Origin of the sequence: Chryseobacterium sp. 3008163 (assembly GCF_003669035.1) — a bacterium.
GTDB lineage: Bacteria > Bacteroidota > Bacteroidia > Flavobacteriales > Weeksellaceae > Chryseobacterium.
This window is the reverse complement of the sequence record NZ_CP033070.1, coordinates 1326446-1384116: the sequence shown is the minus strand read 5'-3', so window position 1 is coordinate 1384116 and position 57671 is coordinate 1326446. Positions and strand designations below refer to the sequence as shown.

Sequence of the window (57671 nt, the reverse complement as noted above, 5' to 3'; positions counted from 1 at the left end):
TTCCTTATAACAGAATAGGTCAGCCGAAAGATATTGGGAATTTGGCGGCATTTTTAGCAAGTGATCTGGCAGATTATATTTCCGGTGCAAGTATTTTTGTGGATGGCGGAATGACCAGCCTTGAGAGTTTTTCGGATAACGGATAAGTTTTATTCAAAAATCTGCTGAATAATTTCTAAAGAATTCGGAGTCTTAAAATCCGAAATGTGATAATGATAATAAACCAAAATACTGTCTAAAAATCCTTTTCTTTTGAAGATGGAATTTTATTGTCGTAAGGATTCTGTGACGAAATAATGCTCTTCCAAAATAAAGAAATTTCCTCATCAAATAGCAGGTGATTAGAAAAAGGAGAAAAAGTTCCGGTTTCCGGATCAAGAAAATTTCCTTCATCTAAAAGTGGTGCAACCCCTTGAATTTTTAATATTTTAATTAAAAAAATAAGGTGTGACTGATAATTTTTGTTGTTGAGCTGGTCTATAAATTCATCAATGACATAAAACACTGCTGAATTTTTATTTTCGTTTCTTAAAATTTGGTTTAAAAAATCTGAAATAAAAAATACGACAGTATTGGCTTTGATGTCTGTATATAGGTCATGTAGATTCAGTATTTCAAGATTAGATATCGTCTGCATACTGCCACTTCTGCTACCAACTCGTATCGAAAAATTTAATTTATTTAAAGGCAAAAGAAAGGCTTTCTTCTTATTCTTTCGGGTATAAATACCTTTTAGAAAATAAGTCTGAAAGCCTTCCTCTTCGGTAAAACAATGCAAAATTGCATCGTTTTCACCATATTTTATAAACGAAAGTAAAAAACCGTTTTGAGAATTCATTAATTAACAACGGCTATTTTCGCAGTTGCTTTATCGCTTGCATCTTCGTTGGTCATCAGCACAAAATAGATTCCTGAAGCTACTCTTTTCCCCTTCTGATTGTTGAGATCCCATTCGTAATATCCGGTTCTGGCAATGGCAGAATGTACAATGTTTCCTGCAGCATCAGTGATTCTGATATTTGTTTTCTCAGCTAATCCTTTAATCGTTACTTTACCTTTAAACTGAGCATAAACCACAGGATTTGGGTATACTAAAACGTTTCCGAAATCAGAGGTTACGTCGGCAACATCTCCTTGGTAAGTTACAATGCCATCAAGTGTCACAAAGTAAACCTTCCCGTTGGTCTTATCGACCTTAATATCAGTTACATTGTTGGTTGGAAGGGGAGAGTTTTCTTTTGTAAATCTCTTGATAACCTGTTCGCCAGATGCTGACAAGTAATAAACGCCACCATCTTCTATTGAAACCCATTTTTGGTTTCCGCCATCAACTTCAATTTGAAGAATGCTGTTGTCACGGAATAGTTCCTCAGCAATACCATTTTGTTCGATGATAATAGGAGTAGTTTGAGGGTTGTTTTCTGTAATCGCTGATTTTGGGTTTGAAAGAATTCTGAGGCCTATACGTGTACCAATCCACACATCATTATTTTTGTCAATTGCTGCTGATATAGTTCCATTAGCAGGCAAGTTATTTTCCTTACGTATAATCTTAAATGGTGATGTTGTTGATGATGGATTGTTACCATATTCTTTGATGATTAATCCACCAGGGTCAAAATATGGACAAGGTATATATAGGTATCCTTCTTTCGTAAATGGTTTTTGAGTAGATACCGCACCAACAATAGGAATCAAAGTAAAGTCATCTGCAGTTCTGTTATAAAGATAATATCCTGCGTTTGCAGAAACATTTTCTATAAGACCGGCAGAAACAAATAAATTATTGTTTTCATCAAATGTTATACCTATTGGGCGATTGTAAGCAGGATCGGAATCATTGTTTTTGTAAACTTTCTTAAAAACATTATTCTCCATTTTGTAAATCCCTTTCTCGCCATTCGAGAATGAATAATTAGCGAAAAATACTTCGCTTGGATTTGATGGATTTGCTACTGCATCTAACACGTTGAAATTTATAGGATTATTTACAAAATAATCCGGATAATTCCATTTGCCTCCATCAAAATGATAGTAACCGAGATCTCTGAAGATGGGTTGATTGTAAGCATCTCTACCTCCTGTAGAAACCCAGATTTGGTCATTTAGCAAAGATATCTTATAAGAAATATTATTATATGGTCCATCCGGTTTATAGATAACATTATCTTCACTCTTTAAACCAGATAAAATAGTTCCGCAAAATATTTTTGAGCCAACCTTTGTTGCCGTATTACAATTCTCTCCAACGGTTACCGATCCTGCGAAAGTTCCATTCGTATTATAGCTGTAAATTCTGCTGGCATCTGTAATAATAATATTATCAGCATTCACTACCACATCGCTCACATTTCCAAAAGCCTGTGCAAGTGGTGTAGAAACTCCGTTGTTATAAATGTAGGTTGCTGTAGCAGATGAAAAAGCGACTATATTTTCAGAATCAATATCTGTGAAATTTCCAGCCAATTCTGTAGTCCATGTAGTGAATACTGGAAATGTTGTGTTTAGGTCGTGAGTCTTTAATCCTGTATTGGTTACAGAAAAAACTTTATTATCTTTAATTGTAGCTTCGTTACTTGCCTGATAAACTCCTCCGGTAACAAAGAACGCAGAATCTCCAAATTCTTTCTTTTTCAGATCAAAAATAGAAACTCCATATCCTACGGAAACTACAGCTCTATCGCCAGTGATTGAGATGTGATTGATCTTTTTACTTCCATTATATCCGGTTGCAATAGGAATATCAATAACATACGTAATTCCTTGAGGCGTAATAATATCCAAAGAACCATTTTGATACCCAACAAGACCAATTTTTGTCTGCGGATTATAATCAAATGCGGATATTTTCACCTCATGCAGTCCGTTTGCTTTAGAAAGCTTTGAAATTTCCCCTGTAGAAACAGTATAATAAAAAATTCCATTTTCTGTGGCAGCAACTATTTTTCCGTTATCTTCTTTTAATGCCAAGACATTATTGTAAGAAAATAAATCTGCCCATTTTTTTGATGAAATATTCTGAGCCTTTACCATCTGGAAAGTTGCCAAAATACCAAGAGAAATTATAGAGAATTTTTTCATATTATGCTGTTATACTGCTGTCAATTGCTTGGTTGTTCCAAGAAATCTGTTGTACATTTTTATTTTTATCAAAGAAGAAGTCTATTCTGCCCAAAAGAAGACCAGCCCAACCAACTTGGTTTACCAAAACATTCTTCCCTTGTCTGTTTTTAAAGGTCTGAGGTTCCGGTAAAAAAGTATGCGTATGACCTCCTAAAATTAAGTCAATATTTTCTGTTTTTGATGCTAAAATTTTATCGTTTAATTTTTCAGGTTCGTCACTGTAATCATATCCGATGTGCGAAAGACAAATCACCAAATCACATTTCTTTTCATTTTTAAGGAAATTGGAGTAATGTTGTGCCACATCAATGGGGTCAGACCAAACGGTTTCGCCGTATTGTTTTTTTCCAACTAAACCATCCAGCTGGATTCCCACTCCGAAAATTCCTACTTTGATTCCGTTTTTATTGAAAATTTTATACTGCGAAGTTCTTCCGTCTAAAATGGTGTTTTTAAAATCATAATTCGAACAGATAAAAGGAAATTGCGCATTCGGTAGAACCTTTAAAAATCCCTCTAAACCATTATCGAAATCATGATTTCCCATTGTGGAAGCATCATACTTCATCATTGACATCAGTTTAAATTCCAATTCACCTCCAAAAAGTTGAAATATGGGGTTCCCTGAAAAATATCTCCTGAATCAAGCAACAAAAGATTGCTTTCCTCACTTCTGATTTTCTGAATTAATGTCGCTCTTCTTGCAAAACCACCCTGGTTAGGATTTCTTGTGTAACTTGAATCAAATGGTTCAATTCTGCTGTGCTGGTCATTGGTATGAAGAATTGTCAATTTATTGGCTGATGAAAAAGAATTTAAACTTAATTCCTCTGCCATTACCAGATTTGGAGCTAAAGTCATCGCTAAAGTTCCGCCTGTTATCGTTTTTAAAAAACTTTTTCTATTCATTATTTCTTCCCGATAAATTGTAAACGAACTTCCTCTTTAGGATTAATCTGCTGATTTTTCTTAAAATATTCAATAAATAAATCTCTCAATTTGATACCTGTCGGAATTGATTCTCCTTTTGCGAAAAACTTCATATTATCACCACCCAAAGCCAGATAATCAGATGTAGCAATATAATAATCCTGAGTTGGGTTGACTGCATTTCCGTTGATTAAACTTTTTGAAACTGTTCCATTTGAAGTCTCAATATATAAATGAGAAACAGGATTGTTTTTCTGATTTTTAGCATAATAATCAAACAGTCCCTGCAAATCTGAACCTTTGAATTTTACAATGATCACTTCGTTTTCAAAAGGCATTACTTCAAAAACATTTTTCAGAAGAATGTCGCCTTTCCCAATTGTGGTACGAATTCCGCCGATGTTAATCAAAGCTGCATCAATACTTTTATTCAGATTTGCTTTCGCCCAAACATCCGCTCCGTCAAAAGTATAATCTGCCAAAAGATTTCCCAGATTGCTGTTGTCGCCTTCTTTCGTCAAATCTACTTGGGTGTAAGAGATTTTTTGGTTCATCTCTTTGTTGAGTTTCTCAGTGTAAGGCTCGATAAATTTTGCAAAATCTTCATTAGCCTTCAGGTCTTGATTAATAGAAATGTTCTTCTGTGTCTGCACATTGGCAACCTGCAACGATGTCGTTTTACAGGCTGTGAGCGAAAACAAGGCAATTCCTAGTAATAAGAATTTATTTTGCATAATATCTTTAGTATAATGCAAATATAATTATATGTATAATAAAATAGGATTAAATATTGTAAATTCTTGTATGAAATTGTTAAATTTGGGGAAAATAATTCGAACAGATGAGCATTTTAAAAGGAGTAGGTGTTGCTTTGGTAACGCCCTTTAATGAAGATTTATCCGTAGATTTCGAAAGTTTGACAAAACTCATTGAGTACAACATCGAAAACGGAACCAACTATTTGGTGGTATTGGGAACTACAGCGGAAGCTGCTACACTTTCTTCAGACGAGAAGAAACAGGTAGTTGAGCACATCATTAAGGTTAATAATAAACGTCTTCCTTTGGTTTTAGGAATTGGCGGAAACAATACTCTTGAAGTCAAACAGCAGATCGAAGAAGCTGATTTATCTGATTTTACAGCTGTTTTATCGGTGTCTCCATATTACAACAAACCTAATCAGGAAGGGCTTTACCAGCATTATAAAATGTTGGCTTCTACAGGAAAAAACATCATCATTTACAACGTTCCTTCAAGAACCGGACAAAATGTTGAGGCTGAAACGACTTTGCGTCTGGCAAAAGAATTCCCGAATTTATTCTTAATAAAAGAAGCTGCACCCAATATTCTTCAGTATTTTGATATTTTGAGAAAGAAGCCTGAAGGTTTTAATTTAGTTTCAGGAGACGATGAATTCACACTTCCAGTAACTTTGGCTGGTGGAGCAGGAGTAATTTCTGTGATCGGACAAGGGTATCCAAAGGAATTTTCGACAATGGTTCAATTGGCTTTTGATAAAAAAGTGGATGAGGCTTATGAAATTCATAATAAACTAGTTGAAATTACAAGATTGATTTTTGCAGAAGGAAACCCGTGCGGAATTAAAGTTATTTTGGCAGAAAAAGGATTGATTAAAAATTATTTAAGACTTCCTTTAGTTCCTGCATCAGAAGGACTTTATGCAAAAATTAAAGCTGAAATGGCGAAGATTTAATTAAATTAAAAGTCAAGTTCTATAAAATATTAAAAGTGAAAGGTGTGATGCTTTTCACTTTTTTAATCTAAAAAATTTAACTGCAATTTTTTTAACACATAAGTTACTTGAAGTGATTGATTCGAATGTTTAGAAGAACACGATAGTTTTTGAAAATCTTTGATTTTCCTCTTACATGTTCTAAATGTTTTCAAAGGATTTAAACTTTAAAAAACTTAAGTGTTCTAATGTGTCTAAAATTTTCTAATAACTAATCAGATATGAAATTAATCAAAGCAACAGAAAAAGATATACCCTTGATTCAGGATTTAGCAAAAAGATCATGGGAAAACGCCTACGCCGAAATTCTTACAACAGAACAAATGGAATTTATGCTCAATACAATGTATTCCGGAGTTGAAATTACAGAACATTTAAAAAATACAAACTATCATTATTACCTTGTTTTTGATGAGATTTTAAATGTTTTTGACGGATTTTTAGGCTACGAAAATCATTATGAAAAACAAACGACTAAACTTCACAGAATTTATCTCGTTCCTGAAAGTAAAGGAAAAGGTTTAGGCAAAAAAACATTGGAATTTCTTAATGAAAAGGTGAAAGAAAGTGGGGATAACAGAATTATTTTAAATGTCAATAAATACAATTCAGCGCAGAAATTCTACAAATCTCAAGGTTATAAGGTTTATGATGAAGGTGTTTTTGATATAGGAAATGGCTTTGTTATGGATGATTATTTGATGGAGATAACGTTTTAAAACAAAAAAACCGCAGAAATTTTTCTGCGGTTTTATATTATTCAAAGCCAAAAACTTGGCTATTTAAATTTTTACCTTACGCTTCACAAGCCGAACAGCTCACAAAATTCACCATCATTTCCTTAGAAACAGATGAACTTCTTTGGTAATACAAAGTTTTCACACCTTTCTTCCAAGCCTCAATATAAAGATAATTAACGTCTTTTACAGGCATTGTAGAAGGAATCTGTAAATTCAAAGATTGTGCCTGATCGATGTATTGCTGTCTTTGTGCGGCCTGAGAAATGATTTCCATCGGAGAAATTTCTTTGAATGTTTTGAATACTGCTTTTTCTTCGTCAGTCAATTCATTCAAGTGCTGAACAGAACCGTGGTTCAACATAATTGTTCTCCATGTTTCTTCATTATCAAGACCTTTTTCTTCCAACAATCTAGCAAGGTATTTATTCTTACGCATGAAGTTTCCTTTCGCCAAACCAGCTTTATAGTAGTTTGATGCAAAAGGCTCAATTCCAGGAGAAGTTTGACCTAAAATCGCTGAACTTGAAGTGGTAGGAGCAATCGCCATTACCGTTGTATTTCTCATTCCGTAACCTTTTAAGATTTCCGGTTCTCCGTAGATGTTTGCCAATTCTTTTGACGCGATATCCGCCTGAGCTCTGATATGTTTGAAAGCTCTTGCATTGAATTGAGTAGCCTCAAAACTCTCAAAAGGAATCATGTTTTTCTGAAGATAAGAATGGTAACCCAAAACACCTAATCCAAGTGCTCTGTGACGCAATGCGAAGTCTCTTGCTCCCTGAAGGTAATAATTTCCTTCAGTTTTCTCAATAAATTCAGATAAAACAGCGTCAAGGAAATAGATTGCCAATTGTACTGCATTCGTATCTTTCCACTCGTCGTATAATTCTAAGTTCATAGACGACAGACAGCAGATGAAAGATTCTTCTCTGGTTGACGGAAGCATGATTTCCGAACAAAGATTACTCGCATTAATCGTCAATCCAAGATCTTTATAAACCTGAGGTTTGTTTCTGTTCACGTTATCTGTAAAGAAAATATAAGGAAGACCTTTTTGCTGACGGCTTTCCAAAACTCTTGCCCAAATTTTACGTTTGTCGGCATCACCGTCAATCATATCCTGCATCCAGTAATCTGGTACGCAAATTCCTGTAAACAGGTTCTGAATCGGACTTCCGATGTCTTTAATTGATAAAAATTCTTCAATATCGCCGTGGTCAACATCAAGATACGCCGCAAAAGCACCTCTTCTTACACCACCTTGTGAAACGACATCCATAGAAGTGTCAAACAATTTCATGAACGAAACCGCTCCGGAAGATTTTCCGTTATCGGTTACTGCAGTTCCTCTGTTACGAAGTTCCCCAAAATATCCCGAAGTTCCGCCCCCGATTTTCGTCTGCATAATTACTTCACCCATTTTGTGGGTAATTCCTTCAATGCTGTCCGGAATATGCACGTTGAAACAAGAGATTGGAAGACCTCTCTGCGTTCCCATATTCGCCCAAACCGGAGAAGAAAAACTGATCCATCCTTTCATGATCATCTCCTTAAAAGCCGGCTGTAGTTCAGGTTTGTATAGTTTTTTTGCTGCTGCAGTGGTGATTCTGTCGATTGCACCGTCTACAGTTTCGCCTTTCAGAAGGTAACCTCTGTTCAGCATTTGCTCAGATTCTTCGTTGAGCCACCAGATATTGTTGTTTTGTTCTTCCATTTTTTATATTGTAAAATGCAACTTATGCATTGTTTTGTTAATTTTTTTAGGAGCAGAAAGTTTTGTATTTCTTCTCACTTGTGTACCTGCTTTCGCTACTCGCTTTTTTCTTTTGCAAAGAAAAAGAGCTCAAACATACCGCTCAATCAGGGCTAAAACGACGGTTTGTTTTCTTTACTTCTGAATCACGTCATTGCTACTGCTTTGTCATTGCGAGGAAAGGAATCTCTACTTTATTGTTGAGATGCTTCGACAAGCTCAGCATGACATCTCTAATGCTATCTGTTTCAACGCTCGCTTCGCTCGCGCCTTTATTTATTTCAAACAGGCTTTAAAAATTCTACTTTATGAGAATCATTAAGTCCGCTTTCGTCTCTTAATCTCTGAAATTCTTTGAATGACGGAATGTTTAAAACTTCATTCTGCACTTCTTCATTTTCATAATTTGAAAAATGCACAAACGTAAAACCATCTTCTTTTACAAAAACTTTATATTCAAATTTTGTCTGATCCAAATTTTTAAAATCATTTAAAAACTTTTGAATGTTGCTTTTGTTTTCAGAAACAAATTCAGGTTTTACGGTATAACTTACGATTACATTAATCATATTTTATTTTTTTTGTCATTGAGAAGAACGAAGTAATCTCATCTTTTATGCGGATGCTTCGACAAGCTCAGCATGACATCTCTAATACTAACTGTTTTGACGCTCGCTTCGCTCGCGAACTAATTAATTTGAGCTTCTAACAATTTCTTTCTGTAATTTTCGTCAGTCCCTTCAAAAAAAGATTTATAAAAATTACTATTAAATATTTTCAATAAATCAATGAATGTGTTTTGCCTTTTAATTTTATCCTGTAAATGAAGTAGTGAATTTGCTTCATAATTTTCACTATACATTATGGTTTGTAAATCAACTAAATCTTTTTTGTTTTGATTATGCCAATTTGCTAAAAAGCTTCCAATTAATTTAGTCTGTTTAGGAGTGAAGGTAAAGTCATAATTATTTTTTTCAATTTTATTTACAATAATCCTCCCTTCTTCCTTTGCTTTTTCAGAATCATATTGCTTAATACCTAACAAACAAGATTCCTCAAGTAGATTGAGTTGGTTACTACTTAACTTCATTTTATTTAGAAAAGATCATTCGCCGTAATACTCTTATCATGCTTCGTGTAATCCACCGGTCTTTTTGCGAAGAAATCATCCATAGAATTGGCGAAAACTTCTTCTTCAAACCATTTCATCGGGCTGTATTGTTCTGCAGTGGTGTTGTAACGTTTTTCCATGTTGATTTTGGTTAAACTTTCGTCAACACGGTATTTCATAAAGTTGATCAAATCTTGTTTAGAGAATTTATCAAGTTCGCCCATTTCAAAGATCCAGTCAAGAATTTCGCCTTCCAATTCGATAGATTGGTCTACCAAAGTGTAAATATCTTCAATATCAGAATCAGTTAAAAGATCCGGCTGCTCTTCACGGATTTTGTTGATAAGATAAATTCCACCGTTGGCGTGAATCTGCTCATCAATAGACGTCCACGCAATAATATTCGAAACGTTTTTCAGGAAACCTTTGAATCTTGTAAATGATAAAATAATTGCAAACTGCGAGAACAAAGACACATTCTCAATCAGAATACTGAATAAAAGCAAAGAGGAAACATATTCTTTTGGTGTTGCAGAATTGGCGTGTTTCAGCACGTTGGATAAGAATTCAATTCTTTTTTTCAACGCAGGAACTTCTACAACCTGAGAAAATTCTTCATTATATCCCAAAACTTCCAACAAACGGGAATACGCTTCAGAATGACGGAATTCACATTCTGCAAATGTAGATCCCAAACCATTCAATTCAGGTTTTGGAAGGTGATTGTAAAGGTTTCCCCAAAACGACTTTACCGAAACTTCAATCTGGGCAATCGCCAAAAGTGCATTTTTTACAGCATTTTTTTCGTGTGGCTCCAGCTGCGACTGGAAATCCTGAACGTCTGCCGTGAAATCAACTTCCGAGTGTACCCAGAAAGATTTGTTGATCGCTTCTGTAAACTGAAGAACCTCAGGATACTCAAATGGCTTGTAGCTTACTCTTTTATCAAAAATTCCCATATTGAATGTAATGTCTTTAAAAATTATAAAAATAGATCACTGTGTATAAAACCCGGGAGATGGGTAACTTTCTGATTCGTTGTAAGTTGTGTTTGAAACTTATTAACGGAAGTAATCATTCATCTCTCGTACCGTGCGAAGCACAAAGTTCGAAAAAAAGAAACGATTTGGAAAGGGGTAAAGAGTAATTGGTTGAGTTTTAACCTTAAAAGTTTTCCACATTTACATGAAACTCGCTCTGATATTGGTTTATAGATACTTAAGTCTTAAAAATCGAAGTTATGTTAAGTTTGTAATTAAACACTTTGTTTTGATTTATTGAATATCAATTGATTATATATTAAACAATATTTTTTTTAAAGATTTTTTTAATCTTGTAACAAAATGAAAATATATACTACTTATTGGAAATAAAAACAGCAATCACTTAATGTTAGTAATTCAGGATCTACATAAATCATACGACACAGGCAAGAGTAAACTGCACGTTCTCAAGGGTATTAATCTTAATATTGCCGAAGGCGAATTTGTCTCTATTATGGGAAGTTCCGGTTCCGGAAAATCAACTTTACTGAATATTATCGGAATTTTGGATGAAAAAGACAGCGGCGTTTATGAGCTCGACGGAATTCCGATTGAACATCTGAATGAGGTAAAAGCTGCAGAATATCGTTCGAAATTTCTAGGATTCGTTTTCCAGTCGTTTAATTTGATTGGATATAAAACGGCTTTAGATAATGTTGCACTTCCTCTATACTATCAAAACGTTCCGAGAAAAGAGCGTAATCAAAAAGCAATGGAGTATCTGGAGAAAGTAGGTTTGGCACAATGGGCAACCCATCTTCCGAATGAGCTTTCGGGTGGACAAAAACAGAGAGTTGCGATTGCCAGAGCTTTAATTACCAATCCAAAAGTAGTTCTAGCAGATGAGCCAACCGGAGCATTAGATTCTAAAACGACTCACGATATTATGAAGCTCCTTCAGGATATCAACAATGAAGGTAAAACGATCATCGTGGTAACCCATGAACCGGATGTTGCCGCACAAACTAAAAGAAATGTCATCCTCAGAGACGGAATTATTGAGAGTGATGAGTTTATCAATCAGATTGTGCTTTAATTTTAAAATAAAATCAACTGAAAATTTAGAGTCATTAATTTTTTAATCTTTAAATTTTTTAATCATTTAATAAAGAAAAAATGTTTGACCTAGATCGTTGGGAAGAAATATTCAGTTCTATTCGCAGTAATGTATTGCGGACGGTGCTTTCGGGCTTTACGGTGGCATTGGGTCTGTTTATATTTATCGTTCTTTTCGGAATTGGAACCGGGCTGAAAAATGCTTTTACCCAAGGTTTTGCGAGAGATGCTCAAAATCTTATTTCAATTTTTACGGGAAATACAACTGTTGCTTATAAAGGTTTGCAGTCGAATAGAACCGTAACGATGAATAACGACGACTATGATTTCTTAATCGACAGTGATAAAGAAAAAGTAGGATATTCTACTCCTAGGTATACCGCCAATCTGATGGTGAAATACGGTAAAGAAAGCGGAAATTACCAGATCAACGGTGCAGATCCTGAAGAGAAATTTATCGAAAACAGAAAAATGCTCGAAGGGCGTTACCTTACACCTGGAGATTTACAGAGAAAGCAAAATGTTGCAGTTGTAGGAAGAATGGTGCAGCGAGATTTAATAAAAAACGGAAGTCCGGTAGGTAAAGATCTCGATATCAACGGAACGATGTTCAAAGTAGTCGGAGTTTTCTCAGATGACGGCGGCGACTGGGACGAAAGACATATTACAGTTCCGATTACTACTTTGCAGCAAATGAAAAAAGGTTCTGATACGGTGAGCGGAGTTTACATTGCTTATGATGAGAATATGACGCCGGAACAGGCTATCAAATACGGTGACCAGCTTAAAGAAAGGCTTAAATCTAGAAAAAATGTTTCTCCGGATGATGAAAACGCAGTGCGTGTCTGGAACAATGCTCAGAATATGAACGAAACCTTCATGTTTATGGCAGTTCTTACAGGAATTGTGACTTTTATTGGGCTAGGAACTTTATTGGCTGGAATTATCGGGATCAGCAACATTATGGTGTATATCGTAAAAGAAAGAACCAAAGAAATCGGTGTAAGAAAAGCCATTGGAGCAAAACCACGAAGCATTGTTGCTTTGATTGTTCAGGAAAGTGTGGTGATTACCGTAGTTTCGGGGTTTGTAGGAGTTGGTTTGGGTGTTTTAGCACTACATTTAATAGGTGACAGTCTTGAAGATTACTTCATTAAAGATCCGAGTGTGGGCTGGGGAACTATCTTTGCGGCATTTGTAGCATTGGTTTTTTCAGGTTTGATTGCCGGATTTGTTCCTGCCTACAGAGCTTCAAGAATTAAACCTATCGAAGCGTTAAGAACAGAATAATTTAATTTAAAAATTTGTTAGTGAGATAATTTGAAAATGAAATTCAACTTACAGCTCATAATTAATAACTTATAACTCATAAAAGTGAACATTTTATTTAAAAAAGATACCTGGCAGGAAATTTATTATTCACTAAAGAATAATAAGCTCCGCACATTCCTTACCATGATTGGCGTGGGTTGGGGTATGTTTTTGTATGTAGTTTTACTGGGTTCCGCAAAAGGAATGGAGAATGGTTTTGATAAATTATTTTCAGGGTTTGCTACCAATTCTATTTTCCTTTGGGCGCAAAATACTTCGATTCCTTACGAAGGTTTCCCAAAAGGGAGAGATGTGAATCTGAAATTAACTGATGTTGAAGTTTTAAAAAGGAAAATATCAGATATCGATTATATTTCGCCACAGAACTCAAGAGGAAGTTTCACAGGAACGCCCGGTGAATCGATGTCAAGAAACGGTAAAAATGCAACCTATTCTTTAACGGGTGATTATCCGATCGGGAATAAAATTTCAGAAAAGAAACTGATTTTCGGAAGATATATCAACGATGCAGATGTTTCCGGAAATAAAAGTGTGGCAGTGATCGGGGAAGAAGTGTACAACAACTTTTTCGATTCAAAAAAGAAAGAAAATCCGCTAGGGAAATCAATTAACGTGAAAGGACTTTTCTTTAATGTGATCGGAGTTTTCAGAGTGAGAAAAGGGGGTGGTTTTGAAAATGACCGTACTGTTTTTATACCGCTTTCTACGTATACCAAAATGTACAATGCAGGAGAGCAAATCGATATGTTTGCGATTGTGAGCAAGCCCAATGTTGATGTAAATAGCGTTGAAGAAAGAGTGAAAACAGAATTAAAAGCCAAAAATCAGGTTTCGCCGGAAGACACTAATGCTTTTGGAAGTTTTAATTTAGGTAAAGAATTTAAAAAACTCACAGGATTTTTAACCGGAATGCAGCTTTTAACAATAATCGTAGGAACTCTCACAATTTTGGCAGGTGTCATTGCGATTTCAAATATCTTATTGATTACGGTAAAAGAAAGAACTAAGGAAATAGGTATTCGAAGAGCTTTAGGTGCAAAACCGTCTGAAGTAAGAAACCAGATTTTGTTGGAAAGTGTGGTCATTACGCTCAGTTCGGGTATATTAGGCTTTATTCTCGGGATTTTTGTCTTGATGATATTCAACTCATTGACTCAGAATCAGGATGAATTTCCGTTTTATAATCCGACTGTTAATTATACCAATGTTTTTGCGGCAATGTCGGTGATGGTGATTTTAGGTTTAATTATCGGAATGATTCCAGCTCAAAGAGCGGTGAAAATACGACCGATTGAGGCATTAAGAAGTGAGTAAGAGAATGATAAAAAAAGCTTTTTTAATTCTGATTATTTGTTGCTTTAGTATTGCTAATGCACAGAAAAGCGATTTTTTTATTTTCAAGGAAAGTGAAGTTTACAGTCTCTTCAATTTTATGGAGACAGCTGCCAAGAAACAAGGGACTTCATTGAATTATAGACAATATATTGAGTCAAAATTATCTAATGACAAAGATTTCCAAAAGCTTATCAATGATTTTAAATCTCTTGATTTTAATGACGGAATTGTAAGGCAGGATTATCCGAAAGGAAGAAATTACAGAAAAAGTTATTTGACATTATTGATTGTTCAATCTTTAAAGTCCAAGGATTTAAATGATTTTAATGAAAGAATTACTGGAATTCTCCCTGTGAATGAACAGATGAGAATGTTTGATGTTTTAAAAAATGCGCAACCTTATTTCCGGAAATGTATTTGGAATGACAGCGAATTAAAGATAAAAAAACAGGTTGCAGCGTTGAAAAAATATCAGGATTTAAATTCTCAGATGTTTTTGAAGTTTAATAAATTTTATAAATCTTCCTGGAATCAGCAAATACCATTTTATGTAACTTTATATCCTATTCCTGGAAAAGATGGAAATACTGTTTCTACACCTCATGGAAATGCTCTGTGTATAGGAACTTTGACGGATGGAAATGATATTGAAGGAACTTTGAGCGTAACGATGCACGAAATGTGTCATATACTTTATCAGGAGCAGAGTCGTGAAGTGCAGGTTGAGCAGGAGAAGTATTTTAATGAAAATCCTTCAAAATATTCAAAACTTGCCTATTCTTATTTTAATGAAGCGGTTGCAACAGCTTTAGGAAATGGTTATGCATGGAAAGTTCTAAAGAAGGGAGCTTTAGATAAAGGTGAGTGGTATAATAATCCTACCATCAATCTCTTCGCAAAAGCTATTTATCCGATGACGGAAAAATATCTTGAAAAAAATAAATCTATTGATAAAGATTTTATAGATCATGCTATAAAAATGTTTGGCGAAACTTTTCCGGATTCCATTTATGAATATGCTCAAAATTTTAATACCATTAATATCTATACGGATGATATCGATGGGAATTATATTTTCGACAGTTTCTTTGAATATTTTGATGCAAACAATGTCGGCATAAGCAGCCCAATGAAAAATATTTCGCAAAGTCCGAAACTTTTAGAAGATAACTCGTCTTTTATAATCATTTTAGATAAACTGCAGAAAGAATATCTGGAAGAATTAAAAACAGTTTTTCCCGAAATTAAAAATATTAATTATGATCAGTCTACACAAAATATTAGTTTTCTGGATGCAAAAAACAGAATGATTGTAATGCTTTTCATTAATAAAAAAGAAGATTTGAAAGCAGCTATAGAAAAACTTTCAAAATACAAGAAAATAGAAAAAAATAAACGTATTCAATATTAAAAATAAACTATACATATGAAAAAGAAGTTCACCTGGAAAAAAGCAATTTATATCGTCTTGGGACTTTTATTGGCATGGGCATTATTTGCAGGAATCAGTTATCTTGTAAAATCAAATTCTAAAGAAAGTGAGGCGTTCCTTACCAGAAAACCGACCGTTCAGAATATGGATGACAAAGTGATGGCGACAGGAAAAATTATTCCAAAAGAAGAAATTGAGATTAAACCGAATATTGCCGGAATCATCGATAAAATCTTGGTTGATGAAGGTGACAGAGTAGAAGCTGGACAATTGATTGCGACTGTGAAAATCATCCCAAACATCGCTGAGGTCAACAATGCGCAACAGGAAGTTATGAATTCTCAACTTCAGATCAGCAATGCGAAAATGAATGCTGATAATATGCAGAAGCAGTTTGCGATGCAGCAAAAACTATTCAGCCAGGGTGTAATTTCAAAACAAGAATATCTGAATTCTCAGCAACAATTATATTCAATGCAGCAAAGTGTGAAAAATGCTAATCAGCAACTTCAGACTGCGCAAAAAAGATTACAGATTGTAAAAACAGGTGCGATTCCTGAATTACAAGGTTTGGCGACGACTCAGATCCGTTCAAAAGCTTCAGGAACTGTTCTTGAAGTTCCGGTAAAAGTGGGGAGTCAGGTAATTGAGGCTAACTCTTTCAACGCAGGGACTACGATTTGTTCGATAGCAGATTTGAATTCTTTGATTTTTCAAGGTGAAATTGATGAAGCTCAGGCTGGAAAATTGAAGCAAGGAATGGATATGAACATCGTTATCGGTGCTTTGCAAAATAAATCTTTCCCGGGAAGACTGACGATGATCGCTCCAAAAGGAAAAGACAACAACGGAACCATAAAATTCCCTGTGGAAGGAGATGTTCATAATCCGAATAACGAATACATCAGAGCCGGATTTTCAGCAAATGGTGAAATCGTTATGAGTTCTCAGAAAAATGCTTTGTTATTGGATGAATCTTTGGTGCAGTATGAAAAAAGCAATGGTAAAGACAAAGCTTTTGTTGAAGTAAAGCAGCCGGACGGAAAATTCAAAAAAGTGTATGTGAAATTAGGAGCAAGCGACGGTATCAATGTACAGATTCTTTCAGGAATTGATAAAAACGCAAATGTAAAAGTCTGGAATCCTTCTGATAAAGATAAAGAAGAATTAAAAGAAAAAGCGAAGAAGTAATCGCAAGCCATAGATAAAAAAGTCCCGGATTTCCGGGACTTTTTGTTTTACTATTCTTTAACCTAAAAGGTTTAAATTTAAATTTTAATAAAAAATTGACGTTAAATTAACTTAAAAATTTAATTTCTTTATCTTTAAATTTATTTTTTATCACCAATTTATTCATTGTTTTCAACATTTGTCGGCGAAGTTTGGCTAATTTTCTTATGTTTTTATCTTCGCTGTAATCAAAAATATTATCCTTGAAACTAAATGTGTCACCATCTTTGAACGTGATATTGTTTTTCTTCAATTCCCTCTGTATCATAAGATTGGTCATGCTTTTAAGGATTAAATATTCAGATTTACCAAGAGATTTCAAAGAAGTAAGCAATTGTTTTTTGTATTTTTCTTTCCCATAATTCAGACTATTTTTTCCTTTTTAAGATTTGTTCAAATATATATTTTTCTTAACAAACTTTTTTAAAATTAGTCAAAATTTATTCCTCGAATTCTATAAAATGTAATCTTAACGAATTTTATGAAATTTCCTTTATCAAGCTTTAATAAAAGAAAATTTAAACAAATTTCTATAAAAATGCTGCATGATTAATCAATTGTAAATTAATGGACTGATTGATAACAAATAATTCTCTAAAATTCCGTAATTTTGGCATTCAAAATCTAAAAATCTAAAAGTAAATGGACATTATTTTTGACCTTATCGAAAAAGAAAGAGAAAGACAATCCCACGGATTAGAACTTATTGCTTCAGAAAACTTTGTTTCTGAAAATGTAATGAAAGCAATGGGAAGTGTACTTACAAACAAATATGCAGAAGGATATCCCGGAAAAAGATATTACGGTGGTTGTGAAGTAGTAGATGAGGTTGAGACTTTGGCAATCAACAGAGCTAAAGAACTTTTCGGAGTAGATTATGTAAATGTTCAGCCACATTCTGGTTCTCAGGCGAATGCTGCGATTTATTTGGCAGTTTTGAAACCGGGAGACAAAATCATGGGAATGGATCTTTCTATGGGAGGTCACCTTACTCACGGTTCTGCAGTGAATTTCTCAGGAATTCAGTACGATGTAGTTTCCTACGGTGTTCAGCAGGAGACCGGTTTGATTGATTATGACCAAATGAGAGAAGTGGCGTTAAGAGAAAGACCAAAAATGTTAATTGCAGGTTTTTCAGCTTATTCAAGAGATTTAGATTATACAAAATTCAGAGAGGTTGCAGACGAAATAGGAGCTACACTTTGGGCAGATATTGCACACCCTGCAGGTCTAGTTGCAAAAGGTTTATTAAATAATCCATTCGAGCATTGCCATGTTGTAACAACAACAACTCACAAGACTCTAAGAGGTCCAAGAGGTGGAATGATCATGATGGGTAAAGATTTTGAAAATACTTACGGTCACAAAACACCAAAAGGAGAAATTAAGCAAATGAGTCAGGTTCTTGATGGAGCTGTTTTCCCGGGAATCCAGGGAGGTCCATTGGAGCATGTAATTGCCGGTAAAGCTGTTGCATTTGCTGAAGCAATCGATGATCAGTTTTTAACGTACGCAAAACAAGTACAGTCTAATGCTAAGGCTTTATCAAAGGCAATGGTAGATTTAGGTTTTGATATTGTAAGCGGCGGTACAGATAACCACTTGATGTTGGTAGATCTTAGAAACAAAGGTGTAAACGGAAAAGAAACTGAGAAAGCTTTGGTAAAAGCAGATATTACTTGTAATAAAAACATGGTTCCTTTTGATGATAAATCTCCGTTCACAACTTCTGGAATCAGATTAGGAACTGCGGCTATTACAACAAGAGGTCTTAAAGAAAATGATATGGAAACTATTGCAGGATTGATTTCTGAAGTAGTAGACAATATCAAAAACGAAGAATTAATTTCTGAAGTTAGAAAAAAAGTAAACGGATTGATGGAAGGTAAAGCTTTATTCAATTACTAACCAGCTATTGGCTTTTTAGCTTTAAATAAATCAAATAATATAAAGAGGTGCAAATTATTTTGTGCCTCTTTTTAATAAGTCGTAATTTTTAATTACTCATAATCTAAATATGCAGTCGGAAAAAAAACTTTTCACCTTTGAAGAAACTAAACAAAAGCTAGTTAATTATTGTGTGTATCAGGATCGTTGCCATGCTGAGGTGGAGCAGAAGATGAGAGAATTTGTGTTGATTCCAGAGGCAAAAGAGGAAATTCTTTTATATTTAATGAAAGAAAATTATCTGAATGAAGAACGTTTTACAAGAAGTTATATTCGAGGAAAATTCTACATTAAAAGTTGGGGCAAAACCAAAATCAAGATATATCTCAAGCAAAAAGGGATCACAGAAAAGTTGATTGCCAAAAGCTTTGATGAAATTGACGAGGGTGATTACGTGAAAACAATACAAAGATTATACGAAAATTACGAATCAAAACTGAAAGGATTACAAGCGTATCAGAAGAAATCTAAAACCATAAAGTACCTTTTAAGCAGGGGTTTTGAATATGAGGTGATTTTGCAACTGACTGAAAATTAAGATAATTGTGATTTTAAATCTTTATTGAGTTTTTTCGGGACGAAAGGTGAATTTTGAACTAGAAATGTTTCTGTTAGAATGAATGAAAACATTCATTTATCAAATATATTGCTGTCTAGAATATATTATTAGGAGTTTTTTATTGTAAAAAGAAAATTTGCTACTATATATAACTGTAATTACTTTTTGATATTATAAATTATTAATGAATGATAATAAGATAAAAAATGAATGGAATTAATATTATGAATATGTTATTTTAATATTTTTTATGATTATTTTAGGAAATAAAAAGGGAGATTTGTATATTTAAGACGAGAGATAGCTCTGATGTTAAATGAAAATGATTAATTATGAAAAAGCTTTTATTTTTTTACTCCCTATTTTTTTATTTAGTAATTTTCTTTACGCCCAGCGAGACACTGATCATTGGTTTGCTCCTTATTATGATAGTTCTTCTACAAATTATGTTCATGCACTTTATTTTTCAACAGATTCAGTGACTCCTTTTCAGGTGCGAATATTTAATAATAATAATCAGATCGGAACGGTAACTATAAGTAAAGGCAGTCCGCAGGTTTTCAATGTTCCGACTGCTTTGATAAAAGCTAATTTAGTAAATAATGCAGCTCAGGTTAGGACTTTGGGTCTATATACAAACGGTAATTTACCTTATTTTGCTACACTCAGGATTTATAGTCAGTTTCATGGTGAAGTAGTAACTTCCAAAGGAAGGGCTGGGCTCGGACGTTTTTTTCTTAATGCTTCAGCGCCTTTAACATATGGCTCAGGGATTTTAAATTTTACTACAGGTATATTAGCTATTGAAGATAATACAAAAGTTACTGTTTCAAATTTTGATAATGGAGTACAGTTTATTAATGTTGCGGGAAATCCAACAACTATTACTTTTATTTTGAACAAAGGACAATCTTATATATTAGCTGGTCAATCAACTGTTACTGCTAACCGAACAGGTTTTATTGGAGCAAAAATAGTTTCAGATAAACCTATTTCGTTAACCAATGGAAATGCGAATGGATTTTATGCAACAACAAATAACCCTTTTGGGTCTGACTTGATTTTAGATCAATCTGTACCAACAACAAGATTAGGTTCTGAGTTTGCTGTAGTAAGAGGATTATCAACGAGTCCTGACAACATGGAAGGAGGGATAATTATTGCGTCAGAAGATAATACTCAGATTTTTTTGAATAATAATCCTCTTCCAGCAGCAACAATTAATGAGGGCGAATTTTATAGAATTTTATCTTCTGCCTATGTAAATCAAGGGCAAGGACATTTTAATTTACTTGTTAAGACTTCCAAAAATGTGTATTTCTACCAATTAGTCGGAGCTGCTGGAAATACAAATTTTACTGGAGGCTTTAATTATATTCCTCCACTCAACTGCTATTTACCAAAAAAGATTGATGAAATAGGATTAATTAATCAGATGCCAACTTACACTGGGAATATTAACTTAAAACTCAATATTATAACGGAAACGGGGGCGAGTATAACAATAAATGGCGTGACGCCAACAGCAGCTCAGGGGCCATATCCTGTAACAGGGACAAATCAATGGGTAACCTATTCAATTCAAGGAATTTCCGGTAATTTAACTATTAACTCTAACCGTGCTGTTACTGCGGGAATGAATGGTGGTTATTCAAACGCCGGTTATGGCGGTTTTTTTGCCGGTTTTTCTTCATTACCGGCGATTACAAGATTAACGGGCGATTGTATTCCGAATATAATTCTTCGTATAGAAGCTATTTATGACACTTATCAATGGTATTTAAACGGAGTTCTAATTCCTGGTGCGACCAGTAGTACTTTTACACCAGTTCAGGGAGGTGCTTATAGTTTAATGGTAAGTACGGGGGGCTGTGCTCCAATTATGACTGCGAATTATAAAGTGTATACTTGTCTTTATGAAACAGCACAGACTACTACTATGTGCGAAAGTTCACTTATGATAACACCTCAATTTTCGACCTCGCAGCAAGCAGTTTTAAATTCTTCAGTCCATATTATTACACAACCCACAAACGGTACGGCAGTAGTAAACCCTGCAACTGGAGTAATAACCTATACTCCAAATACAGGCTTTTTAGGTACAGATACTATTTCCTATCAGTTTTGTAGTAATGTTCAGGATTTTCAGGATTGTGAATTGATTACCCATACAATAAATGTAATACCAATTCCCATAGTCAATAATGCTGTTTTGCGTGCCTGTGCAATTGAAACCAATCCATCAACCGGTTTGTTTGATCTTACTACAGCACCAGTTAATGCTCAGCCAGGTGTCGTGAAAACCTACTTTACATCATATAATAATGCGGTTAACAATACGAATCCTATTTCTGCTGTTTCAGCATCCGCATACACGTCAGCCAACGCAACAATTTTTGTAAGGGTAGGGTATTCCGGAGGTTGTTTTAAAATTGCTGAAATACAGCTGTTTATTATTCCTTTGGTCTATTCGCAAACTTTATTAGATCAAACCATCTGTCAAGGAGCTACCACAACGCTGGACGCAGGTGTCGGTTATGATTCTTATCAATGGAGTACTGGGGCAACAACCTCTTCTATCACTGGGGTTGGAGTAGGAACTTATTGGGTGAAACTGACAAAAGGACAGTGTACTGTTCAGCAATATGTTAATGTATTTGCTGCTTCGCCGCCAGTAATAAGCAATGTAGAGATAAAATCAAATGGATTTACGGTTACAGTGACTGGAGGGAATCCTCCGTATGAATATTCTATCGATGGATTCAATTGGAGTGCGTCTAATGTTTTTACCAATGTCATGCGTGGAGATATTACAGTGTATGTACGGGATAGGTACAAGTGTACTCCAGTGAAATATGAATTTTTTCTTCCAAATATTGTGAACGCTATTACTCCCAATGGTGATGGGCATAATGATATCTTAAATTATGCAGGATTAAGTACCTACCCTAACTTTAGATTTGAAGTCTTTAACAGATATGGTGCTGTGGTTTTTTTAGGAAGTAAAAATAATAATTATACTTGGGACGGAACAATAAATAATAATATTAAACTTCCAACCGGAACCTATTGGTATAAATTAAGCTGGAGCGATCCCAAAAGCAGAGTTCTGATAAACTATATAGGGTGGATACTGCTTAAAAATCGGGAATAAATGATGATTTGTAATTATGAAAATCAGGTTTTCCCTTTTATAAATAATTATGTCTAAAATATTGTTTTCTACTTTAAACTGACGATTTCAAAGACTGAAATTAGGGACTGTTTATATTTTTTGTGTAGTATTTTGATTTTCAGTGAATTCATGATTCCAGTGGCAAAAGAGGAAATTCTTTTGTATTTAATGAAAGAAAATTATCTGAATGAGAAACGTTTTACAAGAAGTTATATTCGAGGAAAATTCTACATTAAAAGTTGGGGGAAAACCAAAATCAAAATGCATCTCAAGCAAAAAGGGATTACGGAAAAGTTGATTACTAAAAGCTTTGATGAAATTGATGAGGATGATTACGAGAAAAGAATACAAAGATTATATGAAAATTACGAGTCAAAACTGAAAGGGTTGCAAGCGTATCGGAAGAAATCTAAACCATAAGTGCCTTTTAAGCAGATGTTTTGAATATGATAAAATAAATGATACATTTGATAAAACATAAAATACAAATTTTTGAATAACAATAAAATTTGGCTTTCACCACCCATTATGGGCGGAAGTGAGCTAGTATATATACAAAACGCATTAGATTCAAATTGGGTTTCTCAATATGGCTCAAATATAGATGAATTTGAAAAGAATTTAGAACAATATTTGGGGGAGAATTCTCATGTTTCTGCTTTATCTTCAGGAACTGCCGCTATTCATCTGGGGCTGAAACTTCTCAATGTTGAAGAAGATGATTTTGTGATTTGTCAATCTTTCACTTTTGTAGCCTCTGCCAATCCTATTTTATATTTAAAAGCAATTCCGGTATTTGTTGATAGCGAAAAAGACACTTGGAATATTTGTCCGAATGCATTGGAAGATGCAATCAAATTTTGTTTAAGTGAAGGGAAAAAGCCGAAAGCCATTATTGCCGTTTCGTCATACGGAATGCCTTTTAAGGTTGACGAAATCTTAGCTTTGTCAAAAAAATATGAAATTCCGGTTTTGGAAGACAGTGCAGAGGCGTTAGGAAGTAAATATAAAAATAAACCGTGCGGAACTTTTGGGGATTTGTCGGTCATTAGTTTTAATGGAAACAAAATTATAACCACTTCGGGTGGCGGAATATTAATCTCAAAAACTCAATCTGAGAAAGATAAAATTTTGTTTTTGGCGACTCAATCAAAAGATAAAGCAGATTATTACAGCCATTCTGAAATAGGATATAATTATAAAATGAGTAACATCTCTGCTGGCATTGGTAGAGGGCAGATGGAAGTTTTGGAGGAGAGAATACATCAAAAAAGAGAAAATCACGACTTTTATAAGAATTTAATAGAAAATTTAGAAGGTATTACTCTTTTTTCAGCACCAAGCGAAGATTTCTTTTCTAATTTTTGGTTAAATACCATTACAATAGAAAATAGTAAGTTTTCACCCGAAATACTTAAAAAGTATTTTGCAGAAGTAAATATTGAAACAAGATATCTTTGGAAGCCCATGCATCTTCAGCCTTTGTATGAGAAATATCATTTTTTCGGGAATAATTTCTGTGGTAAGCTTTTCGATAGAGGACTGTGTTTGCCTTCAGGCACTTCACTTACAGATACTTGTAAAGATACTATAAGTGGGGCATTTAAAATTATGTCAAATTAATTTTAAAAGATAAAATTTTATCATACTTTTGTGCGGTATTTCGAAGGGTAAATCGTGTCTTAGAAATACAAAGCACATATATTAAATATGAACAACAATATTAATGTTTAGTTCTGTAAGAAAGAAAATGTTTAGAGGAGATAATGTTGTTAATCTCTCAGATGTAAGGTATCTTCCTCGTTGGATTATACTGGGTATTGATATTCTAATTTTAATCATTTCATTATTTCTCTCGACCTATATTATAGAAAAAATATCTCCACGTGAATTCATTTATCATGAGGAGCAAACGGTCGTTTTCGGATTCATTATTTTAATCAATGTTTTATTTATGTATGTTTTCAAGACATATGCAGGAATTATAAGACATTCTACATTTATAGATTTATTTAAACTTTTGATGGCGAGTTTCTGTACATCGTTTGTTGTAGGAGCTTCCAATATTATTTTACTTTGGATCTCTGGAGAAAAATTTATCCTTACGCCTTACCTCATATTATACTTTATAACATCCTTTATGGGATTGTTTTTATTCAGATTATATGTTAAAGAATTTTTTCATATAGTTCGTGAATATAGAAGAAGTGCTTTGAAAAAAAGAATATTAGTTTTGGGCATTGATGAGCAGTCTATTGCTATTGCAAGAGCTATTCTAGATAATCCAAGTTTACCTTATCAGGTAGTTGGTTTCCTTACACAACGTACAGATAGTAAGAGAGCATCTTTATTGGGAAAACCCATTTATTCTAAAAAGAGAATCGAAGAGAATACCAAAGATGATTTGATTATTGATGGAGTTATTGTTATAAAAGAAATGATGTCTAAAGATGAGATGAACTCTTGGGTAAATTTATTCTTAGAAAAAGATTTAAGAATTTACAAATCGCCATCTGTACAAAAATTGAGAGAAAGTGATTTGGGAGTTTCTATTAAAAACCTTCAAATAGAGGATCTTCTTAATAGAAGACCCATCAAGATTGAGAATGAAGAAGTAAGAACAAGACATTTTAATAAAAATATATTGGTAACTGGGGGAGCCGGATCAATAGGTAGCGAAATTGTAAGACAAGTTGCACAGTTTAATCCTGCACTTATTGTAGTTTTGGATCAGGCTGAAACACCTTTGTACGATATAGAATTAGAATTAAAAGAAAAATTCCCTCAGGTCAGATTCAAATTTGTATTAGCAGATGTTTCAAATAAGTATCGTGTAGAACCCATATTCGAAATGTATAATTTTTCTATGGTCTACCACGCTGCAGCGTATAAGCATGTGCCATTAGTTGAAGAAAATCCGCATGAAGCAATATTGGTAAATGTTTTGGGATCTAAAAATATTGCAACTTTATCAAGCAAGTATAAGGTTAATAGATTCGTTATGGTATCTACAGATAAAGCTGTAAACCCAACGAATGTGATGGGAGCATCAAAAAGAGCTGCTGAATTGCTTGTACAATCAATCCAAAATGTAGAAGGGAATACTACAAAATTTATCACTACGAGATTTGGTAATGTTTTAGGCTCAAATGGTTCTGTAATTCCTCACTTTAAAAGACAAATCGAGGCGGGCGGTCCGGTTACAATTACCCATCCTGATATTGTAAGATATTTTATGACTATTCCGGAAGCATGTGAGTTAGTATTACAAGCAGGAACGATGGGGAAAGGTGGTGAGATTTTTGTTTTTGATATGGGAGATCCTGTCAAAATACTTGATTTGGCACACAGAATGATAAAGTTGTCCGGTTTTGAGCCTCATGTTGATATTAAAATCATATATACAGGGTTACGCCCAGGCGAGAAATTATACGAAGAATTGCTCAGTGATGATGCAAAAACACTTCCTACACACAATGAAAAAATTATGATTTCGAAAGATCCAACGTTAGAATACTCAGAGATTGATACTTTAGTTAATCTGATTACCAAAGCGTCGATAAAGAGAGATAAAACTGATATTGTGAGAATTCTTAAAATAATTGTTCCTGAGTTTAAAAGCAACAATTCGATTTACGAAGTATTAGATAATTAAAAAAGATAAGTGTATATTTGCACAATTTTAAGACATGAAGAGTAAAATATTAATTATATTATCAACAATCATAATTGTTTCTTGCAGGACAAATCCTACTGCGAAAAATGATTTAAATTACATGCAAAACATAGAACAGGTAGCTATTGAGAATTCGATGAAAAATTCTAGTTCGACTATTCAGCCTGGAGATCAGTTAGTGATTCTCATCACTGCCAAAGATATGGATGTGGTAAAGCCATTTAATCAGAATTACTCTTCTTCAGAAATGATTCAGACAAATGCAATGGCGGGCGGAAATACACCTAATCAGGGTGTCAGTTCTATACAAGGACCAACATATATCGTAGATACAAATGGTACTATAAATTTTCCTATTTTGGGCATTTTAGATACCAATGGTAAGACTTTAGTTGATTTAAAAGAAGAGTTGAGAGAAAAAATGTTAAAGTATGTAATCAATCCTACAATTAGCATACGATTAGCCAATTTTAAAGTTACAGTTTTAGGGGAGGTAAACAGACAAGGTGATTATACAGTCGCAAATGGTCAAGCAACTATTTGGAATGCTTTGGGGATGGCAGGTGATCTTACAATGTATGGTAAAAGAAATGATGTATTGGTTGTAAGAACAGAAAATGGAGTAGTTTCTCATGGTAAAGTCAACTTACAAGATGCTTCTCTTATCAATTCTCCTTATTATAATTTAAAGCAAGGTGATGCTATCATCGTATCGGCAAATAACTCCAAAGATATTCAGGCTAAGCAGAATCCTAATACAGGTCTGTATTTAACTGCAGCATCTATTGCAATAACTGCGGCTGCCGTAGTGGTAACCTTAATCACAAAATAGAAAAAATTAATGGATAACCAATCTTCGCAATTTTCAGACGCAGAAAATAATTCAGAAAGTATCAATGTCAATGAAATTATTAGGCCCTATCTAAGAAAATGGCCTTGGTTTATTATTTCTGCATTATCATTTTCTGTATTATCATATTTTCTAATAAACTTTATTACCCCGGTTTATAATGTTAAAAGTACAATATTAATAAAAGATTCAAAAAATAATCCGTCGAGTGATGATAGTGGTGTTTTGCAGGATTTAACAGGTTTTGGGGGAATGAAAACCAATAGTATTGAAAATGAAATTGAAATACTAAAATCTAAAAGGTTGATGAGGGATGTTGTTACTTCACAAAATTTGCAGATTGACATTTTTACAAAAGATAAATTTAAAAGTATTGAACTTTACAAAAGGACTTCTCCAATAACTATCAGGCTGATTAATGAAAAGCCCGATGTAGCATTTCCAAAGAAGCCTTTGAATTTATCATTGAAAGGAGATAAAATTGTGATTTCTTCAGATGAGATGAGTAAAGAGGTTACTTCATTGTTTGGTCGCACAATCAGTTTACCATATGCCAACATTATCATAATTAAGAATAATAATTTTAATAAAGATTTGCTTAATGATTTAGATACTAGTAATCTTCAGATTGTATTTTCTACATTAGAATCTAAAGTCACCACACTTCAAAATATCACTAATGTTGCGGTAGTAAATAGAGATGCAACTGTAGTTGGCTTGGAAATAAACTACCCTGAGAAAAATAAAGCTGTTGATATCGTAAATTCATTAGTGAAAATATATAACAATGATGCTATTACAGATAAAAACAGTGAGTCCAAAAAAACTTTGGATTTTATTGAAGAAAGAGTTAAAAAACTTTCTGTAGAATTAGGTCAAGTAGAAAATGAGAAAGAAAATTTTAAATCATTAAACAACTTAACAGATCTTGAGACTGAAGCAAAAATAAATTTAGAAAGTTCTGCTGCAGCACATACGAAGCAATTAGATATTGATGCTGAGTTGGAGCTAACGAATTCTTTGATTGGATTTGTTTCAAAACAAAGCCAATATCAGATTCTTCCTTCTAATATTGGCTTGAGAAATCAAGAAGTGGCATCAGGAATTAATATATATAATCAGTTAATCATTCAAAGAAGTAAATTTTTAGAATCTGCTACTACAGAAAACCCAGCTGTTGTGGATATTACAAATCAAGTTAACAGTTTACGTCAATCTATTTCCGAGAGTTTACAAAGAAATAGAGTTGGATTAGAATTAGCTAAGAATGAGTATGTAGGTGAGCAAAGTAAAGTTTTTGGGAAAATATCAAAACTTCCCTCCATTGAAAAAATATTTAGAGGTATTGAAAGACAACAGCAGATTAAAGAAAATTTGTATCTGCTTTTACTTCAAAAAGAGAAGAGACTGCAATTGCACAATCTATCAATGCACCAAAAGGAAAAGTTATCGATTCTGGATATTCTTCTGATTTACCCGTTTCACCAAAGAAGAATGTTATTCTCATTGTTGCATTTATACTTGGATTGATTATACCGTTTTTAGTAATTTATTTAAAAGAATTACTTAATAATAAAATAAAGACAAAACATGACCTTGAAAAACTTGTTCGTGCCCCGATAATTGCAGAATTGCCTAGTCTTGAAAAAGGAGATTCTGAAATTGTTCAAATGAACGATATTACACCAATGGCGGAAGCATTTAGAATTCTTATTACGAACATGAATTTTATGCTTTCTAAAGATAAAAATGGTGGAAAAGTTGTTTTTGTAACCTCAACGGTAAAAGGAGAAGGAAAAACATTTACATCTGTTAACCTTGCATTAACCTTAGCCAATCCAAAGAAAAAAGCAATTATTATCGGTTCTGATATCAGAAATCCTCAGTTACAAAGATATAACCCCGCAAGAAAAGGTCTGACCGGGCTTACAGAATATCTATATTCAGATCAGACAACCCTTGATGAAGTTATTCATGTTTCGTCATTTAATCCGTATTTGGATGTAATTTATTCAGGGATGATCCCTCCAAACCCTACAGAATTATTATCAAATGGAAGATATGAAATGCTTCTAAATGAGTTAAGAGCAAGATATGATTATGTTATTTTAGATACTGCACCATTACTTCTGGTAACTGACACTTTCCTGATTGCAGAATTGGCAGATGTTACAATCTATGTTACAAGATCTAAATACACTGAAAAAGCTTTAATGGAATTCGCAAATAATAATATTAGCCAGAATAAAATTAAAAATGTAGGCTTTGTCTTAAATGATATTAGTAGAGAGAATTTAGGATACAGCAACAAATATGGTTATGGCTACAACAACCATAAAGAACACACATGGTTCGAAAAAATCAAAAATAAACTTAGCTAAAATGATGAAAACATATAAAATAGCGGTTATAGGACAAGGTTATGTAGGCTTGCCTTTATCTTTGGAATTTGCAGGTCATTATCCTGTTTTAGGATTTGATATTAATGCACAAAGAGTTGATCAGCTTAATGATGGCTTGGATATAACGCTTGAAGCTGATATTGAAAAACTTAATAACGGCTTAAAAAAATATAACGAATCAAATGGAAATACAGGATACAAGGCAACAAGTCAATTATCTGATATTGCTGAGGCTAATATTTTTATTGTAACTGTTCCTACTCCCATTGATCGGTATAATGCTCCGGATTTGAATCCGCTAATTTCTGCATCAAAAATGTTAGGAGAAATTATTAAAAAAGGAGATATTGTTATCTATGAATCTACAGTTTTCCCTGGCTGTACAGAAGAAGAATGTGTACCGGTTTTAGAGAAATATTCAGGATTAAAATTCAACGAAGACTTTTTCGTAGGATATTCTCCTGAAAGAATCAATCCTGGAGATAAAGTAAATACTTTAACGAGTGTTAAAAAAGTAACTTCGGGATCTACAGAAGATATTGCAGAAGAAGTAGATGATCTTTATAAAAAAATAATCACTGCAGGAACGCATAAAGCACCAAGCATTAAAGTAGCAGAAGCTTCTAAAGCAATAGAGAATGCTCAGCGTGATGTCAATATCTCTTTTGTAAATGAATTGGCTTTGATTTTCGACAGAGTGGGTATAGATACCAATGATGTTTTGGAAGCTGCAGGAACAAAATATAATTTTCTTAAATATAAACCAGGTTTAGTAGGTGGTCACTGTATTTCTGTTGATCCTTATTATTTGGCACATAAAGCAGAACAGCTTGGCTATCATCCTGATGTTATCTTATCGGGACGTAGAGTAAACGACTCTATTGCGAAATTTGTAGCTTCTAAAGTAGTCAAACTTCTTATTGCAAAAGGGGGAGTGATTAAAGATTCTCAGGCTTTGATTTTAGGATTTACTTTCAAAGAAAACTGTCCGGATGTAAGAAATACTAAAGTCGTGGATATTTATAAAGAACTCACAGATTTTGGGGTTAATGTTGATATTTATGACCCATGGGCAAGCAAAGAAGAAGTAAAACATGAATATGGAATTGATATTCTTGATGCTCTCATCGTTGGTAAAAAGTATGAATCACTTATCATTGCTGTTTCTCATAACGAATTTCTGGAGATGGATCTCAATCTATTGAAAAAAGAAAATGCAGTTGTATTTGACACCAAAGCTTGTTTAGATAGAAACTTGGTAGATGCACGTTTATAATCAAATAGCATGAATTATGACATCGTAATCATCGGTGCTGGTTTGGTAGGATTGGCAACTGCTTATCAGACAAAGCTTAAAAAACCTAATTCTAAGATTTTAATTTTAGAAAAGGAGAAAGATGTATCTTTACATCAATCTGGTCATAATAGCGGTGTAATTCATAGCGGAATTTATTATAAACCAGGAAGCTTAAAAGCGAAAAACTGTATTGAAGGTTATCATTCTGTAATAAATTTTGCTAAAGAATATGGAATTAAATATGATCTGTGTGGTAAAATAATTGTTGCGAGCTCTCAGGAAGAACTACCACTTTTAGATAATATTTATAAAAGAGGGATAGATAACGGTCTTGATAATTTAAAATATCTTTCAAGAGAAGAGTTTCGTGAAATTGAACCTCATTGCGAAGGAGTAAAAGCTATTAAAGTTCCTCAGACGGGTATTATCGATTATCCGGGAGTGGCTAAAAAAATAAAAGAATTATTTGAAGAGCTTGGCGGAGAGGTTAAATTTAATAATGAAGTAAAAGACATTATTAATAAAGATTCAGAAATTATTATTAAAACTAATCAATCTGAATTTAAAACAAAAAAACTGGTGTCATGTGCAGGTCTGTATTCAGATAAAATTACAAAAATGACCAATGAAAAGAATGATGTGATCATTATTCCATTCAGAGGTGAATATTATAAAATAAAAGACGAAAAGAAGCATCTTGTAAAGCATCTTATTTATCCGGTTCCAGATCCTAATTTTCCATTCTTGGGAGTTCATTTTACAAGAATGATCGATGGAAATATTGAAGCTGGTCCAAATGCGGTCCTAGCTTTTAAAAAAGAAGGATATCAATTTTTTGATTTCAATTTAAGTGAAACCATGCAGACATTAACATGGCCAGGATTTAGGAAGATTGTTGCAAAATATGGTAAAACGGGAATGGGGGAGGTGCATCGTTCTCTTTCAAAATCTGCATTTACCAAAGCTTTGCAAAAACTCATGCCGGAAATACAGGAAAATGATCTTGTGCCCGGAGGTTCAGGAGTAAGAGCACAGGCCTGTGATAGAAGTGGGGCACTAATTGATGATTTTGATATCGTTAAGAATGGTAATATTGTTCATGTAAGAAACGCACCTTCACCAGCCGCTACTTCATGTCTTTCTATAGGAAATAAAATTAGCGAGCTTATAGAGAATTAATTTTCCTCTAAAATTCGCACTACACAAAAACATAATTATTGTATGAAAATTCAAATGGTTGACTTAAAAAGTCAATATGAAAAAATAAAAAAAGAAGTAGATGCTGGCATTCAGAATTGTATAGATAATACAGCATTTATTAACGGACCTGCAGTAAAAGAATTTCAGCAGGATTTTGAAAAATATTTAAATGTAAAGCACGTCATTCCTTGTGCTAATGGTACAGATGCATTGCAAATCGCAATGATGGCATTAGAATTAAAACCTGGAGATGAAATCATTTGCCCAGCTTTTACCTACGTTGCTACTGCCGAAGTTATGGGACTTTTAGGATTAAAGCCTATAATGGTAGATGTAGATGAAAATACTTTTGACATTGAACTTAATGGTTTAGAAAAATATATTACTCCTAATACTAAAGCAATTGTTCCTGTTCATTTATATGGGCAAAGTGCTGATATGGAGAAAATTCTTGAATTTGCAGAAAAACATAATTTATTTGTAATTGAAGATAATGCACAAGCAATTGGTTCAGATTATACATTCTCTGATGGAACTGTCAAAAAATCAGGAACTATTGGTCATATAGGATGTACTTCTTTCTTCCCTTCAAAAAATTTAGGATGTTATGGAGATGGTGGAGCTTTAATGACCAATAATGATGATTTGGCATTAAAAATAAGAATGATCGCCAATCATGGTCAGGAAAAGAAATACCATCATAAAGTATTAGGCTGTAATTCAAGGTTAGATACTATTCAGGCAGCTGTTTTAAAAGTAAAACTAAAGCACTTGGATGAGTATTCTTCGGCCAGAAATAAAATGGCAGATTACTATGATAAAAATTTAGCCGAAATTTCAAACATTCAAATACCTGAAAGAGCAAAAAATTCCACTCATGTTTTCCACCAGTATACTCTAAAGGTTAAAAATGGTAAAAGGGATGAACTGCAAAAATATCTTGGTGAAAAAATATCCCAAGCATGATCTATTATCCGCTTCCATTATATAAGCAGGAGGCTTTTAAGCAATATGTAAATCAAGGTTTTCATCTGCCAGTTACAGAAAAACTTTGTGAAGAAGTTATCTCACTTCCTATTCATACGGAGTTTGATAAGGAGGTATTAGATTTTATTATCTATGAGATTAAAAACTTTTTTAATTAATAATCAATAAAAATATGTCAGATTTTTTCGCACACGAAACAGCTATTATAGATGAAGGTTGCCACATTGGAGCAGGTACTAAAATATGGCATTTTTCCCATATTATGCCTGATTGTATTTTAGGTGAAAAATGTAATATCGGACAGAATGTAGTAGTTTCGCCTAAAGTTATTTTAGGAAAGAATGTGAAGGTTCAGAATAATGTCTCTATATATGAAGGTGTTACTTGTGATGATGACGTTTTTTTAGGTCCTTCAATGGTTTTTACAAATGTTATTAATCCCAGAAGTGCTGTAAACAGAAAAAATGAATATTTAAAGACACATGTTGGGCTAGGCGCTTCAATTGGTGCTAATGCAACAATTGTTTGTGGTCACAATATTGGTAAATATGCATTCATTGGTGCTGGTGCCGTTGTAACAAAAGAGGTTCCTGATTATGCTTTGGTAGTTGGAAATCCTGCTAAGCAAATGGGATGGATGAGCGAGTTTGGCCAGCGTTTACATTTTGATGCTGAAGGTATTGCAGTTTGTGATGAAAGCGGAGAAAAATATAAACTTGAGAATAATAAAGTTTTAAAAAAATAAAAATACAAATGTCTGAAAAAATAAAATTTGCAGTTATCGGTTGTGGGCATATTGGGAAAAGACATGCAGAAATGGTGTCTAGGAATTCCGAATGTGAATTGGTAGCTTTAGTTGATGTAAAAGATAAATCTGTTTTGGGAATCGAAAGTTATGATGTTCCTTTTTTCGCATCATTAGATGATTTTTTGAAATCTGGGATTGAAGTAGATGTGATTAATATTGCTTCTCCAAATGGATTTCATTTTGAACAAGCATATAAAGCAATTGACGCAGGAAAGCATGTTGTTGTAGAAAAACCAATGGCTCTGAATAAACAAGATGCTGAAAAACTTATTTTTCAGGCGCTTCACAAGCATAAGCAGGTTTTTGCAGTAATGCAAAACCGTTATTCTCCACCTTCTGCATGGATAAAAGAAATGGTAGAGAGTGGAAGATTAGGGGAGATTTATATGGTTCAGCTTAACTGTTACTGGAACCGTGATGACAGATATTATAAACCGGAATCTTGGCATGGAAAAAAGATTTAGATGGTGGAACATTATTTACGCAGTTTTCTCACTTTATAGATATTATGTACTGGTTGTTTGGGGATTTAACCAATATTCAGGGTAAGTTTGCCGATTTTAATCATAAAGACCTTACAGACTTTGAAGATTCAGGTTTTATAAATTTTGATTTTGTAAACGGAGGAATGGGTTCTTTAAATTATTCAACTTCAGTTTGGAATCAAAACCTTGAAAGTTCAATGACCGTTATTGCTGAAAATGGAGCTGTAAAAATTGGGGGACAATACATGGATAAAGTGGAAGTTTGTAATGTAAAAGGTTATGAAATGCCGGAACTCGCACCTACAAATCCAGGTAATGATTACGGTGCATATAAAGGCTCTGCGGCTAATCACCACTATATTATTGAAAATGTAGTTGATGTATTGAAAGGGAGAAGTACAATTACCACTAATGCTTTAGAGGGCTTGAAAGTTGTAGATATTATTGAAAGGATTTATAGTCTAAAAGATTTTAATAATTTAGACTAGTAAAACTTAATTATAATGTTTGAGAAAATACTAAATCTGATCAAAAAACCTGCAATTTTATATTCTATTGCAAATATGTGTTTTTTAGGTACCCTTTTTTTGGCAGATATTATAATTGCTAGAAGTTATTCATTGGAAGAAGTTGGTGGATGGAAACAGCTTATTTTGCTTGTTCAATTTACAGCAGTCTTACTATCCTTTGGATTTATTGAGGGATTTAGATATAACATTGCAAAGCATCATGATAAAATAGGAGAGTTGTTGGGAACAGCTATTCTCTTTTTATTATTATTTCTTTTTTATTATTTTTATTATTAAGCTCAAACGATATTTCAGGAACTATAGGTTCTTTATTGGGAATAGATATTATTATAGAGGCAGGCTTTTTAATACCTTTATTGTATTTACTCCTCTCTGCAAATGCACTTTATCTTCAAATTGGTTTGTCAATTGGTAAAATAAATGTGATTTTATTTTCTATGGTAGTATTTTGCGTTGTTTTCTCTACAAGTTTATTTGCATTTTTATATGTTAAATGCTTTGATTTTCATTTGAGTATATTTTTACCATTTTTGTTAGCGTTATCTAGCCAATTATTTACCTATTTTTTTACATTAAAAATTTATCCTAAGCTGAATTTTAATAGTTACAATCTTTCAATAATTTTTAAGTTTGGATTTCCTCTTTTTATTGCAACATATCTTGGTGTTTTTACACTTCACATAGACAAAATAATTATTAATAAATTAGGTGGAATTAGTGCATTTGCTATTTATTCTATTGGCGCTTTAGAAATACCATTTGTAGGATTGGTAACAAAATCTATTACTAGTATAAGTTATCCCAAAATTGTGCGACATATAGAAAAAAAAGAATTTGAAGAAGCAAATAATATTTGGATAAATGATGTGAAGAGAGCTTCTTATTTTATTTTTCCATTAGTTTTTTTTTGTATATTATTTTCTAAGCAGATAATAATAGGCTTGTTTGGAGACAAATATTATGCATCAATTCCTGTATTCGAAGCTTATTGTTTAATATTGATTTGGAGAAATGCTACATACGGAACTATATTATCAGTTAAAGGTAAAACAAATTATATTGCATTAGTTTCTTTTGTATCATTAATTGTTAATGTAATTTTAATATATTTTTTCTACCAAAAATGGGAAGTCGTAGGAATTGTAAGAGCTCTATTTTGCTCAGTACTGGTTTTAGTTATGAGTACATTATATCTGGAAGGGAGTCTGAAAAAATATTTATCTTTATTTAAAGATAAATTGATTTTTGGTATGTTGTTGGCGATTTTTATATTATATTTTTTTAAACAATGAAACAAATACTGAATAAAATAAACTCTTTATTTAAGAGTAAAAAATACGAAACAGTTCCTATTAATTTTTTAATTCTTAATTTTCTATTTCAAAGAATATTTTTTATTAATTACTTTGCTAAATACTCTGTTCATTATACTTCTAGGGTATCAGGTTCTAGAAATATAGTATTTAATGTAAATGATCCCAAAATTTTAGCATCATTTGCTGCATCAGGAGGATGTTACTTTTCTGTTTTTGATAATACTATTTTAGAAATAGGAGATGGAACAATTTGGTCATATGGAGTAGGTATTCATACAGCAAATCATGATTTTTTTAATAGAGATATATATATAAGAAAATCAATAAAAATAGGAAAGAATTGTTGGATAGGACATGGAGCTGTAATCACAGCAGGTGTAGAATTAGGAGATAATGTAACTGTAGGAGCAAATAGCGTGGTAACGAAATCTTTTCCTAATAATGTTGTTATTGGTGGAATACCAGCTAAAATCATTAAAGAATTACAGCTGTAGTAAGTTGTATAATTTCAAATTTATTAAAATAAAATACAATGTGTGGAATAGCAGGGATAATATCCAAAAATAAAGATATTCTTACTTATCAGCATTTAAAAAAAATGACAGATGCAATCTCGCATCGAGGGCCTGATGGAGAGGGACAATGGATTGATGAGAGAACTACTGTAGGTTTAGGACATAGAAGATTATCCATTATTGATTTATCTAATGCAGGTAGTCAGCCTATGCATTATTTGGATAGATACAGTATTGTATTTAATGGTGAGATATATAATTATATCGAGATTAGAGCATTCTTAAGAACAAAAGGATATAGTTTCAGGTCAGACTCAGATACTGAAGTGTTAATGGCAAATTTTGATTATAAAAGAGAAAAATGCCTTGATGATTTTGATGGAATGTTTGCTTTTGCAATTTGGGATAATCAGGAAAAGACCCTATTTTGTGCCAGAGATAGGTTTGGTGAAAAGCCATTTTATTATTCTCAAGCAAATGAAAGTTTTTATTTTGGATCTGAAATGAAAGCTTTATGGAGTGTGAATGTACCGAAAGAGACAAATGGGAGAATGCTTTTTAATTATTGGTATTTTAATTATTTACTCAATCCAAATGATCTTTCTGAAACTTTTTATAAAAATATTTTTTATTAGAGCCTAGCCACTACATTATTGTAGATGAAAATGGTAAAATAAAAGAAAAACGTAAATATTGGGATATTGATTACAACAATCAAGACTCTAAAATATCCTTTCAAGAAGCTAAAAATACATTTTTTGATCTATTTGAAACATCTATTAGCCGAAGATTGCGATCAGATGTTGCTGTTGGTACAAGTTTATCGGGAGGATTAGACAGTTCTGCTACAGTTTGTATGATTAATCATATGAAGATGAGTGATGTAGATCAAAAGACTTTTTCTGCACGTTTTCCTAATTTTAAGAAAGATGAATCTATATATATAGATAAAGTTCTGAGTAAAGTTAATGCACAAGGGTTTAGCTGTTATCCAGATGGAGACAGTATGCTGTCGAATCTTCATAAAATTATAGAACATCAGGAGGAACCTTTTGGAAGTCTTAGTATTGCTGCACAATTTGAAGTAATGCAACTGGCTAGGAATAACGGAGTAATAGTGATGCTTGACGGGCAGGGCGCTGATGAATATCTTTGTGGTTATCACGGTTTGATAGATATGTTTTTCATCGAACTGAAAAAAACTGATAAAAAACTTTATAAGCAACAGCTACAAGTATATAAAGAAGTGCATGCATCGAATGACATTAACAATATGTCGAGGAGATTAAGAAATAATTTCATTAAAGACATGCTTTCTAATGCACAGATAAATCAATTGCTGGGTTTTAAATCAAGTGTTGATAATCTCTTAGGTAAAGAGGCTAAAAAAGATCTGCATTCTCAGTATAAAAAAGAGCAGTTCGATAAAAAATATACAGCTTCTAGCTTAAATGAAGTGCTTTATGAAGCAACCTTCAGAGGAGGATTACAGGAATTACTTAGATATGCAGATAGGAATTCTATGGCACATTCATTAGAAGTAAGATTGCCTTTCCTTTCTCATAAACTAGTAGAGTATGTATTTACATTACCTTCAATTTATAAGGTAAATAAGGGATTCTCTAAATATATACTGAGAGAGGCTATGCAAGATATAGTACCTCAAGAGATTGTTTGGAGAAAAGATAAAATTGGGTACGAGCCTCCCAATAGTAAGTATATAGACGGGTTGTCTTTGAAAAATTATTTGGTAAAAGGGTTGAAATTATAATTAATAACTATAGAGGAATATGAAAATTTGTTATCTTACGTGGGGAGAGACACCTAGATCTTATGGTGTTTTTGGCTCACAGGTCATAGGTCAGTTTATGGCAACAAAAAAGCAAATGCCTGAAAGTGAATTTTATTTTATTTCAGGTATTCCTCTTATTCATAGTGGTTTCGTCAGAGAGAAGCTAAAATATGGTCGGGAAATAGATGAAATCAAGAAAAAATTAGACAATGTAAAATTTATTTTGACCCCAATATTTGCACCTCAGAATTTTGTAAATTCCTCTAAATCCACTTTTGGCTTTATGCATTATGGGGCTCATAGAATTTTGAAAAATCACTTTCAAAAGATTAATCCGGATATTGTTCATTGTAGATCATATCATGCGGCTTGGGCAGCTTTAAAGGTTAGGACAAGATATAATTTTAATTATAAAATAATTTTTGATGCAAGAGGTTTGTGGCCTGAAGAAATTTCTCTTAAAAAAGAATTTTCAGAAGAAAGTAAAAACTATAAGTTCTTAAAATCAATAGAATCCGAATTATTGGGTAAGTGTGATTTCATTATAGGAGTATCTGACACAATGGTTCAACATTATAAAGAATTAGGTGCTAAGAATGTGGAGTGCGTTTATTTAAGTGCAGATATTGCAAAGCTTAAAAATATAATTGTTAAAGAAAATAGAGAGCACATTCATTTCGGATACATAGGAGGATTGGCAGATAATACATGGCATAAACCATTAGAGCTATTATCTCTTTACAAGGAAATTAGAAAAGAAGTGAAAAATTCAAAACTTTTTATCATTACAACTTCCAATCATAATGATATTAGAAATATTTTTTCCGAAATCTCTGAAGATGAACTTGTATTGACATCTACAAAAACAGTGGATGAATTAAAATTAGTTCTTAATAATTTGGACTTTGGCCTAATGTCATATTTTAAACCTTTAAACAAGAGAGATATATTATTGGCTAATATGGTTTTAGCTGTTAAAACGGCAGAGTATATTGCCGCCGGATTACCAATGATTGTTAATAAAATGTGTGGTGGAGCCTCCAGTATAGTTGATAAGTACAATATGGGAATCTCCTATGATCCAAATTCCTTTGAAGAAATAAGTGAAAATAATATCACTAGTTTTGTAAAGGATGGGAAAAATATTGAGCGTAGTGATATTGCAGAAAAATTATTCGATTATAAAAGTAATGCATTAAAGTATAAATCTTTATATGATCGATTATATAAATTACAATAAAATGTATATATCTAAGTTTGGTTTTAAATTAGTTGTTTTATTTATTGTTTTTTGCCTTTTAGGAAGATTTCTCTTTCCTTATGGTGATGAACCTGATATTATGGTAAGAGGACCTGAACTAATTGAAGAAACTGGTTTTTGGAATTTATATAAATATTTCCCTGAATACGTAAATAATATTGATTATTCTTTTTATTATGAAAAACAAAATTTTTCTGATTTATGGAATAATATTAATAACTCTTTTTCGAAAACTTTAGAAATAAATTTTTGCGTTTTTTTATTAATATCATTATATTCTCACCCATGTTATGGGCATTAGTTTTTAGAGATAGGTTTATTAAAGTAATGTCATTACTCAAATTTAAGTTGACAAATCAAGAGTGGAATTTAAGATTAGATAGTTTATCCCTCAGCTTAATTTATTCGGGGATTATTTATTATTCTGGACTTTTTTCTATAGAACAATTCACTTTAGTATTATCATTATATATTTTCCTTTTTTGGGGAAATTATATTTTTGTTTCTATAATTTTTATTTTTATAGCAAGTGTTGATTTAGGGAATAGTATGATTTTGTTAATTTTTATTTTTATTGCATTGTATTTCAGTTTTTTAGGTAGAAAAAAGAAAAGCCTGAAACTAATCTATCTTTCAATGGCAGGTATGCTTGGTTTAGCTTTAATCTTGGGTATTGCTTCTTTATCATACATACAATATATTCCATTTTTGGCTAAAAAATCACAAGGAATGCTTGCGTTGGAAGAATATGGGGGATATAGAGATAAGTATCCTATTTTGCTTCGGCCGTTCATTACTTTAATGACAAGTATTTTTATGACACCTACTGGTATTAAAGTTGTTCTGGTATATTTAATGTTTTTAGTAGGAATTTTTAAATTTATAATTAAATTAATAAATGTAAATCAAGGTGAACGAATTTTTAAAGAAAATATTCTTTTATTGTCTTCTGTGACTACTCTTCTTTTTTTGTTTTTTTATTTCCAAATTATGCAAATGCCAAATATTATATTTTTATGGTTCCTTTTTTCATATCCTCAATTTTGCAATATTTTTCCAGAAATAAAATTATGCTTTTCTTTGTAACTTGTAATATAGTTCTATTCTTGCACCTTTTTTATACGGATTATAATTTTTTAAGAAACACAAATGATAACAGCTAGTATTGTAACATATAATAATAATCCCATATTATTGGAAAAGGCAATAAAAAGTTTCCTGAACCAAAGAAATGATGTTAAGATTTATATCATAGATAATTCCCCTACTGATCATCTTAAAGCTTTAAAACATATCGATAAGAATATCGAATACCATTTTATAAATGCTAATCCAGGCTTTGGAGCTGCACATAATTTAGCTATAGAGAAATCAATAGAATCGGGAGCAAAATACCATTTCATTGTAAATCCTGATATTTATTTTGAAAAGGATGTTATTAGTTTAATGGTCGATTTTATGGAGAGTGATTCTAAGATTGGAATGATGATGCCAGAGATATTAAATGAAGATGGTACAGTACAGTTTCTTCCAAAACTTTTACCAACACCTATAAATATTTTGTTGAGAAAACTAAAAAGGCCTAAGGCGAAATATGATGAATTTATAAATAATTATGAATTACGTTTTGTTCCACGTTATAAAATTTATAATGCACCAATACTTTCAGGTTGTTTTACCTTATTAAACCTTAATGCCATAAAAGATGTAGGAGCTTATGATGATTCTTTTTTTATGTATTTTGAAGATTGGGATTTATCAAGACGCATGCATAAAAAATATAAGACAATATATTATCCCAATGCATCTATTTATCACGAATATGAATCTGGAGCAAATAAAAACTTTAAATTATTTAAAATATTTTTAAAGTCGGCGGTCAATTATTTTAATAAATGGGGGTGGTTTTTTGATAAAGATAGAGCGAAAATTAATTCTAAAGCATTAGCTCAATTTAAATAATGATAGTTATTACAGGTATTTCAGGTTTTGTTGGAAGGAATTTATCTAATTACTTACGACAATATAATTGTAGTGTAGAGGGACTCTGTTTGAGAAATAATTGGAAATTGAATGTAAATTCTAATGCAATAATTCATCTTGCAGGTAAAGCTCACGATACTGCAAATACAACAGCTGATGAAGAATATTTTAAAGTAAACAGAGATTTAACGATTCAACTTTTTGACGAATTTTTAAATTCAAATATCAAAGATTTTATATACTTCAGCAGTGTGAAAGCAACGGCGGATACTATTGAGGGGATTTTGGATGAAGAACATAAATCGAATCCTAAGACTCCATATGGAAAATCAAAGTTAGAAGCCGAGAAATATTTGCTTTCAAAAAAATTGCCAGATGGAAAAAAACTTTTCATTATCCGTCCATGTATGATTCACGGTCCCGGAAACAAAGGAAACCTAAATCTTTTGTATAAAGTTGTTCAAAAAGGAATTCCATGGCCTTTGGCAGCTTTTGATAATAAAAGATCATTCTTAAGTATTGATAATTTAAACTTTTTAATTGGAAAAATATTATCCAATAAAAATATTCCTTCAGGAATTTATAATTTTGCCGATGACGATTCTATCTCTACCAATGAACTTGTAAAAATAATTGCGGAAGCTTCTGGCAAAAAAACTAAATTGTGGAAATTTTCAGCAAACTTTATTTCTAGTGTCGCTAAGCTGGGAGATATGATAAAGTTGCCACTCAACTCAGAAAGATTAAAAAAACTAACAGAAAGCTACATGGTTTCTAATGATAAAATTAAAAAAGCTTTAGAAATTAGTAGTCTTCCAATATCTGCGAAAGATGGGCTAACAAAAACAATTAAAAGCTTTCAATCATAGTAATGATATATCTTATAATAACAACCTTTCTATTTATATCAATGTTTGTCTATTTCAAAATAGCCGACAAATATAATATTATTGACAAACCAAACCACCGAAGTGCACACACACAAATCACTTTACGTGGAGGTGGAATTATTTTTCCTATCTCATTCATTCTTTTTTGTCTATTTAATTTAAATGATACTATAGATCATTATTGGTCGTTTGGTTTAGGCTTATTGGCAATCTGCACAGTAAGTTTTATTGATGATATCAAACCATTGTCAAACAGAATTAGGTTATCAGTTCACTTAATTTCTGTAATTTTACTCTTGTATTTTACAGGAGCTTTTAGCTTAATGCCATATTGGGTTTGGCCAATACTATTTATTCTTATTATTGGTACTTTAAATGCCTATAACTTTATGGATGGTATTAATGGAATGGGTGGGACATACAGTTTAGTCACCTTGGCGGCATTACTTTATATTAATAAAGAAGTAGTAATTTTCACAGAAAATGATTTCATTATTTATCCCATTTTAGCTTCTTTGGTTTTCTTGTTTTTTAATTTCAGAAAAAAAGCAAAATGCTTTGCAGGAGACATCGGAAGTATGGGAATGGGCTTTTGGGTAATTGGTCTTATCACTTTGCTGATTATGAAGACCCAAGATTATAAATATATTTTGTTGTTATCAATTTACGGAATGGAAGTGGTTCTGACCATCATTGAGAGACTACTATTGAAAGAAAATATTTTTGAGGCACACAGAAGACATTTATATCAGCTTTTTGCCAACGAAAAAAAAGTGTCTCATTTGATTATTAGTTCGGTTTATGCTGTTTTTCAAGTGTTAATCAATATATTTTTAATAAATTCACAACTTCCTATTTGGGCTCTTATTTTAATCATTTTTGTTCCGATTGGCGGAGTTTATTTAGCTTTAAAATGGAGTTTAAAAAAACAATACAATCTATAACATTACACATCTATGAAAATAAAAGAAACACCACTTAAAGATTGTTACATCATTGAACCGACAATCTTCGAAGACGACAGAGGTTATTTTTTCGAAAAATACAACGAACAAAAATTCGAAGAATTGACCGGAATGAATGGTCATTTCGTACAAGATAATATCTCAAAGTCTTCTTATGGAGTTTTGCGTGGCTTACATTTGCAAAAAGGCGAACATGCTCAGGCAAAATTAGTATCATGTTTAGAAGGCAGAGTGTTTGATGTCGCTGTAGATTTACGTAGAGATTCTCCAACTTTTGGAAAATGGTTCGGGGTTGAATTAACACCGGAAAACAAATTACAACTATATGTACCAAGAGGTTTCGGACATGGTTTTTCTGTTTTAAGCGAAACTGCAATTTTTGCTTATAAATGTGATAACTTTTATAATAAAGAATCAGAAGGAAGCGTAATCTGGAATGATAAAGATTTAAACATCGATTGGAAGCTTCCCGAAGATGTCATCCAATTGTCTGAAAAAGACAGCCAACTTCCCACTTTTTCTGAAGGCAATTTTTAAAAATTAAATTCATAACCACTTATTTTTAAGTGGTTTTTATATGTTTAAGATACAGAGTTATATTTTGTATCTTTGCACACTCAAAATAGAAAGATGCGTACAAAATCTGTAGGAAAGAAGAAAATAAATATTGTAACCCTTGGTTGTTCCAAGAACGTTTACGATTCAGAAGTTTTGATGAGCCAGCTTAAAGCCAACGGAAAAGAGGTGGTGCATGAAGATAAAGGCGATATTGTGGTTATCAATACCTGCGGATTTATTGATAACGCAAAAGAAGAATCAATCAACACCATTCTTGAGTATGTTGAGGCGAAAAACAGAGGTGAAGTAGAAAAAGTTTTCGTTACAGGCTGTCTTTCTGAGAGATACAAACCAGATTTGATAAAAGAAATTCCTGATGTTGATCAGTATTTCGGAACAAGAGATTTACCGATTTTACTGAAGCATTTAGGGGCAGATTACAAGCATGAGTTGGTAGGAGAGCGATTGACAACCACACCAAAACATTATGCTTATCTTAAAATTTCCGAAGGCTGCGACAGACCTTGTTCGTTCTGTGCAATTCCTTTGATGAGAGGTGGTCACATTTCTACACCAATCGAGAAATTGGTGAAAGAATCTCAAAAATTAGCTAAAGTTGGGGTAAAAGAGTTAATCTTAATTGCTCAGGATTTGACCTATTACGGTTTAGATATATATAAGAAGAGAGCTTTGGGCGGACTTTTGAAAGAATTGGTAAAAGTAGAAGGAATCGAGTGGATTCGTCTGCATTATGCTTTCCCGAGTGGTTTCCCGGAGGATGTTTTAGATATCATCAGAGAAGAGCCGAAAGTTTGTAATTATATAGACATCCCGCTACAGCACATCAATTCAGATTTGTTGAAATCGATGAAACGTGGGACAACACACGAAAAAACAAACGCTTTATTAGATAAATTCAGAGAGAAAGTTCCGGATATGGCGATTAGAACAACTTTAATCGTAGGTTATCCGGGTGAAACTGAAGAAAGATTCCAAGAGCTGAAAGAGTGGGTGAGAACACAGAAATTCGACAGATTGGGATGCTTTACTTATTCTCATGAAGAAAATACAGGAGCTTACGTTTTAGAAGACGATATTCCGCAAGAAGTGAAAGAAGCAAGAGTAGAAGAGATTATGGAGTTGCAGTCACAGATTTCTTGGGAGAAAAATCAAACGAAAATCGGCGAAATTTACAAATGTGTTTTTGATAGAAAAGAAGGGAATTACTTTGTGGGCAGAACAGAATACGATTCGCCTGACGTAGACAATACGGTTTTGGTTCCTGCAGAAAATACATATATCTCAATCGGAGATTTTGCCAATGTAAAGATTACTTCCGCAGAGGAATTTGATTTGTACGGTGAACTTGTGTAAAGTAAAATAAGATAAAAAATGAAAACCAATGATTCAGTCATTGGTTTTTTGTTTTAAATGTTTTTCAAATACTCTTTTTTTATTTTGGCAGCTTTTCCGCCCTCCGTTCCCGCTTTTTTGCAAATTTCCGAAGCTTTATCCTTGCTGTAATTTGCAAAAAGAGCTCCACTCAGGTCGGGCTGTTGCAATTCGATGTTATAAAAGAGTGAAAAATTATTAATTAAAGCGTTGATGTAGATATTCCCCAAATTCTTTTCCTGCAGAAAATATTGAGATTAGGAGTACAGCCAAAATTAAAATGAGTAATATTTTGTTGTTTTTCAATTTTTCCATGATGCTTTTTCATCAACAAGTAGTTGGATTTTTTGATTAGTTACAAGTAGATTTTAGTAAAATCACAATTTTTTAATTAATTGATTTTTAAAATGTTGCAAGCTAAATCTGCCTTTAAGTGACCTTAAAGCAGTTAAATCCGTTAACTTTTAGCTTCTAATTTTAACGTTTTTTAACATAGCTACTTAAATGCCCTGATAATAGGCAGTTAGAATCTGATTTAAGATATTTTTAACTTTTATTTAAGACTTGTTAACATTTAAAATAGGTGAGTAAGAAGTTTCACTATACTTTTGCCTTGTCAAACAAAAAAAAGTTCAAAATGATGAAAAGATTCATTCTCGTAATCATAATGATGATTTCAACACTAGGTATCTATTCTTTCAAGAATGATGCCGAAGATGCGAAGAAAACAAGTTATGCGTCGTACTACCACGACAAGTTTAATGGTAGAAAAACAGCAAGCGGAGAAATTTTTAATAATTCAAAACTAACCGCAGCGCACAGAACGCTTCCTTTTGGAACCGAGATTAAGGTAACCAATTTGAACAATGGAGAAGAGGTAATTGTAACGATTAATGATAGAGGGCCTTTTCATTCATCAAGAGCATTAGATATGTCTAAAGCTGCGTTCGATGAAATTGGGGGAATCAAAAAAGGTATCATCCCAGTAGAGTACGAAATTGTCGATTAAATTTAATACGATTCTTAAAATTAAATAAAGCCAGCTGATTCAGCTGGCTTTAATGTTTTTTAGACGTTTATTTCAATCATCGCAGGACAATGGTCAGAATGTACAGCTTCCTTTAATATAACGGCTCGTGAGAGTTTATCTTTCAAAGAATATGAAGCAAAATTATAATCCAGTCTCCATCCTTTATTATTGGCTCTCGAGTTTTGCCTGTAGCTCCACCAAGTGTAATTGTCCGGCTCCTGGTTAAAAAACCTGAAGCTGTCTATCAATTCGCATTCGTTAATGAAATTCGTCATCCATTCTCTTTCCATAGGCAGAAATCCTGAAGTATTTTTTAAGCCTACCGGATTATGAATATCAATCGCTTCATGACAGATATTAAAGTCCCCAGAAATAATCAGATTCGGAATGTCTTTCTTTAGATTTTTAATGTATGCTAAAAAGTCATGACAGAACTGCATTTTAAATTCCAGCCTTTCAATATTAGATGCTGACGGAACGTAAACTGAAATAACAGAATAGCCGTCAAAATCTGCACGGATGATTCTTCCTTCATTGTCATAGCTTTCAATTCCACAGCCGTATTCTACGTGATGAGGTTTTGTTTTAGAAGCAATTCCGACTCCGCTGTAGCCTTTTCGTACCGCTGAGTGCCAATAGCTATGATAACCGATTTTTTCAAGACTTTCGATGTCTATTTGATCATTGCCTGCTTTACTTTCCTGAATGCAGATGATATCCGGATCTGCAGTTTTCAGCCAACCCAAGAAATCTTTTGTAAAAGCGGCTCTTATTCCATTGACGTTGTAGGTGATTAATCTCATAATTAAAAATAGAATATAAAGAGATGAAATTTTATTACCACAAAAGTAACAAAAGAAATGCTTGAAAAAAGAACTTCAAAAGCTTACAAAAATGCAAGGTCTTCATTTTACAAATTACAAACTTTCATCGCTGAAAAATATTTTGATTCTTCTGCTGTTAAAAAAAAGGGTACTTTATTTAAAAACGAAAAAACTCGGGCGGAAAAAATCGAAGATTTTTTCCGCCCGAGCCCAAAATTATAACTATGAAAAAACTATTTTGGTTCCAAAACACTTATTGGAATAATACATTCTTCTAAAGAAATTCCTCCGTGCTGATAGGTTTCCTTATAATAATTTACAAAATGATTGTAATTTTTCGGGTACGCTAGAAAGATATTGTTTTTGGCAAAAATATATTTCGAACTTAAATTTCCTTTAGGTAAAAATATTTTTTCAGGATTCGTAACTGCCCACACATCTTTCTCGTCATACGTCAAGCTTTTCCCTGTTTTATAACGGATGTTGGTTGAAGTTTCTCTGTCTCCGACAACACGACTTGGTTTTTTAACGTAAACGGTACCGTGATCGGTGGTAATAACTAATTTATATCCACTTTCCGCAGCCAATTTAATAATCTTTATTAAAGATGAATTCTCAAACCAATTCGAAGTCAACGAACGGAAAGTTTTATCATCTCTGATTAACTGATCAACAATATGATTGTCTGTTTTTGCGTGAGATAAGATATCAATGAAGTTGTAAACAATCACTAAAAGATCGTTGTTTTTATGCTGATTAAAATCTTCATAGATTTTCTTCTCAAAATCGGCATTCAAAACTTTCAGATATTTCATTGATTTAGAATTCAAACCAATTCTTTTCATTTGATCTTCTAAGAAATCACGCTCATACTCATTTTTATTTCCGTCTTCATTATCATTAAACCATTTATCCGGAAAACGTTTTTCAATTTCTGAAGGAAGCATTCCCGCAAAAAATGAATTTCTTGCATATTGAGTTGCTGTAGGAAGAATACTGTAATAGTAATCTTCAGATACTTTATTGTAAAATTTAGTAAATAAAGGCTCAATGACTTTCCACTGATCGTATCTTAAATTATCAACCATCAACAAAAGAACTTTATCTTTTTCAACCTCAGGTTTTACTTTATCTCTGAACAACGTGTGGCTCATCAATGGCTTATCACCACCATTCAACCAATCTTCATAATTGTTTTCAATGAATTTAGCGAACTGAATATTGGCTTCTTCTTTTTGAGATTGCAGCAAATCTGCAAATTCATTGTCAGCAACTTTGTCAAATTTCAATTCCCAATTGACGATTTTTTTATAATATTCTGCCCAATCTTGGTACGTCCTCAAATAAGAAAGTTCCATAGAAAGGTTTCTGAATTCCTGCTGATATTGAATAATAGTTTTCTGCTCTACAAGATTATCTTCCTGAAGATTCTTTTTTAGAGATAATAATATTTGGTTAGGATTCACAGGTTTCAAAATGTAATCTGCAATCTGAGATCCGATTGCTTCTTCCATGATGTGTTCTTCCTCACTTTTCGTAACCATCACGATTTTCAGAGAACTGTCTTTCTCTTTGATCATTGGTATTGCTTCAAGACCGGAAATTCCGGGCATATTTTCATCAATAAGCGTCAATGCAAATTTTTCTGAATCTATCAATTCTAAAGCCTCGTTCACATTATTTACGGGAGTTACATGGTAACCCTTCTTTTCTAAAAATACGATATGAGGTTTGAGTAAATCTATTTCATCATCGATCCATAATATTTTTTCTGACATAAAAGTTTAATTTTTTCTATGGTTATTGTATCAAAACTGCGACCAAAACCCTTTAACAAAAGCCAAATTGGTGCGCCTAAAAGTTAAATCTTAGTTAAAGATATTTTTGATTTTAAATATAAAATATGTGGTATGAAGATAATCTAAAATCTTCGGTTTTAAAAGCATTATTAATAAAAATTCATTCGATTAAATTTCTCAATTTTCTCTGAATTAAGTTTAATACCTTAATTTTGCATTCATCACAGTTATTTCAATGCAGAACAAGCTTAAAATTATCAACGATCCTGTACACGGTTTTATTAAAATTCCTCACGAAATCTTATTCGATATTATCGAACATCCTTATTTTCAGAGACTAAGAAGAATTTCACAGACCGGACTTTTAAATTTAATTTTTCCCGGAGCGACTCATACTAGATTTCATCATGCGTTGGGTGCAATGCACTTGATGTTTACCGCTTTGGAAACTTTAAAGCAAAAAGGAATTCAGATTTCCGAAGAAGAGGAAAAAGGAGCGATGCTGGCAATTTTAATGCACGACATTGGTCACGGTCCGTTTTCTCATGCGTTAGAAAATATGTTGATGGATGATTGGCATCATGAAAATCTTTCGTTATTATTAATGAACAGATTAAATGATGAGTTTAATGGGCAGCTCTCAACGGCTATAGAAATGTTTCAGGGAAAATATCACAGAAAGTTCTTTAATCAGTTGATTAGTTCACAATTAGATGTTGACCGTTTAGATTATTTGAAAAGAGACAGTTTTTTCACAGGAGTTTCTGAGGGAAATGTAAATACCCAAAGAATCATCTCAATGATGAATGTGTGTGAAGACGAGCTGGTGATTGACGCAAAAGGTGTTTATTCTATTGAGAATTTCCTTACCGCAAGAATGTTCATGTACTGGCAGGTATATTATCATAAAACATCGGCTTTGGCTGAGTTTATTTTAGTTAAAATTTTACAAAGAGCTAAATATCTGGCTTCACAAGGAATAGATTTGCCCGCAACTGAGAATTTAAAATACTTTCTCAATCGTGAAAAAAGCGAGGAAACCGATGAAGATGTGCAAAGATTTACCCAAATGGATGATAATGATATTATTCATGCTATGAAATTATGGCAAAAATCTGATGATTTCATTCTTTCTTATTGGTGTCAATGCGTCATCCAGAGAAACCTTCCGAAAACGATTATTTCTTCACAACCTTTCGATCCGGAATTTGTGAAAGAAAAAATAAAAAGCACCAATGAGTTTTTAGGAATAGACAATGCTCACGAACTTATACACGAGATTGAGCGTAGCTTGTTGCCTTATAATACTGATAAACAGCCAATATTTTTATTACAGAAAAGCGGAAAAATATTAAGACTAGACGAATCAGAAGATCAGCTTTTATCTGGTTTGATTACTAATAAAACAACACGATACATCCTTACTTTTCCAAGACATTAAAGAATTTAAATTTCTTAAAGAATATTAAAATCTGTATTCCTCAAACTAAAAAATGTTGGTGAATAATAGAATTTGTTATCTTTGCAGAATATGGAATTCACAGCTTCGCAAATTGCGAGTTTTATTGACGGAAAAATTATAGGTGACGAAAATGCACTTATAACAGGAGTTTCGCCTATTGAAAGTGGGGAAGCAGGGCATCTTTCTTTTATTGCCCAAGAACGTTTTTCGCACTATTTAGATACTTCAAATTGCTCCGTTCTTATCGTATCGGAAAATATTTTAACCAAAGAAAGTTACGACCAGACGATCATTGCTGTGAAAGATGCCTATCTTTCTTTTCAGGTTCTGATGAATTTATATCAGGAAATGCAGGGAAGAAAAGAAGGTGTTGAAGACGGTGCTTCTATTCACGATACCGCAGTGGTAGGTGATAAAGCTTATGTTGGAGCATTTACTTATGTTTCTGAGAAAGCCAAAATCGGGGAAGGATCACAGATTTATCCTCAGGTTTATATCGGAAAAGGAGTGAAGATCGGTAAAAACTGTAAAATTGACAGTGGTGCAAGAATTTACGATTATTGCATTATTGGAGATAATTGTGTCATTCATTCCAATACAGTGATTGGTGGTGATGGTTTTGGTTTTCAGCCGACTCCTGAAGGTTTCAAAAAAATTCCTCAGTTGGGGAATGTAATCATTGAGGATGATGTTGAAATTGGTTCAAACTGCAGCATCGACAGAGCGACAATTGGCTCAACGGTAATCGGTAAAGGAACTAAAATTGATAATTTGATTCAAATTGCGCACAATGTAAAAATTGGTCAGAACAACGTAATCGCTTCACAAACTGGTATCGCAGGATCTACAATTGTTGGCGATTGGAATCAGATTGGCGGTCAGGTTGGTATCGTAGGACATATTAAAATTGGAAATCAGGTGAAAATTCAGGCACAGAGTGGTGTGAATTCTCATGTGAATGATAAAGAAACGGTTTACGGTTCGCCGGCAATCAGTTATAACGACTATCTTAGAAGTTACGTTCATTTCAGGAATCTTCCTGAGCTCGTAAAACGAATAAATAATCTTGAGAATAACTCAAAAGATCAGACTAATGAGTGATATGCAAAAAACACTTCAGGAAGAGGTTACTCTATCCGGAATTGGCCTTCATACTGGTAAAGAAGTAAAATTGACCATCAAACCTGCTAAAGAAAATACAGGTTTCATCTTCGTAAGAACAGATCTTGAGGGTCACCCTCAGGTCGAGGCTGATGTAAACTATGTTGTAGCTACTGAAAGAGGGACAACTCTTGAGAAATTAGGCGTAAAAATCAACACTTGCGAGCATCTTTTAGCGGCATTAGTAGGCTGCGATATCGACAATGCTTATTTAGAGATGGATGCTTCAGAACCTCCAATTTTAGATGGTTCTTCTAAATTTTTTGTAGAAGCAATTGAAAGCGTAGGAATTGTGGAGCAAAAACTTGCCAGAGAATATTTGGTAGTGAAAGAAGTTCTAAGTTACAGCGATCCTGCCACCGGTTCTGAGATTACAATTATCCCTTCAGATAATTACGAGATTACAACCATGGTAGATTTTGGGACTAAAGTTTTAGGAACTCAGAATGCTACCATAAAAAATATTTCAGAGTTTAAAGAAGAAATTTCTTCGGCAAGAACATTCAGCTTTTTACATGAATTGGAAATGCTTCTTGATCACGGTTTGATCAAAGGAGGAGATATTTCTAATGCCATTGTATATGTTGATAAAGATCTCACTGCTGAAACAACAGAGAAATTAAAGAAAGCCTTTGGTAAAGATCACGTTGCGATCAGACCCAACGGAATTCTTGATAATTTAACTTTAAACTTTCCAAATGAAGCTGCAAGACACAAATTGCTTGATGTAATTGGTGATTTAGCTTTATGTGGAGTAAAAATTAAAGGTAAAATTATTGCCAATAAACCAGGACATTTTGTAAATACTCAGTTTGCTAAAAAACTGAACCGTCATTGGAAATTACAAAAAAGAAAAACGTTCCTGATTTTGACTTAAATAAAGAACCTGTTTTTGACATTAACGGAATTATGAAGTTGATGCCTCACAGACCGCCGTTTTTATTGATTGACAAGATTCTTGAGTTATCAGATTCTCATGTGGTAGGTTTAAAGAATGTGACGATGAACGAGCCTTTCTTCGTGGGTCACTTCCCGAAAGAGCCTGTAATGCCTGGAGTTTTACAAGTTGAAGCTATGGCGCAGACAGGTGGTATTTTGGTTTTAGCAAGTGTGCCGGATCCTGAAAACTATTCTACTTACTTCATCAAAATGGATAAAGTAAAATTCAAGAGAAAAGTAGTTCCTGGTGATACTATGATTTTCAAAATTGAATTGATTGAACCAATCAGAAGAGGTATCGTGCACATGCAGGGTTACGGATATGTTGGTGACACGATAGCAGTAGAAGCTGAGCTTATGGCTCAGGTTGCAAAAAATAAAGTTGAGTAAATGATTCATCAATTAGCCGCCGTTGATAAACGTGCAAAAATCAGTAAAAATGTAATTGTAGAACCATTTACAACCATTGCAGGTGATGTGGAAATAGGTGAAGGTACTTGGATTGGATCTAACGTAACCATCATGGATGGTGCGAGAATCGGAAAAAACTGCAGGATTTTTCCTGGAACGGTAATTTCCGCTATTCCTCAGGATCTGAAATTTGATGGTGAAGATACGCAGACCATCATCGGTGATGATACAACGATTAGAGAATGTGTTACCGTAAACAGAGGGACAAAAGCTTTAGGTTATACTAAAATTGGCAGTAACTGTCTGATTATGGCGACTTCTCATATTGCACATGACTGTGTGATAGGTGATCATGTAATCATCGTTAACGGATGCGGTATTGCAGGTCACGTAGAAATAGGTGATTTTACGGTAATGGGTGGCTTAAGTGCTGTTCACCAGTTTGGAAAAATTGGGAAGCACGTGATGATTTCTGGAGGAACTTTGGTAAGAAAAGATATTCCGCCTTATGTAAAAGTAGCGCGTGAGCCGATGTCTTATGCAGGAATAAATTCTGTAGGTTTAAGAAGAAGAGGATTTACTAATGATAAAATCTTTGAAATTCAAAAAATTTACAGAGCAATCTTTCAGATGAAAATGAACGTTTCTCAGGCAGTTTCACACATCGAAAAAGAAATGCTTCCTACAGCAGAAAGAGACGAAATTCTACAGTTCATCCAAAACTCTCCAAGAGGTATCGTAAAAGGATACGGAACAGGAAAAGAATAATTTAAATTGAATCAGAATGAAAAATTTAGTATTAATTTTTACAGTATTTTCTTCTTTTATTTTTGCACAGCAGAAAAAAGTGGTGTCTTTGAATCTTAAAGATTCAATTGCAGTAAGAAATGTAAATTCAATTCTGGATTATTCTAAAATATCTTTTTCAAATTTAAATTCTGACCTAAAAAGTTCATCAGAAGTCAACAAAAATTTAGACCGGCTTTTAATTAATACCATCAATTTTAATACAGTAATAAATAATCGTGCAGTAACTGCAGCAGATGCAGGGACTTATTACAAACCTAGAATTGATGGGATGGATATGCTTGGAAGAAAGGTTTTGAGCCTTCAGGTCTACAAATCAAAATAAAAAAAATAACATACAATAATTAAATGGCAACAAGTAACGATATAAAAAAAGGTCTTTGCATCGAGTACAGCAATGATATTTTTAAAGTAATCGAATTTATGCACGTAAAACCAGGAAAAGGTCCTGCTTTCGTGAGAACAAAATTAAAATCGGTAACCAACGGTAAAGTTATTGATAATACTTTTTCTGCAGGTCATAAAATTGACGAAGTGAAAGTTATTACAAGAAAATTCCAATATCTTTATGATGATGAGAATGGTTTCCACTTCATGAATAATGAAGATTTCTCTCAACTATACTTAGACAAAGAAATGATTGAAAACTCTAATCTGATGAAAGCAGGTGAAGAAGTAACGATCATTTTGAAAGAAGTTGATGAAACTCCGCTTTCTGCAGAGCTTCCTCAGTCAGTTTATTTAGAGGTGGTAGAAGCTGATCCGGGTGTGAAAGGAAATACAGCAACCAACGCGCTGAAAAATGCAATCGTTGAGACAGGAGCAAGAGTAATGGTACCTTTGTTCATTGAAGCTGGCGACAAAATCAAAGTGAGCACAGAAGACGGTTCTTACTTAGAAAGAGTAAAAGAATAATTATTCAAAATAATAGGAAGCTGGAAGTATAACAACTTTCAGCTTTCATTTTTAGGGCAGCAATTGTAGTTTATCCTGAGCTTGTCGAAGGACCATCAAGTCGGGCTGCGACTCACACCGAAAAACAAATCTTGTCTAAGTTTCAAAACCAGACAAGGTTGATTAAACTAAAAAAGCATCATTAAAAATATGACGTTTCATCAGCCACAAAAACTAAAAACAATTGCAGATCTTATCGGAGCAAAATTTGTAGGTTCCGAAGATTTTCAGGTTTTTGGTACCAACGAAATTCACAGAGTAAAATCGGGTGAAATTGTATTCGTTAATCATCCGAAGTATTACGATAAAGCTTTAAATTCTGCTGCTACTATCATCTTAATCGATAAAGAAGTAGAATGCCCGGAAGGTAAGGCTCTTTTAATTTCCGATGATCCGTTTGGAGATTTCAATAAGATCAGTACCCATTTCACCAAAATCTACAACTTCACAGAAACCCTTCATGATGTAGAAATAGGAGAGGGCACAAAAATCCATCCATCTGCAGTCCTTGGAAACAACATCACCATCGGAAAAAACACCATTATTTTCCCTAATGTTGTCATTGGCGATCGTACAGTGATTGGAGATAATGTCATCATTCAATCCAACACCGTTTTGGGTGGCGACGCATTTTATTACAGAAAATTAGACGGAAATTTTGACCGCTTAATCTCAGTAGGAAACGTCATCATCGAAAACAACGTAGAAATCGGAAACGGCTGCACCATTGACAGGGGAGTGACAGATTCTACCATTATTGGTGAAGGTTCAGTTTTAGATAATCAGATTCAGATTGGGCACGATACCGTGATTGGTAAAAAATGCTTAATCGCTTCTCAGGTCGGCATTGCAGGTTGTTGCATCATCGGTGATGAGGTTACTTTATGGGGGCAGGTTGGCATCGCTTCAGGAAACAATATCGAAAGTGGCTCTGTCTTACTAGGTAAAACCGGAGTCAACCGAGATCTGAAAAAAGGAACTTATATTGGGATGTTTGCAGAAGATTATAAAACTTATCTTAAGAAAGAGGTGAAGCTGAGAAATCTTGAGTAGTGTGAGCTTGCAAAAAACCAAATATATTTTCAGTAAGTACGAACTGAACTTTAAAGGAAATATTCCGTCGATTGATGCGGCTACAAAAATTGCTGATGCTTTAGGTGTTACTTTAGATTATCTCGTAAAAGACGGACAGTATGAGCAGATCGACAACGATACTCTGAAAAAACTAAAAGCAATACAGGAACTTGACAGTGATACCAAAGCTCACATATTTGCAACCATCGATGCTTTTATCAAAGCCTCTAAACTTAAAAATATTGCTGCAATGTAGTTCTGTTTCCGTATACAAAACAAAACATATAACACAAAAAACCTCGCAAAATGCGAGGTTTATCTTTATCTGCCACACGATAAAATCGTGCGGTAGCGGAGGACAACTTAAAAAAACTCCGTGAGAGTACAGGTTTAACACAACAGGATATGGCTGATCTGATGCACACGCACAGAACAGGATATTCTAAAATGGAAAACAACCAACAGGATATTCCTGTTGACAAGTTGGTTTTTGTCGCTAAACATTTCGGGATTTCTGTTGATGATATTATTTTCTTCAATGAAAAAAATAATGTTCCCAACGAAGTTTCTATGGAAGATACTGCAGTTCTAGAGCAATTAAAACTCATTAACGAACTCGATACTGAAGAAAAAAATATTCTCCTAAAACTTATTGAAACTTTCGTTTCTAAAAAACGGTTTAAAGATTATTTGCAGAAAAATATTGCTGCACTATAAAACACAAAAAACCTCGCAAATTTTGCGAGGTTTTTTTATCTGCCACATGATACAATCGTGGTAGTGGGGAGGGTCTTATAATAGCATACATCCATTAATTAAAGGATCGAAATCTTTAGGCCAAATAGTTTCATTATTATACACAGTGTCTTTAAATATTGCTTTCTCGATATCAATACAAAGCATATTTGCACCAGATAAGTTTGCATTTGTAAAATTTGAAAAGTTAATTTTAGCACCTTTTAGATTACTTCCCTGAAGTTTTGCATTACTAAAATCACAGTATGAAGCTATACTTTCAGATAAATTAGCATCAAGCAGAATAGTGTCTCTAAAATCAGCAGTTATTAGGTTCGTAAAAGAAAGATTAGATTTTATCAAACAAGAGTTGAATAAAAATGCACCTCGGAGATTTGATTTAAAAAAACTTGTGCTATTCAGATTCATATTTTCAAGCTTTGCCCTGTGTAAATCTAAATCTTCTAAAATAGCTCCATCTAAACTATTATAAGGAACGGCTATTTCATTATCATTTTCACAATATATTATCATAATAAATTTATTTAACGCCCACCCCAATCATTAGGGTCGACTTTTGTATTTTGAACAGGCTGGACTTTAGATTGTTGACTTGGAGACAGGGATCCAGGGACTTGAGATGGTTCGTTACCAACTAATCTTCCTGCTACATATCTATGATTACCATCTACAATTACACCATTGTTTGTTACTTTTATTGGCGGCGCAGTATTTCCTTCTTGTGCCATTTTTACATATCTTTCAACCATTGGTCCCGATACAACACCTTGTGCCGTTTGTAGTTTTGAATCTTTTAATGCTGATGCAACAGACTCCTGTGTAACAACAATTCCCTTTGAGCTTAAAGATGTTGTTTCTGCTACGGATCCAGCACCGCCAGCTTTACGAGTAGCTATTCCAAAACCAACGAGAGCAGTAGCCGAACCTATAGCTTCAGGATCGCCATTGGCTACACCTTTTGCAGTTTGAACAACAGATTTTGCTCCAGTACCTTCATATAGTACATTACCATATTCTTTAGCAGCTCC

At 33.2% G+C, this 57671-nt stretch carries 55 protein-coding genes and 4 pseudogenes (2 of these 59 running past the window's edge); 45 read left to right on the top strand and 14 right to left on the bottom strand.

All coding sequences use genetic code 11. The annotated features are described in order from the left end of the window. A protein-coding gene (locus tag EAG08_RS06205; RefSeq protein ID WP_129534703.1) for a glucose 1-dehydrogenase crosses the window boundary here: on the top strand, nucleotides 1–146 show its final stretch. 664 nt of this gene lie to the left of the window's left edge; 146 of the gene's 810 nt are visible here — the last part of the coding sequence; its start codon lies beyond the left edge, outside the window; it ends in the stop codon at nucleotides 144–146. 89 nt (nucleotides 147–235) lie between these two features. Here EAG08_RS06205 and recO read toward each other — a convergent pair whose 3' ends face one another. The 4 genes and pseudogenes from recO to EAG08_RS06185 all read right to left on the bottom strand — a co-directional run bounded on the left by recO (nucleotide 236) and on the right by EAG08_RS06185 (nucleotide 4787). Further along, nucleotides 236–838, bottom strand: coding sequence for a DNA repair protein RecO (gene recO / locus EAG08_RS06200; RefSeq protein ID WP_228446795.1), 603 nt, complete (start codon nucleotides 836–838; stop codon nucleotides 236–238). Further along, nucleotides 838–3081, bottom strand: coding sequence for a hypothetical protein (locus EAG08_RS06195; RefSeq protein ID WP_185145183.1), 2244 nt, complete (start codon nucleotides 3079–3081; stop codon nucleotides 838–840). The genes recO and EAG08_RS06195 overlap by 1 nt, the downstream gene beginning before the upstream one ends. Before the next feature lies 1 nt (nucleotide 3082). Then, nucleotides 3083–4032: pseudogene (locus EAG08_RS06190) on the bottom strand (bifunctional metallophosphatase/5'-nucleotidase). Further along, complete coding sequence (locus EAG08_RS06185; RefSeq protein ID WP_129534702.1) at nucleotides 4032–4787, bottom strand: 5'-nucleotidase C-terminal domain-containing protein; 756 nt, start codon at nucleotides 4785–4787, stop codon at nucleotides 4032–4034. Before EAG08_RS06185 ends, EAG08_RS06190 begins: the two are co-directional and overlap by 1 nt. Before the next feature lie 107 nt (nucleotides 4788–4894). Here EAG08_RS06185 and dapA point away from each other — a divergent pair, with 107 nt between their 5' ends. Further along, nucleotides 4895–5767 carry a 4-hydroxy-tetrahydrodipicolinate synthase gene (dapA, locus tag EAG08_RS06180; protein ID WP_129534701.1) on the top strand — a complete coding sequence of 291 codons (873 nt, stop codon included), beginning with the start codon at nucleotides 4895–4897 and terminating at the stop codon, nucleotides 5765–5767. Nucleotides 5768–6027: 260 nt separating this feature from the next. Then, nucleotides 6028–6525, top strand: coding sequence for a GNAT family N-acetyltransferase (locus EAG08_RS06175; RefSeq protein ID WP_129534700.1), 498 nt, complete (start codon nucleotides 6028–6030; stop codon nucleotides 6523–6525). A gap of 76 nt (nucleotides 6526–6601) precedes the next feature. Here the strand turns inward: EAG08_RS06175 and EAG08_RS06170 are convergent, their stop codons facing one another. The 4 genes from EAG08_RS06170 to EAG08_RS06155 form a co-directional block, all read right to left on the bottom strand. Further along, nucleotides 6602–8260, bottom strand: a complete 1659-nt coding sequence (locus EAG08_RS06170; protein ID WP_129534699.1) for a ribonucleoside-diphosphate reductase subunit alpha — start codon at nucleotides 8258–8260, stop codon at nucleotides 6602–6604. 320 nt (nucleotides 8261–8580) lie between these two features. Next, entirely contained in the window at nucleotides 8581–8868 is a 288-nt protein-coding gene (locus EAG08_RS06165; RefSeq protein WP_129534698.1) for a hypothetical protein, read from the bottom strand. A 119-nt stretch (nucleotides 8869–8987) separates the two neighbouring features. Beyond that, entirely contained in the window at nucleotides 8988–9389 is a 402-nt protein-coding gene (locus EAG08_RS06160; RefSeq protein WP_129534697.1) for a hypothetical protein, read from the bottom strand. A gap of 5 nt (nucleotides 9390–9394) precedes the next feature. After that, entirely contained in the window at nucleotides 9395–10369 is a 975-nt protein-coding gene (locus EAG08_RS06155; RefSeq protein ID WP_129534696.1) for a ribonucleotide-diphosphate reductase subunit beta, read from the bottom strand. 430 nt (nucleotides 10370–10799) lie between these two features. On the opposite strand from EAG08_RS06155, the gene EAG08_RS06150 reads away from it, so the two are divergent. The 5 genes from EAG08_RS06150 to EAG08_RS06130 all read left to right on the top strand — a co-directional run bounded on the left by EAG08_RS06150 (nucleotide 10800) and on the right by EAG08_RS06130 (nucleotide 16799). Beyond that, a complete protein-coding gene (locus tag EAG08_RS06150) occupies nucleotides 10800–11489 on the top strand; it encodes an ABC transporter ATP-binding protein (RefSeq protein WP_129534695.1) in 690 nt (229 codons plus the stop codon). An 80-nt stretch (nucleotides 11490–11569) separates the two neighbouring features. Beyond that, the gene (locus EAG08_RS06145) at nucleotides 11570–12799 is read left to right on the top strand and encodes an ABC transporter permease (protein ID WP_129534694.1); all 1230 of its coding nucleotides are present in this window, start codon (nucleotides 11570–11572) and stop codon (nucleotides 12797–12799) included. A gap of 84 nt (nucleotides 12800–12883) precedes the next feature. After that, entirely contained in the window at nucleotides 12884–14155 is a 1272-nt protein-coding gene (locus tag EAG08_RS06140) for an ABC transporter permease (RefSeq protein ID WP_185145182.1), read from the top strand. A 118-nt stretch (nucleotides 14156–14273) separates the two neighbouring features. Then, nucleotides 14274–15587, top strand: a complete 1314-nt coding sequence (locus EAG08_RS06135) for a hypothetical protein (protein WP_129534693.1) — start codon at nucleotides 14274–14276, stop codon at nucleotides 15585–15587. Between the two features lie 15 nt (nucleotides 15588–15602). Next, entirely contained in the window at nucleotides 15603–16799 is a 1197-nt protein-coding gene (locus tag EAG08_RS06130; RefSeq protein WP_185145181.1) for an efflux RND transporter periplasmic adaptor subunit, read from the top strand. Between the two features lie 106 nt (nucleotides 16800–16905). Here the strand turns inward: EAG08_RS06130 and EAG08_RS06125 are convergent, their stop codons facing one another. Then, nucleotides 16906–17106 carry a hypothetical protein gene (locus tag EAG08_RS06125; protein ID WP_129534691.1) on the bottom strand — a complete coding sequence of 67 codons (201 nt, stop codon included), beginning with the start codon at nucleotides 17104–17106 and terminating at the stop codon, nucleotides 16906–16908. Nucleotides 17107–17480: 374 nt separating this feature from the next. Between EAG08_RS06125 and glyA the strand changes: the two genes are divergently transcribed. The 27 genes and pseudogenes from glyA to rimO all read left to right on the top strand — a co-directional run bounded on the left by glyA (nucleotide 17481) and on the right by rimO (nucleotide 45408). After that, the gene (gene glyA, locus EAG08_RS06120) at nucleotides 17481–18746 is read left to right on the top strand and encodes a serine hydroxymethyltransferase (RefSeq protein WP_129534690.1); all 1266 of its coding nucleotides are present in this window, start codon (nucleotides 17481–17483) and stop codon (nucleotides 18744–18746) included. A gap of 109 nt (nucleotides 18747–18855) precedes the next feature. Next, the gene (locus tag EAG08_RS06115; protein WP_129534689.1) at nucleotides 18856–19323 is read left to right on the top strand and encodes a regulatory protein RecX; all 468 of its coding nucleotides are present in this window, start codon (nucleotides 18856–18858) and stop codon (nucleotides 19321–19323) included. A 499-nt stretch (nucleotides 19324–19822) separates the two neighbouring features. Beyond that, nucleotides 19823–22498, top strand: a complete 2676-nt coding sequence (locus tag EAG08_RS06110; RefSeq protein ID WP_228446794.1) for a gliding motility-associated C-terminal domain-containing protein — start codon at nucleotides 19823–19825, stop codon at nucleotides 22496–22498. Nucleotides 22499–22648: 150 nt separating this feature from the next. After that, entirely contained in the window at nucleotides 22649–22939 is a 291-nt protein-coding gene (locus EAG08_RS06105; RefSeq protein WP_228446793.1) for a regulatory protein RecX, read from the top strand. Between the two features lie 108 nt (nucleotides 22940–23047). Beyond that, a complete protein-coding gene (locus EAG08_RS06100; protein WP_129537224.1) occupies nucleotides 23048–24142 on the top strand; it encodes a DegT/DnrJ/EryC1/StrS family aminotransferase in 1095 nt (364 codons plus the stop codon). A 103-nt stretch (nucleotides 24143–24245) separates the two neighbouring features. Next, a complete protein-coding gene (locus EAG08_RS06095; protein WP_129534687.1) occupies nucleotides 24246–26174 on the top strand; it encodes a polysaccharide biosynthesis protein in 1929 nt (642 codons plus the stop codon). A 121-nt stretch (nucleotides 26175–26295) separates the two neighbouring features. Continuing rightward, nucleotides 26296–27027 carry a polysaccharide biosynthesis/export family protein gene (locus EAG08_RS06090; protein WP_228446792.1) on the top strand — a complete coding sequence of 244 codons (732 nt, stop codon included), beginning with the start codon at nucleotides 26296–26298 and terminating at the stop codon, nucleotides 27025–27027. Between the two features lie 9 nt (nucleotides 27028–27036). Next, nucleotides 27037–29426 (top strand): annotated as a pseudogene (locus EAG08_RS06085) (GumC family protein). A 1-nt stretch (nucleotide 29427) separates the two neighbouring features. Further along, nucleotides 29428–30723: a nucleotide sugar dehydrogenase gene (locus tag EAG08_RS06080; protein WP_129534685.1), complete on the top strand. Its 1296-nt coding sequence runs from the start codon at nucleotides 29428–29430 to the stop codon at nucleotides 30721–30723. Between the two features lie 9 nt (nucleotides 30724–30732). Next, nucleotides 30733–31923, top strand: a complete 1191-nt coding sequence (gene lhgO, locus EAG08_RS06075) for an L-2-hydroxyglutarate oxidase (protein WP_129534684.1) — start codon at nucleotides 30733–30735, stop codon at nucleotides 31921–31923. 42 nt (nucleotides 31924–31965) lie between these two features. Further along, nucleotides 31966–33089: pseudogene (locus EAG08_RS06070) on the top strand (DegT/DnrJ/EryC1/StrS family aminotransferase). A gap of 14 nt (nucleotides 33090–33103) precedes the next feature. After that, the gene (locus EAG08_RS06065; RefSeq protein WP_129534683.1) at nucleotides 33104–33676 is read left to right on the top strand and encodes an acyltransferase; all 573 of its coding nucleotides are present in this window, start codon (nucleotides 33104–33106) and stop codon (nucleotides 33674–33676) included. Between the two features lie 8 nt (nucleotides 33677–33684). After that, complete coding sequence (locus tag EAG08_RS21890; protein ID WP_228446791.1) at nucleotides 33685–34203, top strand: Gfo/Idh/MocA family protein; 519 nt, start codon at nucleotides 33685–33687, stop codon at nucleotides 34201–34203. Further along, nucleotides 34182–34712 carry a Gfo/Idh/MocA family oxidoreductase gene (locus EAG08_RS21885; RefSeq protein ID WP_228446790.1) on the top strand — a complete coding sequence of 177 codons (531 nt, stop codon included), beginning with the start codon at nucleotides 34182–34184 and terminating at the stop codon, nucleotides 34710–34712. The genes EAG08_RS21890 and EAG08_RS21885 overlap by 22 nt, the downstream gene beginning before the upstream one ends. Before the next feature lie 15 nt (nucleotides 34713–34727). Further along, a complete protein-coding gene (locus tag EAG08_RS06055) occupies nucleotides 34728–35030 on the top strand; it encodes a hypothetical protein (RefSeq protein ID WP_129534682.1) in 303 nt (100 codons plus the stop codon). Between the two features lie 35 nt (nucleotides 35031–35065). Beyond that, on the top strand, nucleotides 35066–36046 hold the full coding sequence (locus EAG08_RS06050) for an oligosaccharide flippase family protein (protein WP_129534681.1): 981 nt from the start codon (nucleotides 35066–35068) through the stop codon (nucleotides 36044–36046). Continuing rightward, a complete protein-coding gene (locus tag EAG08_RS06045) occupies nucleotides 36043–36564 on the top strand; it encodes an acyltransferase (RefSeq protein ID WP_129534680.1) in 522 nt (173 codons plus the stop codon). Before EAG08_RS06050 ends, EAG08_RS06045 begins: the two co-directional genes overlap by 4 nt. Before the next feature lie 38 nt (nucleotides 36565–36602). Next, nucleotides 36603–37220 carry an asparagine synthetase B family protein gene (locus EAG08_RS06040; RefSeq protein WP_129534679.1) on the top strand — a complete coding sequence of 206 codons (618 nt, stop codon included), beginning with the start codon at nucleotides 36603–36605 and terminating at the stop codon, nucleotides 37218–37220. A gap of 155 nt (nucleotides 37221–37375) precedes the next feature. Continuing rightward, complete coding sequence (locus tag EAG08_RS06035; protein ID WP_164998532.1) at nucleotides 37376–38356, top strand: asparagine synthetase B family protein; 981 nt, start codon at nucleotides 37376–37378, stop codon at nucleotides 38354–38356. Nucleotides 38357–38375: 19 nt separating this feature from the next. Then, nucleotides 38376–39617, top strand: a complete 1242-nt coding sequence (locus EAG08_RS06030; protein ID WP_129534677.1) for a glycosyltransferase — start codon at nucleotides 38376–38378, stop codon at nucleotides 39615–39617. Nucleotide 39618: 1 nt separating this feature from the next. Continuing rightward, nucleotides 39619–39939, top strand: a complete 321-nt coding sequence (locus tag EAG08_RS06025; RefSeq protein ID WP_129534676.1) for a hypothetical protein — start codon at nucleotides 39619–39621, stop codon at nucleotides 39937–39939. Next, the gene (locus EAG08_RS06020; protein ID WP_129534675.1) at nucleotides 39924–40724 is read left to right on the top strand and encodes a hypothetical protein; all 801 of its coding nucleotides are present in this window, start codon (nucleotides 39924–39926) and stop codon (nucleotides 40722–40724) included. Before EAG08_RS06025 ends, EAG08_RS06020 begins: the two co-directional genes overlap by 16 nt. A 63-nt stretch (nucleotides 40725–40787) precedes the next feature. Beyond that, nucleotides 40788–41600 carry a glycosyltransferase family 2 protein gene (locus tag EAG08_RS06015; RefSeq protein WP_129534674.1) on the top strand — a complete coding sequence of 271 codons (813 nt, stop codon included), beginning with the start codon at nucleotides 40788–40790 and terminating at the stop codon, nucleotides 41598–41600. After that, nucleotides 41597–42490, top strand: coding sequence for an NAD-dependent epimerase/dehydratase family protein (locus EAG08_RS06010; protein WP_185145192.1), 894 nt, complete (start codon nucleotides 41597–41599; stop codon nucleotides 42488–42490). Before EAG08_RS06015 ends, EAG08_RS06010 begins: the two co-directional genes overlap by 4 nt. A 41-nt stretch (nucleotides 42491–42531) precedes the next feature. Beyond that, entirely contained in the window at nucleotides 42532–43455 is a 924-nt protein-coding gene (locus EAG08_RS06005; RefSeq protein ID WP_228446789.1) for an MraY family glycosyltransferase, read from the top strand. A 12-nt stretch (nucleotides 43456–43467) separates the two neighbouring features. Then, on the top strand, nucleotides 43468–44013 hold the full coding sequence (gene rfbC / locus EAG08_RS06000) for a dTDP-4-dehydrorhamnose 3,5-epimerase (RefSeq protein WP_129534671.1): 546 nt from the start codon (nucleotides 43468–43470) through the stop codon (nucleotides 44011–44013). Between the two features lie 93 nt (nucleotides 44014–44106). Beyond that, nucleotides 44107–45408, top strand: a complete 1302-nt coding sequence (rimO, locus tag EAG08_RS05995) for a 30S ribosomal protein S12 methylthiotransferase RimO (protein ID WP_129534670.1) — start codon at nucleotides 44107–44109, stop codon at nucleotides 45406–45408. Between the two features lie 53 nt (nucleotides 45409–45461). Here rimO and EAG08_RS05990 read toward each other — a convergent pair whose 3' ends face one another. Further along, nucleotides 45462–45656: a hypothetical protein gene (locus EAG08_RS05990; RefSeq protein ID WP_129534669.1), complete on the bottom strand. Its 195-nt coding sequence runs from the start codon at nucleotides 45654–45656 to the stop codon at nucleotides 45462–45464. Between the two features lie 407 nt (nucleotides 45657–46063). On the opposite strand from EAG08_RS05990, the gene EAG08_RS05985 reads away from it, so the two are divergent. After that, entirely contained in the window at nucleotides 46064–46435 is a 372-nt protein-coding gene (locus tag EAG08_RS05985) for a septal ring lytic transglycosylase RlpA family protein (RefSeq protein WP_129534668.1), read from the top strand. A 59-nt stretch (nucleotides 46436–46494) separates the two neighbouring features. Here EAG08_RS05985 and EAG08_RS05980 read toward each other — a convergent pair whose 3' ends face one another. Both EAG08_RS05980 and EAG08_RS05975 read right to left on the bottom strand, forming a co-directional pair. Continuing rightward, on the bottom strand, nucleotides 46495–47259 hold the full coding sequence (locus tag EAG08_RS05980) for an exodeoxyribonuclease III (protein ID WP_129534667.1): 765 nt from the start codon (nucleotides 47257–47259) through the stop codon (nucleotides 46495–46497). Between the two features lie 254 nt (nucleotides 47260–47513). Further along, entirely contained in the window at nucleotides 47514–49058 is a 1545-nt protein-coding gene (locus EAG08_RS05975; protein WP_129534666.1) for a bifunctional response regulator/alkaline phosphatase family protein, read from the bottom strand. 256 nt (nucleotides 49059–49314) lie between these two features. On the opposite strand from EAG08_RS05975, the gene EAG08_RS05970 reads away from it, so the two are divergent. From EAG08_RS05970 to EAG08_RS21880, 9 genes and pseudogenes are all read left to right on the top strand, one after another. Continuing rightward, nucleotides 49315–50520 (top strand): HD domain-containing protein, encoded by a 1206-nt coding sequence (locus EAG08_RS05970; protein WP_129534665.1) that lies wholly within the window; start codon nucleotides 49315–49317, stop codon nucleotides 50518–50520. A 90-nt stretch (nucleotides 50521–50610) separates the two neighbouring features. Next, nucleotides 50611–51642 carry a UDP-3-O-(3-hydroxymyristoyl)glucosamine N-acyltransferase gene (gene lpxD / locus EAG08_RS05965; protein ID WP_129534664.1) on the top strand — a complete coding sequence of 344 codons (1032 nt, stop codon included), beginning with the start codon at nucleotides 50611–50613 and terminating at the stop codon, nucleotides 51640–51642. Then, nucleotides 51635–53031, top strand: a pseudogene (locus tag EAG08_RS05960) (bifunctional UDP-3-O-[3-hydroxymyristoyl] N-acetylglucosamine deacetylase/3-hydroxyacyl-ACP dehydratase). The gene lpxD and the pseudogene EAG08_RS05960 overlap by 8 nt, the downstream one beginning before the upstream one ends. Then, nucleotides 53032–53820, top strand: a complete 789-nt coding sequence (lpxA, locus tag EAG08_RS05955) for an acyl-ACP--UDP-N-acetylglucosamine O-acyltransferase (protein WP_129534663.1) — start codon at nucleotides 53032–53034, stop codon at nucleotides 53818–53820. 16 nt (nucleotides 53821–53836) lie between these two features. Then, complete coding sequence (locus EAG08_RS05950; RefSeq protein ID WP_129534662.1) at nucleotides 53837–54184, top strand: hypothetical protein; 348 nt, start codon at nucleotides 53837–53839, stop codon at nucleotides 54182–54184. 23 nt (nucleotides 54185–54207) lie between these two features. Next, complete coding sequence (efp, locus tag EAG08_RS05945; protein ID WP_129534661.1) at nucleotides 54208–54774, top strand: elongation factor P; 567 nt, start codon at nucleotides 54208–54210, stop codon at nucleotides 54772–54774. A gap of 189 nt (nucleotides 54775–54963) precedes the next feature. Next, nucleotides 54964–55866, top strand: a complete 903-nt coding sequence (locus EAG08_RS05940) for an LpxD N-terminal domain-containing protein (RefSeq protein ID WP_129534660.1) — start codon at nucleotides 54964–54966, stop codon at nucleotides 55864–55866. Nucleotide 55867: 1 nt separating this feature from the next. Further along, nucleotides 55868–56143: an XRE family transcriptional regulator gene (locus EAG08_RS05935; protein WP_228446788.1), complete on the top strand. Its 276-nt coding sequence runs from the start codon at nucleotides 55868–55870 to the stop codon at nucleotides 56141–56143. 149 nt (nucleotides 56144–56292) lie between these two features. After that, on the top strand, nucleotides 56293–56604 hold the full coding sequence (locus EAG08_RS21880; RefSeq protein WP_129534659.1) for a helix-turn-helix domain-containing protein: 312 nt from the start codon (nucleotides 56293–56295) through the stop codon (nucleotides 56602–56604). A 75-nt stretch (nucleotides 56605–56679) separates the two neighbouring features. Here EAG08_RS21880 and EAG08_RS05925 read toward each other — a convergent pair whose 3' ends face one another. After that, nucleotides 56680–57156 carry a pentapeptide repeat-containing protein gene (locus EAG08_RS05925; protein WP_129534658.1) on the bottom strand — a complete coding sequence of 159 codons (477 nt, stop codon included), beginning with the start codon at nucleotides 57154–57156 and terminating at the stop codon, nucleotides 56680–56682. An 11-nt stretch (nucleotides 57157–57167) separates the two neighbouring features. Beyond that, nucleotides 57168–57671: the end of a DUF6443 domain-containing protein gene (locus EAG08_RS05920; RefSeq protein WP_129534657.1), read on the bottom strand. 2931 nt of this gene lie beyond the right edge of the window; the window shows 504 of its 3435 coding nt (coding positions 2932–3435); its start codon lies off the right edge, out of view; the stop codon is at nucleotides 57168–57170.

Bases quoted from the DNA above. Each gene is read 5' to 3' on its own strand.
- EAG08_RS06130 (WP_185145181.1), top strand. From the start codon at position 15,603: ATGAAAAAGAAGTTCACCTGGAAAAAAGCAATTTATATCGTCTTGGGA.
- rimO (WP_129534670.1), top strand. From the start codon at position 44,107: ATGCGTACAAAATCTGTAGGAAAGAAGAAAATAAATATTGTAACCCTT.
- glyA (WP_129534690.1), top strand. From the start codon at position 17,481: ATGGACATTATTTTTGACCTTATCGAAAAAGAAAGAGAAAGACAATCC.
- EAG08_RS06135 (WP_129534693.1), top strand. From the start codon at position 14,274: ATGGAGACAGCTGCCAAGAAACAAGGGACTTCATTGAATTATAGACAA.
- EAG08_RS06095 (WP_129534687.1), top strand. From the start codon at position 24,246: ATGTTTAGTTCTGTAAGAAAGAAAATGTTTAGAGGAGATAATGTTGTT.
- recO (WP_228446795.1), bottom strand. From the start codon at position 838: ATGAATTCTCAAAACGGTTTTTTACTTTCGTTTATAAAATATGGTGAA.
- EAG08_RS06195 (WP_185145183.1), bottom strand. From the start codon at position 3,081: ATGAAAAAATTCTCTATAATTTCTCTTGGTATTTTGGCAACTTTCCAG.
- EAG08_RS06160 (WP_129534697.1), bottom strand. From the start codon at position 9,389: ATGAAGTTAAGTAGTAACCAACTCAATCTACTTGAGGAATCTTGTTTG.
- EAG08_RS21880 (WP_129534659.1), top strand. From the start codon at position 56,293: ATGGCTGATCTGATGCACACGCACAGAACAGGATATTCTAAAATGGAA.
- EAG08_RS06080 (WP_129534685.1), top strand. From the start codon at position 29,428: ATGATGAAAACATATAAAATAGCGGTTATAGGACAAGGTTATGTAGGC.
- EAG08_RS06100 (WP_129537224.1), top strand. From the start codon at position 23,048: ATGGGCGGAAGTGAGCTAGTATATATACAAAACGCATTAGATTCAAAT.
- EAG08_RS06185 (WP_129534702.1), bottom strand. From the start codon at position 4,787: ATGCAAAATAAATTCTTATTACTAGGAATTGCCTTGTTTTCGCTCACA.
- EAG08_RS06015 (WP_129534674.1), top strand. From the start codon at position 40,788: ATGATAACAGCTAGTATTGTAACATATAATAATAATCCCATATTATTG.
- EAG08_RS05950 (WP_129534662.1), top strand. From the start codon at position 53,837: ATGAAAAATTTAGTATTAATTTTTACAGTATTTTCTTCTTTTATTTTT.
- EAG08_RS06125 (WP_129534691.1), bottom strand. From the start codon at position 17,106: ATGATACAGAGGGAATTGAAGAAAAACAATATCACGTTCAAAGATGGT.
- EAG08_RS05975 (WP_129534666.1), bottom strand. From the start codon at position 49,058: ATGTCAGAAAAAATATTATGGATCGATGATGAAATAGATTTACTCAAA.
- EAG08_RS06005 (WP_228446789.1), top strand. From the start codon at position 42,532: ATGTTTGTCTATTTCAAAATAGCCGACAAATATAATATTATTGACAAA.
- EAG08_RS05985 (WP_129534668.1), top strand. From the start codon at position 46,064: ATGATGAAAAGATTCATTCTCGTAATCATAATGATGATTTCAACACTA.
- EAG08_RS06090 (WP_228446792.1), top strand. From the start codon at position 26,296: ATGCAAAACATAGAACAGGTAGCTATTGAGAATTCGATGAAAAATTCT.
- EAG08_RS05925 (WP_129534658.1), bottom strand. From the start codon at position 57,156: ATGATAATATATTGTGAAAATGATAATGAAATAGCCGTTCCTTATAAT.
- EAG08_RS06165 (WP_129534698.1), bottom strand. From the start codon at position 8,868: ATGATTAATGTAATCGTAAGTTATACCGTAAAACCTGAATTTGTTTCT.
- EAG08_RS06025 (WP_129534676.1), top strand. From the start codon at position 39,619: ATGTATATATCTAAGTTTGGTTTTAAATTAGTTGTTTTATTTATTGTT.
- EAG08_RS06155 (WP_129534696.1), bottom strand. From the start codon at position 10,369: ATGGGAATTTTTGATAAAAGAGTAAGCTACAAGCCATTTGAGTATCCT.
- EAG08_RS06065 (WP_129534683.1), top strand. From the start codon at position 33,104: ATGTCAGATTTTTTCGCACACGAAACAGCTATTATAGATGAAGGTTGC.
- EAG08_RS06105 (WP_228446793.1), top strand. From the start codon at position 22,649: ATGATTCCAGTGGCAAAAGAGGAAATTCTTTTGTATTTAATGAAAGAA.
- EAG08_RS06145 (WP_129534694.1), top strand. From the start codon at position 11,570: ATGTTTGACCTAGATCGTTGGGAAGAAATATTCAGTTCTATTCGCAGT.
- efp (WP_129534661.1), top strand. From the start codon at position 54,208: ATGGCAACAAGTAACGATATAAAAAAAGGTCTTTGCATCGAGTACAGC.
- dapA (WP_129534701.1), top strand. From the start codon at position 4,895: ATGAGCATTTTAAAAGGAGTAGGTGTTGCTTTGGTAACGCCCTTTAAT.
- EAG08_RS05940 (WP_129534660.1), top strand. From the start codon at position 54,964: ATGACGTTTCATCAGCCACAAAAACTAAAAACAATTGCAGATCTTATC.
- EAG08_RS06020 (WP_129534675.1), top strand. From the start codon at position 39,924: ATGTTATGGGCATTAGTTTTTAGAGATAGGTTTATTAAAGTAATGTCA.
- lpxA (WP_129534663.1), top strand. From the start codon at position 53,032: ATGATTCATCAATTAGCCGCCGTTGATAAACGTGCAAAAATCAGTAAA.
- EAG08_RS06175 (WP_129534700.1), top strand. From the start codon at position 6,028: ATGAAATTAATCAAAGCAACAGAAAAAGATATACCCTTGATTCAGGAT.
- EAG08_RS06115 (WP_129534689.1), top strand. From the start codon at position 18,856: ATGCAGTCGGAAAAAAAACTTTTCACCTTTGAAGAAACTAAACAAAAG.
- EAG08_RS06055 (WP_129534682.1), top strand. From the start codon at position 34,728: ATGTTTGAGAAAATACTAAATCTGATCAAAAAACCTGCAATTTTATAT.
- lpxD (WP_129534664.1), top strand. From the start codon at position 50,611: ATGGAATTCACAGCTTCGCAAATTGCGAGTTTTATTGACGGAAAAATT.
- EAG08_RS06150 (WP_129534695.1), top strand. From the start codon at position 10,800: ATGTTAGTAATTCAGGATCTACATAAATCATACGACACAGGCAAGAGT.
- EAG08_RS05970 (WP_129534665.1), top strand. From the start codon at position 49,315: ATGCAGAACAAGCTTAAAATTATCAACGATCCTGTACACGGTTTTATT.
- EAG08_RS05980 (WP_129534667.1), bottom strand. From the start codon at position 47,259: ATGAGATTAATCACCTACAACGTCAATGGAATAAGAGCCGCTTTTACA.
- rfbC (WP_129534671.1), top strand. From the start codon at position 43,468: ATGAAAATAAAAGAAACACCACTTAAAGATTGTTACATCATTGAACCG.
- EAG08_RS06045 (WP_129534680.1), top strand. From the start codon at position 36,043: ATGAAACAAATACTGAATAAAATAAACTCTTTATTTAAGAGTAAAAAA.
- EAG08_RS06030 (WP_129534677.1), top strand. From the start codon at position 38,376: ATGAAAATTTGTTATCTTACGTGGGGAGAGACACCTAGATCTTATGGT.
- EAG08_RS06040 (WP_129534679.1), top strand. From the start codon at position 36,603: ATGTGTGGAATAGCAGGGATAATATCCAAAAATAAAGATATTCTTACT.
- lhgO (WP_129534684.1), top strand. From the start codon at position 30,733: ATGAATTATGACATCGTAATCATCGGTGCTGGTTTGGTAGGATTGGCA.
- EAG08_RS21890 (WP_228446791.1), top strand. From the start codon at position 33,685: ATGTCTGAAAAAATAAAATTTGCAGTTATCGGTTGTGGGCATATTGGG.
- EAG08_RS06170 (WP_129534699.1), bottom strand. From the start codon at position 8,260: ATGGAAGAACAAAACAACAATATCTGGTGGCTCAACGAAGAATCTGAG.